This window comes from Pseudomonas sp. BF-R-26 (assembly GCF_019947395.1).
GTDB classification, from domain to species: Bacteria; Pseudomonadota; Gammaproteobacteria; order Pseudomonadales; family Pseudomonadaceae; genus Aquipseudomonas; species Aquipseudomonas farris.
The window spans coordinates 171,565-227,382 of the sequence record NZ_JAGYGK010000013.1; the positions used below are offsets into that span (position 1 = coordinate 171,565).

Genomic DNA, 55,818 nt, shown 5'->3' on the forward strand with positions numbered 1-55,818 from the left:
ATCTGGACGCCGGTGAATTGCCGATCCGCCCGAATGTGGTTGGCGCGACCCTGTCGCTGGCGGCCCACGAACGAGTGAAACTGTCCGGCCCGGAACTCAAGCTCGAACTTCAAGACCTCGCCCTTTAATTCGCCCTATTGAGAGTCCCCCTCGCGATGACGCCTCTAGAAACCAAGCGCCCGCTGCAGCTCAATGATCAGGGCCAGCTGCGCCACTTCCTCTCGCTCGACGGTTTGCGCCGCGAGCTGTTGACGGAAATCCTCGACACCGCCGACTCGTTCCTCGAAGTCGGCGCCCGGGCGGTGAAAAAAGTCCCGTTGCTGCGCGGCAAGACCGTGTGCAACGTGTTCTTCGAGAACTCCACCCGCACCCGCACCACCTTCGAACTGGCGGCCCAGCGGCTGTCGGCCGACGTGATCACCCTGAACGTGTCCACGTCGTCGGCAAGCAAGGGCGAAACCCTGCTCGACACCCTGCGCAACCTGGAAGCCATGGCCGCCGACATGTTCGTCGTGCGTCACGGTGATTCCGGCGCGGCGCACTTCATCGCCGAGCATGTCTGCCCACAAGTGGCGATCATCAACGGCGGCGACGGCCGTCACGCCCACCCGACCCAGGGCATGCTCGACATGCTCACGATTCGTCGGCACAAGGGTGGCTTCGAAAACCTTTCGGTGGCCATCGTCGGCGACATTCTGCACTCACGGGTAGCGCGCTCGAACATGCTGGCCCTGAAAACCCTCGGCTGCCCGGACATCCGCGTGATCGCGCCGAAAACCCTGCTGCCGATCGGCATCGAGCAGTACGGCGTGAAGGTCTACACCGACATGACCGAAGGCCTGAAAGACGTCGACGTGGTGATCATGCTGCGCCTGCAGCGTGAACGCATGACCGGCGGCCTGCTGCCGAGCGAAGGCGAGTTCTACCGCCTGTTCGGCCTGACCACCGCGCGCCTGGCCGGGGCCAAACCGGATTGCATCGTCATGCACCCGGGGCCGATCAACCGCGGGGTGGAGATTGAGTCGGCGGTGGCCGACGGTCCGCACTCGGTGATCCTCAACCAGGTGACCTACGGCATCGCGATTCGTATGGCCGTGCTGTCCATGGCCATGAGCGGGCAAACTGCCCAGCGCCAATTCGAGCAGGAGAACGCCCAGTGAAGCTCAGCATTCTCGGCGCACGCGTTATCGATCCGGCCAGCGGCCTGGATCAAGTGACTGATATCCACGTTGAAGCCTGCAAGATCGTCGCCCTCGGCGCCGCTCCAGCGGGTTTCGTCGCAGTAGACACCATCGACGCCAAAGGCCTGGTGGCGGCCCCGGGCCTGGTTGACCTGAACGTCGCCCTGCGCGAGCCGGGCTACAGCCGCAAAGGCTCGATCGCCAGCGAAACCCGCGCAGCTGCTGCCGGTGGCGTGACCAGCCTGTGCTGCCCACCAAAAACCAAACCGGTGCTGGACACTTCGGCTGTGGCCGAACTGATCCTCGACCGCGCTCGCGAAGCCGGCAACACCAAAGTCTTCCCGATCGGCGCCCTGAGCAAAGGCCTGGACGGCGAGCAGCTTGCAGAGCTCGTTGCGCTGCGCGATGCCGGCTGCGTGGCCTTCGGCAATGGCCTGGAGAGTTTCCGCAACACCCGCACCCTGTGCCGGGCGCTGGAATACGCGGCGACGTTCGACCTGACGGTGATTTTCAACTCGCAGGACCATGACCTGGCCGAAGGTGGCTTGGCCCATGAAGGCCCGACAGCGAGTTTCCTCGGTTTGCCGGGCATTCCGGAAACCGCCGAAACCGTGGCCCTGGCCCGGGACCTGCTGCTGGTCGAGCAAAGCGGCGTGCGTGCGCACTTCAGCCAGCTCACCAGCGCCCGCGGTGTAGCGCTGATCGCCCAGGCCCAGGCCCGTGGCCTGAAGGTCACGGCAGACGTGGCGTTGTACCAGTTGATCCTCACCGACGAAGCGCTGATCGACTTCAGCAGCCTCTATCACGTCCAGCCGCCGCTGCGCACCCGTGCGGACCGCGATGGCCTGCGGGCAGCGCTGAAGTCGGGGGTGGTGTCAGCCATTTCCAGCCATCATCAGCCCCATGAACGCGATGCCAAACTGGCGCCGTTCGGTGCCACCGAGCCGGGTATCAGCAGTGTTGAACTGCTGCTGCCGCTGGCGATGACCTTGGTGGAAGACGGTTTGCTGGACTTGCCAACGCTGCTCGCACGACTCAGCGCTGGCCCTGCCGAAGCGTTGCGTCTGCCGGCGGGCAAGCTGGCTGTGGGTGGGCCAGCAGATATCGTACTCTTCGACCCTGCGGCCTCGACCGTTGCCGGTGAGACCTGGCTGTCCAAGGGCGAAAACTGCCCGTTCATTGGCCATAGCTTGCCGGGTGTGGTGCGTTACACCCTGGTGGATGGGCGGATCAGTCACCAGGCGTAAAACGCGGTGCTCCAATCGCGGGCAAGCCCGCTCCCACAGGGTTATCGGTTGGCCGCAAGATTTGCGGACAACACATCCACTGTGGGAGCGGGCTTGCCCGCGATGACTTACTGGAAGGCACCTCTATTCTGTGCGTTGCGAATCGACACTTGGTCATTCAACGTCCAGAAGTCATACAACACCCCCAGAAAGAACACCCCGCCCGTCACCAGATACAGCAGCCCGCTGATCCACTTCCCCTGATACATCCGGTGCACACCGAATACCCCGAGAAACGTCAGCAGAATCCACGCAACGTTGTATTCGATGGGGCCGGCGGTAAAGCGCAGGTCCGCTTCACGGTCCATGGCCGGAATCAGAAACACGTCGATCAGCCAGCCGATACCCAGCAAACCGAAGGTGAAAAACCAGATCGTCCCGGTCACCGGCTTGCCGTAATAGAAGCGGTGAGCCCCGGTAAAACCGAAAATCCACAACAGGTAACCAATTACTTTGCTGTGTGTGTCTTGCTCTGAAACAGGGTGTTGATAGGTGTTCATGGATGACCTCGACTCACACGATAGAGAAATATTCTTGAATTCTTTGTGACTTTTTTACAGGTGGCCGACATACGGCAAATGCTACCTTCATTCCTGTCAAAGCCTTGTAATACCTGACTTTTGTCAGACAACTCACGTCAATTTTGCCGCTTTTTAGTTCCGCGCCCCCCAGTCTGAATCGACCAACGGCCTCGGATGGGCAAAAAAAGCTGTTATAAAGTTGCGCGTTCACACATATGAGCCTTGCCTAATGCGTCCATTTTTCAAGACATGGCTAACCATTTGCCTATTATTGCCCTTGGCCGCCCACGCCACCAATCGTGAGCAACGTCTTCCCAACGTTAATGGTTACACCCCAAAATCCCATGCTTCTGCTCCTTCGAGCAAAAACAAACAGACCGTAAAACGCTCCAGCCAACTGAGCGGCGTAAACAGCAAGCTGGTCCCGCCGATGGCGACCAAGGAAAGCAGCAACGTACTGAGCCGCGCGGTAAACGTGCTCGGTACACCTTATCGTTGGGGTGGCAGCAGCCCAAGTAAAGGGTTCGATTGCAGCGGTCTGGTGAAATACGCGTTCAACGACGCCACGTTCGACCTGCCACGTACCTCTAACGCCATGGCCAGCGGTCATGGCGAGAAGGTCGATCGCAACGATCTGAAGCCTGGCGACCTGATTTTCTTCAAACTCAAGAGCCGCCGGGTCAATCATGTTGCCATCTACCTGGGCAACGACCGCTTCATCCACGCACCACGCCGTGGCAAGTCGGTGAGCATCGACACCTTGAAGAAACCGTACTGGGAAAGCCACTACGTGGTTGCCAAGCGGGTTCTGCCGAAAGAACAGAACGCATTGCAGGTTGTTCAGCGTTGATTTGCCCCCCCACCTTCTGAAGGCGGGCATTTGTGGCGAGGGAGCTTGCTCCCGTTCGAGTGCGTAGCGCTCGCAGTTTTTTGGGGCCGCTTCGCAGCCCAGCGGGAGCAAGCTCCCTCGCCACAGGTTCGCATTCCAACCTCAGAAGTTATCCGGCGACCGCGCCTTCTCCCGCGCATGCTCGCGGCTGATCACGCCCTTGGTCACCAGCTCCTTCAGGCACATATCCAGTGTCTGCATCCCCAGCGACCCTCCGGTCTGAATCGACGAATACATCTGCGCCACCTTGTCTTCGCGGATCAGGTTACGGATCGCCGAAGTGCCAAGCATGATTTCGTGGGCGGCAATTCGCCCGCCACCGACTTTCTTGATCAATGTCTGCGACACCACCGCCAGCAACGACTCGGATAGCATTGAACGCACCATCGATTTCTCGTCGCCCGGAAACACGTCCACCACTCGGTCGATGGTTTTCGCCGCCGATGTGGTGTGCAGCGTGCCGAACACCAAGTGACCGGTCTCGGCGGCAGTCAACGCCAGCCGAATAGTCTCCAGATCACGCATTTCCCCCACCAGAATCACGTCCGGGTCTTCGCGCAGAGCCGAGCGCAGCGCCGTGGCGAAGCTGCGGGTATCGCGATGGACTTCGCGCTGATTGATCAGGCATTTGCGCGATTCGTGGACGAACTCGATGGGGTCTTCGATGGTGAGGATGTGGTGATGGCGATGGTTGTTCAGGTAATCGATCATCGCCGCCAGCGTAGTGGACTTGCCCGAACCGGTCGGGCCGGTCACCAGCACCAGGCCCCGGGGCGCCTCGGTAATCTTGCGAAACACCTCCCCCATGCCCAAGTCGTCCATGCTCAGGACCTTGGACGGAATGGTCCGAAATACCGCGCCAGCACCACGATTCTGGTTGAAGGCATTGACCCGAAAACGCGCCACGCCGGGCACTTCGAAGGAAAAGTCGGTTTCAAGATGCTTCTCGAAGTCCACCCGCTGGAGGTCGTTCATGATGTCGTAGATCAGCTCATGCACCTCCTTGTGGTCCAGGGCCGGCAGGTTGATGCGTCGCACATCGCCGTCGACACGGATCATCGGTGGCAGACCGGCGGACAGGTGCAGGTCAGACGCGCCTTGTTTGGCGCTGAAAGCCAGCAGCTCAGTGATATCCATAGCGCTCCTCAATTCCAGTAGAATGCCGCGAACCTTCAGACCGCTGGCGCCTCTTGATGTCCACGATAGCAGACAACATTGCTCAGGTTAGTTCACGCATCCGTGCTGCCGCGTTCGCCGTCGGGCGCGACGAGCACAACATCCAGCTACTGGCCGTGAGCAAGACCAAGCCCGCCGAAGCCCTGCGGGAAGCGTATGCCGCCGGCCTGCGCGATTTTGGCGAGAACTACCTGCAGGAAGCCTTGAGCAAACAGCTCGAATTGGCCGACCTGCCCTTGATCTGGCACTTCATCGGCCCCATTCAATCGAACAAGACTCGCGCTATCGCCGAGCATTTCGACTGGGTGCATTCCGTGGATCGCTTGAAAATCGCACAACGCCTGTCCGAACAACGCCCTGCCGATTTGCCTCCATTGAACATCTGCATCCAGGTCAACGTCAGTGGTGAAGCCAGCAAGTCCGGCTGCACCCCGGCCGACCTGCCCGCCCTGGCCGATGCCATCAGCGCTCTACCGCATCTGAAATTGCGCGGGCTGATGGCGATTCCGGAGCCGACTGAAGATCGCGCCGCCCAGGATGCAGCCTTTGCTGCCGTGCAGAGCCTGCAAGCCAGCCTGAATCTGCCACTCGACACACTTTCCATGGGCATGAGCCACGACCTCGAGTCGGCCATTGCCCAGGGCGCCACTTGGGTTCGTATCGGTACGGCCCTGTTTGGCGTCCGCGGCTCTCAACAAGTGCATAGCCAGCCTCACCGTGGCTGACTCACCTCTCTATAAGGACCTGACATGAGCAAGACTCGTATTGCCTTTATCGGAGCCGGCAACATGGCCGCCAGCCTGATCGGCGGCCTGCGCGCCAAAGGTCTGGACGCCGCGCAGATCCGCGCCAGCGATCCGGGTGAAGAAACCCGTGCCCGCGTGAGCGCCGAACACGGCATCGAAGTGTTTGCCGACAACGCCGACGCCATTCAGGGCGTGGACGTGATCGTGCTGGCGGTCAAACCGCAGGCGATGAAAGCTGTTTGCGAAGCCATTCGCCCAAGCCTCAAGCCGAATCAATTGGTGGTTTCGATTGCGGCCGGCATCACCTGCGCCAGCATGAACAACTGGCTTGGCGCCCAGCCTATCGTGCGCTGCATGCCTAACACCCCGGCGCTGCTGCGTCAGGGCGTGAGCGGTTTGTTCGCCACCAGCGAAGTGAGCGCCGAACAACGCCAGCAAGCTGAAGAGCTGCTGTCGGCGGTAGGCATTGCCCTGTGGCTGAACGAAGAACAGCAACTGGACGCGGTCACCGCCGTTTCCGGCTCGGGCCCGGCGTATTTCTTCCTGCTGATCGAAGCCATGACCGCTGCGGGCGTGAAGCTCGGTCTGCCAGCGGACATCGCCGCCCAACTGACCGTGCAAACCGCTTTGGGTGCTGCACACATGGCGGTCGCCAGCGATGTCGACGCGGCTGAACTGCGTCGTCGCGTGACATCGCCTGCGGGCACCACCGAAGCGGCGATCAAGTCATTCCAGGCTGGCGGCTTCGAAGCCCTGGTAGAAAAAGCACTCGGCGCCGCTGCGCACCGCTCGGCCGAGATGGCTGAGCAACTCGGCCGCTAATCAGCTCTTACAAAGGAATCAATGATGCTCGGACTCAATGACGCTGCCATCTTCGTAATTAAAACCTTGGGCAGCCTGTACCTGCTGATCGTACTGCTGCGCTTTATCCTGCAATTGGTTCGGGCGAATTTTTACAACCCGCTCTGCCAGTTCATCGTGAAAGCCACTCAACCGTTGCTCAAGCCTCTGCGCCGGGTAATCCCGAGCATGTTCGGGCTGGACATGTCGTCACTGGTACTGGCGCTGATCGTGCAGATGGTGCTGATAGCGGTCATCCTGCTGCTCAAAGGCTTTATGGTTGACTGGCTGTTCTTGGTGCCTTGGGCACTGATCGCAATCTTCTCGCTATTCTTGAGTATTCTGTTCTACGCAATGATCATCAGTGTGATTCTGTCCTGGGTCGCCCCGGGGAGTCACAATCCGGGCGCAGAGCTGGTCGCGCAGATTACTGAACCAGTACTTGCGCCGTTCCGTCGGATCATTCCGAACCTGGGCGGTCTCGATATTTCGCCGATCTTCGCGTTTATCGCAATCCAGTTGGTGCAAAGCTGGCTGATCCCGCGCCTTGCGTACTATGCCCTCATGCCACAGGGGCTGCTCGGCCTGATCTGATGAGCTACTTTCGCTGGGACGGTGATGACCTGATTCTGGAATGTCACCTGCAACCTGCGGCCCGCAGCGATGATTTCTGCGGGCTGCATGGTGATCGATTGAAGATTCGCCTGACGGCGCCACCGGTTGAAGGCAAGGCCAATGCGTATCTGATGGCGTTTCTGGCCAAGGCGTTCGGGGTTTCCAAGAGTCAGGTGAGCTTGATCAGCGGAGAGCTGAACCGGCAAAAGCGGGTGCGGATCTGTTCGCCGAAGAAGCTGCCCGATTTGCCAGATCTGGTGCGCCCGGCCTGACCTCAATGTGGCGAGGGAGCTTGCTCCCGCTGGGCTGCGCCCTGTAGGAGCTGCCGAAGGCTGCGATCTTTTGATCTTTCGCTTTGAACTCGATTGGTAGGGGAAAGATCGCAGCCTCGTTGCACTCGACAGCTCCTACGGGGCCGCTTCGCGCCCCAACGGGAGCAAGCTCCCTCGCCACAGGTACATCGGGAAAAAATCAGGCCCGGCCTTTGCTTGCCGCTAGCCACAGCGGTCTTTAGACTTACGCCTCATTTCAATGAGAGCAGGGTCGATGCCAGCTGCCTTCCCCCCCGATTCTGTTGGTCTGGTGACGCCGCAAGTGGCGCACTTCAGTGAATCCCTGGCCTTGGCCTGCGGACGTTCGCTGCCCGCTTATGACCTGATCTACGAAACCTACGGCACGCTGAACGCTACGGCGAGCAATGCCGTGCTGATCTGCCACGCCTTGTCCGGTCACCATCACGCTGCCGGCTTCCACAGCCCCGACGACCGCAAACCCGGTTGGTGGGACAGCTGCATCGGCCCCGGCAAGCCGATCGACACCAACAAGTTCTTCGTGGTCAGCCTGAATAATCTCGGCGGGTGCAACGGCTCCACCGGCCCCAGCAGCATCAATCCGGAAACCGGCAAGCCATTCGGTGCCGACTTCCCGGTACTGACCGTGGAAGACTGGGTCCACAGCCAGGCACGTCTCGCCGACTTGCTCGGCATCCGCCAATGGGCGGCCGTAATCGGCGGCAGCCTCGGCGGCATGCAGGCCTTGCAGTGGACCATCACTTACCCGGACCGCGTGCGGCACTGCCTCGCAATCGCCTCGGCACCGAAACTGTCGGCGCAGAACATCGCGTTCAACGAAGTCGCACGCCAGGCGATCCTCACCGACCCGGAGTTCCACGGCGGCTCGTTCCAGGAAGCGGGTGTGATCCCCAAGCGCGGGCTGATGCTGGCGCGGATGGTCGGGCACATCACGTACCTGTCCGACGACTCCATGGGCGAGAAATTCGGTCGCGGCCTGAAGAGCGAAAAGCTCAACTACGACTTCCACAGCGTCGAGTTCCAGGTCGAAAGCTACCTGCGGTATCAGGGCGAGGAGTTTTCCGGACGTTTCGACGCCAATACCTACCTGCTGATGACCAAGGCGCTGGACTACTTCGATCCGGCGGCGAACTTCGACAATGACCTGGCGAAAACCTTCGCCAATGCCCAGGCCAGGTTCTGCGTGATGTCCTTCACCACCGACTGGCGCTTCTCCCCTGCCCGCTCGCGGGAACTGGTGGACGCGCTGATGGCGGCCAGGAAAGACGTCTGCTACCTGGAGATCGACGCTCCGCAAGGCCACGATGCCTTCCTGATTCCGATCCCGCGTTATTTGCAGGCCTTCAGCAATTACATGAACCGTATAGCGCTTTGAGGAAGACATGAGAGCCGATCTGGAAATCATCCAGGAATGGATCCCCGCCGGCAGCCGCGTGCTCGACCTCGGTTGCGGTGACGGCGAGTTGCTGACCTGGTTGCGTGACCACAAACAGGTCACCGGCTATGGCCTGGAGAACGACCCGGACAACATTGCCGAGTGCGTGGCCAAGGGCATCAACGTCATCGAGCAAGACCTGGACAAGGGCCTGGGCAACTTCGCCAGCAACAGCTTCGACATCGTGGTCATGACCCAGGCCCTGCAAGCTGTGCACTACCCGGACAAGATCCTCGACGAAATGCTGCGGGTCGGTCGCCAGTGCATCATCACCTTCCCCAACTTCGGTCACTGGCGCTGCCGCTGGTACCTGGCGAGCAAGGGCCGGATGCCGGTTTCGGAGTTTCTGCCATATACCTGGTACAACACGCCGAACATCCACTTCTGCACTTTCGAAGACTTTGAAGCGCTGTGTCGCGAACGTGAAGCCAAGGTCATTGATCGGCTTGCCGTGGATCAACAGCATCGGCATGGGTGGGCCAGTAAGCTATGGCCTAATCTGTTAGGTGAGATCGGCATCTATCGCGTCAGCAGCCCCGGTCTGCCGGACCACAAGGTCGCGGTCTGAATCACGACACTTCGAGGAGAACGATCATGGGTCGTCTAGCGCTGTTTTTACTTACTGCCTGCCTGAGCATTACCACCATGGCCGCCGATGTCATCAAGGGCGAGCGCAAGGAAACCTTTGGCGATGTGACGGTGCACTACAACACCTTCAACTCCACCTTCCTGACGCCGGAGATCGCCAAAGCGGCCGAGCTGACCCGCAGCAAGAATCAGGGCGTGATCAACGTCTCGATACTGAAGGAAGGTAAACCACAGACGGCTCAGGTCAGCGGCACGGTCAAAGACCTGACCAGCCAAAGCATCCCGCTGAAGTTCAAACAGATCACTGAAACAGGCGCGGTATACTACATCGCCCAGTTTCCGGTGGATCAGCAGGAAATCCGCACCTTCGACATCAAGGTGCAGACCGGCGACAAAACCAACACCATCAGTTTTCAACAAGAGCTTTTCCCTGGCCAATGATGAATTTCACGCAACTCGTACTGGCCAGCCATAACGCCGGCAAACTCAAGGAACTCCAGGCCATGCTCGGCGAATCGGTGCACTTGCGCTCGATCGGCGAGTTCAGCAGCGTCGAGCCTGAAGAAACCGGCCTGTCGTTCGTCGAGAACGCCATTCTCAAGGCCCGCAATGCCTCGCGCATTTCCGGTCTGCCGGCCTTGGCCGACGATTCGGGACTGGCGGTGGACTTCCTCGGCGGTGCGCCGGGTATCTATTCGGCCCGTTACGCCGACGGTAAAGGCGATGCGGCGAACAACGCCAAACTGCTCGACGTCTTGAAAGACGTGCCCGAAGCCGAGCGCGGTGCGCAGTTCGTCTGTGTGCTGGCATTGGTGCGTCATGCCGACGATCCGTTGCCGATCCTCTGCGAAGGCCTGTGGCATGGGTGCATCCTGACCCAGGCCAGCGGCGAGCACGGTTTTGGCTACGATCCGCTGTTCTGGGTCCCGGAGCGCGAATGCTCCAGCGCCGAGCTGAGCCCGAGTGACAAGAACCTCATCAGCCACCGCGCCCGTGCAATGGATCTGCTGCGCCAGCGTCTGGGCCTGAAATGACCCATGACTCGTCCGCGTCGCCGCTGATCTTCGGCGGCGCCGCACAATCGCCTCGAGCGGCCCTGCCCGTGTTGCCGCCACTGGCGTTGTACATCCACATCCCGTGGTGTGTACGCAAATGCCCTTATTGCGACTTCAACTCCCACACTGCCAGCCCCGTGCTGCCGGAAGAAGAATATGTCGACGCCTTGCTGGCCGATCTCGATCAAGACCTGCATGCGGTTTATGGCCGCGAGCTGAGTTCGATCTTCTTCGGTGGTGGTACGCCGAGCCTGTTCAGCGCCGAGGCTTTGGGCCGTTTGCTCAAGGGTGTCGAGCAACGTATTCCGTTTGCCAGCGACATTGAAATCACCCTGGAAGCCAACCCCGGAACGTTCGAGCAGGAGAAGTTCGTCGCTTACCGAGCGCTGGGCATCAATCGCCTGTCGATCGGCATCCAGAGCTTTCAGGAAGAGAAACTCAAGGCCCTGGGGCGGATTCACAACGGCGATGAAGCCGTGCGTGCCGCCGGCATGGCCCGTCAGGCCGGCTTCGATAACTTCAACCTGGACCTGATGCATGGTTTGCCCGATCAGTCCCTGGACGATGCCCTGAACGACCTGCGCCAGGCCATAGCCCTGAAGCCGACCCACCTGTCTTGGTATCAGCTGACGCTGGAACCGAACACGGTGTTCTGGAACCAGCCGCCGACGCTGCCGGAAGATGACACCCTGTGGGATATTCAGGAGGCCGGTCAGGCACTGTTGGCCGAACACGGTTACGCGCAATACGAAGTCTCGGCCTATGCCCTGCCCGGTCGTCCGGCACGGCATAACCTCAATTACTGGAGTTTCGGCGACTTCATCGGCATCGGCGCCGGCGCCCACGGCAAGCTCAGCCATCCGGACGGGCGCATCGTGCGCACCTGGAAGACCCGCCTGCCGAAGGATTACCTCAACCCGGCCAAGAGCTTTCAGGCCGGCGAGAAAGCCCTGACCAACGCAGAGCTGCCGTTCGAGTTCCTGATGAACGCCTTGCGCCTGACCGAGGGCGTCGAATCGCGGTTGTATCCAGAGCGCACCGGGCTGCCTCTGGAAAGCCTCGCCGAAGGCCGTCGCGAGGCCGAACAAAGTGGCTTGTTGCAGGTCGAACCGTCACGTCTGGCGGCCACGCTGCGCGGACAACTCTTTCTCAATGACTTGCTGCAGAATTTTCTGACATAAGGAAACCGAATGGATCTGGTACTCGACCTGCTCGCCACCGTGTCCCGCTGGAGCCGTAGCAACCTGTCGGAAATCTCTCTGGCGCTGGTGGGCTGCCTGCTGGTGCTGTTTGGCGCCGACATCAAAGGCTGGGTCGACCAACGCCTGGGCAGCATCGCCGGCGCCTTGCGCGTCCCGCTGATGGCCCTGCTGTGCATGGTCGGCAGTGGCGTGGCACTGATCTATGCAACGCCATGGATCATCAAAGGCCTGAGCCAGTTCAACAACTACAGCCTGGCGCCGGTGCTGCTGGTGGTGCTGGTGTTGATTGGCGTCGTAGCAGACCGCCGCTGACCCTCGATCGCACCACAACAAACTGTGGGAGCGGGCTTGCCCGCGATGAGGCCATAACATTCAACATCTTTGTTGACTGTCAAACCGCCATCGCGGGCAAGCCCGCTCCCACAGGTTTTACGCCAGTTTTTCGAACTTCAGATCCCACACGCCATGCCCAAGACGTTCACCGCGGCGTTCGAACTTGGTGATCGGGCGTTCGGTCGGGCGCGGGACGCATTTGCCGTCTTCGGCGAGGTTGCGATAGCCCGGCGCGACGTTCATCACTTCCAGCATGTACTCGGCGTACGGTTCCCAGTCGGTGGCCATGTGCAACACACCGCCGACCTTCAACTTGCTACGCACCAGCTCGGCGAATGACGCCTGCACGATACGGCGCTTGTGGTGACGGCTCTTGTGCCACGGGTCCGGGAAAAACAGCATCAGGCGATCGAGGCTGTTGTCGGCGATGCAACGGTTGAGCACTTCGATCGCATCGCAATCGTAGACGCGCAGGTTGGTCAGGCCCTGAGTCAGCACGCCATTGAGCAGCGCACCGACACCCGGACGGTGAACCTCAACGCCAATGAAATCCTGCTCCGGCGAGGCCGCGGCCATTTCCAGCAGCGAGTGGCCCATGCCGAAACCGATTTCCAGCGAGCGCGGTGCCGAGCGACCGAATACCTGGTCAAAGTCCACCGGCGCATCGGCCAGCGGCAGTACGAACAGTGGCGTGCCCTGGTCCAGACCACGTTGCTGGCCTTCGGTCATGCGCCCGGCACGCATCACGAAACTCTTGATGCGGCGGTGTTGGCGCTCTTCGCCTTCTTCCGTCTGGATAGGCGTGTCGTTTGATTCAGTCATCAATGGCTCTTACTTGATCAGACCATCCAGCGGCGAGGAGGCGCTGGCATAGAGTTTTTTCGGCATGCGGCCGGCGAGGTAGGCCAAGCGACCTGCAACGATGGCGTGTTTCATGGCTTCAGCCATCATGATCGGCTGCTGGGCATGGGCGATGGCCGAGTTCATCAGCACCGCTTCGCAACCCAGTTCCATGGCGATGGTAGCGTCGGAGGCGGTACCGACACCGGCATCCACCAACACCGGGATCTTGGCTTCTTCGAGGATGATCTGCAGGTTGTACGGGTTGCAGATCCCCAAGCCTGTACCAATCAGACCGGCCAGCGGCATGACCGCGATGCAGCCGATTTCCGCCAGTTGACGGGCAATGATCGGGTCATCGCTGGTGTACACCATCACGTCGAAGCCTTCCTTGACCAGCACTTCGGCGGCCTTGAGGGTTTCGATCACGTTGGGGAACAGGGTTTTCTGATCCGCCAGCACTTCCAGCTTCACCAGGTTGTGGCCGCCGAGCAGCTCACGGGCCAGGCGGCAGGTGCGCACAGCCTCGGTAGCGTCGAAGCAGCCGGCGGTGTTAGGCAGGAAGGTGTAGCGATCCGGCGACAGGACTTCGAGCAGGTTCGGTTCGCCCGGGTTCTGGCCGAGGTTGGTGCGGCGCACGGCGAAGGTGACGATCTCGGCACCCGAGGCTTCGATGGCCAGGCGGGTTTCTTCCATGTCGCGGTACTTGCCGGTGCCTACCAGCAAACGCGACTGGTAAGTACGACCGGCCAGGACGAAGGGCTTGTCGCTACGAACGATGCTCATGGGAAATCCTCTGTAGGGGTGAGGTTCTTGCAGAATTCTGTGCCCATTAGGGCCGGACGACTAGCCGCCGCCTATGGCGTGTACCACTTCGACGGAATCGCCGTCGTTCAGCGTGGTGTCGGCATGCTGGCTGCGCGGGACGATATCCAGATTGAGCTCGACCGCCACCCGGCGCCCGGTCAGTTCCAGACGGGTCAGCAGGGCCGCAACGGTTTCACCGTCGGGCAGTTCAAGGGATTCGCCGTTCAATTGAATGCGCATACCGAATGCCGCCATCATTTTTAGGGGCTGGCATTCTAGCCCGATCAGTCAGGCCGACCCAAGCCATTCGTCACGAAATGGACCGCGTGGTCAGCTCAACCGCCAGGCGGCAAGCCCCAGGCAAACCCAGCCGACCAGGAACGCCAAGCCACCGAAGGGCGTAACGATCCCGAGCTTGCTGATGCCCGTTATCGTCAGCAGGTATAGGCTGCCGGAAAACAACAGAATGCCAATAGCAAATGATGCGCCGGCCCAAGTAATCAGTCGACCGGGCATTTGCGTGGCGAGCAGCGCCACGCCCAGCAGCGCCAAGGTATGCACCAGCTGATAGGTGACGCCCGTATGGAAAATCGCCAGGTACTCGGCGCTCAGACGGTTTTTCAGGCCATGAGCGGCGAATGCGCCCAAGGCAACACCGGTGAAGCCGAAAAAAGCAGCCAGCATCAGGAAGCCACGCAACATGAAGAACTCCAGTCAGACTCGATCAACAGGGTCTGTATAATGGCCGGCTCAACGGGTTCGGCCAAGCCATCTCTATGCTGCGTTTAATTTTCCGTCGTTTCACGAAGGCCCTGCTCTGGTTCGCGGGCGGCAGCATATTGCTGGTGTTGCTGTTTCGGGTGGTGCCGCCACCGGGAACGGCGCTGATGGTCGAGCGCAAGGTCGAATCCTGGTTCGACGGCGAACCCATCGACGTGCAACGCACCTGGAAACCCTGGGATGAAATCTCTGACGACCTGAAAGTCGCGGTGATTGCCGGTGAAGATCAGAAGTTTCCCGAGCATTGGGGCTTCGATATCGGCGCGATTCAGGCAGCGTTTGCGCATAACGAGCGCGGCGGCTCGATTCGCGGCGCCAGCACCCTGAGCCAGCAAGTGTCGAAGAACCTGTTTCTGTGGTCTGGCCGCAGTTGGCTGCGCAAAGGCCTGGAGGTCTGGTTTACCGGGCTGATCGAGGTGTTCTGGCCCAAGCAGCGGATTCTTGAGGTGTACCTCAACAGCGTTGAGTGGGATGAAGGGGTGTTTGGCGCTGAAGCGGCGGCTCGGCATCACTTCGGTGTGGGCGCTCGCTCGATATCCCGACAGCAGGCGAGTCTGCTGGCTGCGGTACTGCCGAACCCGCGGGTGTGGAGTGCTAGCCATCCAACCTCTTACGTTGCAAGACGGGCCGGGTGGATTCGCCAGCAGATGAGTCAGTTGGGTGGGGACAGCTATCTGCTCGGCCTCAACGATTCGCGCCGAGCACCTTGGTCTCAATAATTGAACACTACTTTCTGAACACTGAAGATCCCTGTGGGAGCGGGCTTGCCCGCGAAGGCGTTGTGTCAGTCAACACAACAGTCACAGACACACCGCTATCGCGGGCAAGCCCGCTCCCACAGGGACCTAGGTGAGGCTGGAAAATGGGCACCAACAAAAACGCCCCGATCAATGATCGGGGCGTTTTTTATTGCCGGTGCGCAGATTATGCGGCGATCGACAACTTGAGCTTGTTCATCGCGCTCTTCTCGAGCTGACGAATACGCTCGGCCGACACGTTGTACTTCTGCGCCAGGTCGTGCAGCGTGGCTTTTTCTTCTGCCAGCCAGCGCTGGTAGAGGATGTCGCGGCTACGGTCGTCCAGCACTTCAAGCGCTTCGTGCAGGTTGTGGTTCGAGTTGTCGCTCCAGTCAGCATCTTCCAGTTGACGGGCCGGATCGTACCGGTGGTCTTCCAGATAGTTGGCCGGCGACTGGAATGCACTGTCGTCGTCCGCTTCCGCAGCCGGGTCGAAAGCCATGTCATGGCCGGTCAGGCGACTTTCCATCTCGCGCACTTCCCGCGGCTCTACGCCGAGGCTTTCCGCCACGCGATGGACTTCCTCGTTGTTCAGCCAGGCCAGACGTTTCTTCTGGCTGCGCAGGTTGAAGAACAGCTTGCGCTGAGCCTTGGTGGTCGCGACTTTCACGATCCGCCAGTTGCGCAGGATGAACTCGTGGATTTCTGCCTTGATCCAGTGCACCGCAAAGGACACCAGGCGTACACCCATTTCCGGGTTGAAACGCTTGACCGCTTTCATCAGGCCGACGTTGCCTTCCTGGATCAGGTCAGCCTGGGCCAGGCCGTAGCCGGAATAGCTACGGGCAATGTGTACGACAAAACGCAGGTGGGCGAGCACCATCTGCCGAGCCGCCCCCAAATCCTGCTCATAATAGAGACTCTCGGCCAGTTCACGCTCCTGCTCCGGTGTCAGCAATGGAATGCTGTTCACCGTGTGCACATAGGCCTCCAGGTTCGCACCCGGGACCAGAGCATATGCAGGCTGCAAAGAATTGGTCATACGAAAAAACCTCCGACTTACATAACTCGTGCAGTTCAGCACTGCGAAAATTGACCGGAAACCAAAAGACAAGTTCCCATAAACGCTGAAAGGTCAATACGAGCAAAATGATATTACTTTGGCGCAAGCTCCCGCAGGTGGCGTGCGACTGCAATCCATGCACCGATATACCCCAACAGCACCGCGCCAAGCAAGAGCGATAGACCGTCGGCAACTGGCACTCCGGCCAGCGCAAAATCACTGCCGTACAAACCGGCCAGTCCAACCACTGCGTCGTTCAGCCAATTCAGGCCGAACGCCAATACACCCCAGGCAAAAATCCCCGCACCAAAGCCATAAAGCGCGCCCATATACAGAAAGGGCCTGCGCACATAGCTGTCAGTGCCGCCGACGAGTTTAATCACTTCTATCTCTGTGCGGCGGTTTTCAATATGAAGACGAATGGTATTGCCTATCACCAAAAGTAATGCAGAAACCAAAAGCACGGTCAGACCGAAGACAAATCGGTCTCCCAGCTTGAGGATGGCTGCCAGACGCTCGACCCAGACTAGATCAAGTTGCGCCTGTTGTACCTTCGGCAATTCGGAAAGTTTTTGTCTCAATGCTTCAAGCGCGGGCTTGTCGACCTCGTTCGGGGTCACCAGGACCACGCCCGGCAGCGGGTTTTCCGGGAGTTCCTTGAGCGCCTCGCCCAGTCCGGACTGCTGCTGGAACTCTTCCAGCGCCTGATCACGACCCACGTACTCGGCCTCGGCCACACCCGGCATACCCTTGATCTGCTCACGCAACGACTCGCCCTGCTCAGGGCTGGCATCGAGTTGCAGGTACAGGGAAATCTGCGCCGCACGCTGCCAGGAACCGCCAAGACGCTCGACGTTACTTAGCAAAAGTGACAGGCCCATCGGCAAGCTGAGGGCAACTGCCATCACCATGCAGGTGAAAAAGCTGCCTATCGGGTGTTTACCCAAGCGGCGCAAGCTGTCCAGCAGACTGGCACGATGGCTTTCGACCCAGGCGCGGAACAGCGTAGAGAAATCCGGGCCATCGTCATCGTCGCGCTTTTTCTTCTGCGGCTGCGGATCGGCGGGTTTCGGGGCTACGCGCTCGGAAACCTTGGGGCTACGTGTTGCACTCATACGCCAGCCTCCCCGTCGCCGATCAATCGGCCACGCTGCAGGGTGAGCATGCGATGACGCATGCGGGCAATCAGTGCCAGGTCGTGACTGGCGATCAGCACGCTGGTGCCCAGACGGTTGATGTCTTCGAACACGCCCATGATTTCTGCCGCCAGACGCGGGTCGAGGTTACCGGTCGGTTCGTCCGCCAGCAGCAAGGCCGGACGGTGAACGATGGCGCGGGCGATGCCGACGCGTTGTTGCTGGCCGGTGGACAAGTCGCCGGGGTAGAGATCGGTTTTGTCCGAGAGCGCCACGCGCTCCAGGGCCGAGTCCACGCGCTTGGCGACTTCGGCCTTGGACAGGCCAAGGATCTGCAGCGGCAATGCGACGTTGTTGAACACCGTGCGATCGAACAGCAGTTGGTGATTCTGGAACACCACGCCGATTTGACGGCGCAGGAATGGAATCTGCGCATTGCTGATGGTGCTCAGGTCTTGCCCTGCCAACAGCAATTTGCCGGTGGTCGGACGCTCCATGGCCAGCAAAAGCCGCAACAAGGTGCTTTTACCGGCGCCGGAATGGCCGGTAACAAACAAGAACTCGCCCCGACGGACCCGAAAGCTCAGCTCATGCAAGCCGACGTGACCATTCGGGTAGCGTTTACCGACCTGTTCGAAACGAATCATGAACGCTCCCGCTCGGCAAACAATGCCTGGACAAAGGGTTCTGCTTCAAAAGTACGCAAATCGTCGATGCCTTCGCCGACGCCGATATAGCGAATCGGCAAGCCAAACTGCTTGGCCAGGGCGAAAATCACCCCGCCCTTGGCGGTGCCGTCGAGTTTGGTCAGCGCCAGGCCGGTCAGTTCGACGGTCTGGTTGAATTGCTTGGCCTGGTTGATGGCGTTCTGGCCAGTACCGGCGTCGAGCACCAACAGCACCTCGTGCGGCGCATCGGCGTCGAGCTTGCCGATCACCCGGCGAACTTTTTTCAGTTCTTCCATCAGGTTGTCTTTGGTGTGCAAACGACCGGCGGTGTCGGCGATCAGCACGTCAATGCCACGAGCCTTGGCGGCCTGCACGGCATCGAAGATGACCGAAGCCGAGTCGGCGCCGGTGTGCTGGGCGATCACCGGAATCTTGTTGCGCTCACCCCAGACCTGCAATTGCTCGACCGCGGCGGCGCGGAAGGTGTCACCGGCGGCGAGCATGACTTTCTTGCCTTCCAGTTGCAGCTTCTTCGCCAGTTTGCCGATGGTGGTGGTCTTGCCGGCGCCGTTGACGCCCACCACCAGAATCACGAATGGCTTGTTCTGTGAGGTGATTTTCAGCGGCTGTTCGACAGGCTTGAGCATCGCTGCCAGCTCGGCTTGCAGGGATTTGTACAGCGCATCGGCATCGGCCAGTTCTTTGCGGGCGACTTTCTGGGTCAGGCGCTGAATGATCACCGACGTCGCTTCGACGCCGACATCGGCGGTCAGCAGACGGGTTTCGATGTCTTCAAGCAACTCGTCGTCGATGATTTTCTTGCCGAGGAACAGGCTGGCCATGCCTTCGCCAATGCTGGCGCTGGTCTTGGACAAGCCTTGCTTGAGGCGGGCGAAGAAACCGGCTTTGGACTCTTCGGTACGCACAGGCTCGACCGGAGTTTCAACGGGAGCAACGGGCGTGGCGACGACAGGGGCGATGACCGGTGCAGGTGCAGGCTCTGGCGCTTGAACAACCGGAGCAACCGGAGCAGGAGCAACAAATACCGGCACTTCAGGCTCTGGAGCAACCGGCGCAGGCTCAGCCACGAACACAGGTTCAACGACCGGCTCAACCACTGGCGCCTGAACCGGCTCGGGAGCAAACGCAGTCGGGGCCGGAATCGGCGGCGTGATGTGAGCTGCTTGCTCATCTTCGACCAATGCCACCGGTTCTTCCGCCACCGGCAACCTCAGCCACGGCTCGGCGGCAGGCGTCAGCGGCAACGGGGCCACGACTACGGTTTCAGGCTCAGGCTCAGGCTCGGCCGCGGATTGCAGCACCGGCTCGGCGATCGGCAGGGCAATTGGCGCGGGCACTTCTTCCATGACCGGCGCCGGTGTTGGCTCAGGAAGTGGTTGTGGCTGTTCGACAACGGGTTCCTGCGGCTTTTTGCGCAGCCATCCGAACAGGCTTTTCTTCTCGCCAGCCGCAGCTGGGGTCTTCTTGTCGTCGTTGGAACCAAACATGGAGGACGGCTATCTCACAGTAGCGACGCGCCAAAGGGCGCCTCGGCAATAAATAATTCGATGCAGAACAGACTGCGATTCATCCAGCTTGTTCACGCGCAACATTTTGTCGAGGTACCAACGGCACCTCAAAGGTTGATTAATACGAAGGACTGGAACAGCATCGTCGGCGAAAACGCAGAGTTTAGCTGACAAACTCAAAGCCCAAGCCGCAAACCCAAACAACCTATTGACCGATCAAAGGCCTGATAGGCGTGGCCGCCAGTAAAACGGATCAGTATCCTAGCACCTCCTCGCCCGCCTAGGCTAAGACCAAGCGGGCAGCCCAACAGGTTTAAAAACGAATGAATGCTCTAGCCCGCCGCGCTGCAGGCCTGCTGTTCAGCACAGTTTGTCTGCCCCTCTCGGCCCTGGCTGCCGATCCACAACCCACCCACGAATTCACCCTCGACAACGGCCTGAAGGTCGTCGTGCGCGAAGACCATCGTGCGCCGGTCGTCGTTTCCCAGATCTGGTACAAGGTCGGCTCAAGCTATGAGACCCCGGGCCAGACCGGGCTGTCCCATGCGCTGGAACACATGATGTTCAAGGGCAGCGAGAAAGTCGGTCCCGGCGAAGCGTCGCTGATCCTGCGCGACCTCGGCGCCGAAGAGAACGCCTTCACCAGCGACGACTTCACCGCGTATTACCAGGTGCTGGCCCGTGACCGTCTGGGCGTGGCCTTCGAGCTGGAAGCCGACCGCATGGCCAACCTGCGCCTGCCGGCCGACGAGTTCACCCGCGAGATCGAGGTAATCAAGGAAGAGCGTCGCCTGCGCACCGACGACAAGCCGATGTCCAAAGCCTACGAGCGCTTCATGGCCATGGCCTACCCTGCTAGCGGTTATCACACGCCGACCATCGGCTGGATGGCGGACCTCGACCGAATGAAGGTCGAAGAACTGCGCCACTGGTATCAATCCTGGTATGTGCCGAACAACGCCACCCTGGTGGTGGTCGGTGATGTGACCCCGGACGAAGTCAAAACCCTGGCCCAGCGTTACTTCGGCCCGATCGCCAAGCGCGACGTGCCACCCGCGAAAATCCCGCTGGAACTGGCCGAGCCCGGCGAACGGAAGATCACCCTGCATGTGCAGACCCAATTGCCGAGCCTGATGCTGGCCTTCAACGTGCCGAGCGTCGCTACCGCTGAAGACAAGCGCTCGGTAAACGCTCTGCGCCTGATCTCCGCACTGCTCGACGGCGGCTACAGCGGCCGGATCCCGACGCAACTGGAACGCGGCGAAGAGCTGGTGTCCGGCGGCTCGTCGAGCTACGACGCCTACACCCGTGGCGATAGCCTGTTCACTTTGTCGGCCACGCCGAACACCCAGAAGAAGAAAACCATGGCCCAGGCGGAAGCCGGCCTGTGGAAACTGCTCGAACAGCTGAAAACCACCGCGCCATCCACCGAAGAGCTGGAGCGGGTGCGAGCGCAGGTCATTGCCGGCCTGGTCTACGAGCGTGACTCGATCACCAGCCAGGCTACCGCCATCGGCCAACTGGAAACCGTCGGGCTGTCCTGGAAACTGATGGACACCGAACTCGCCGACCTGGAAAGCGTGACCCCGCAAGACATCCAGAAGGCCGCCAAGCTGTATTTCACCCGCGCACGTCTCAGCGTCGCCCATGTACTGCCAGAGGAGACGACTCATGAGTGAGCGTAAAAAACCGCGCCTGGCCCTGATCGGCCTAGTCGTCATTGCATTGCTCGGGTCTGCCGCCTTCTATTTCTCCAAGTCTGACGAAACCAACGCCAGCGAAGCCCTCGACAAAGCCAAGGCGAGCCAGAAACTGCAATCGCTGGCAGAACTCGACGGCAAGGCCCCAAGCCATCGCTCACTGAACGTGCAGACCTGGAACACCGCCGAAGGCGCCAAGGTGATGTTCGTCGAAGCCCGTGAGCTGCCGATGTTCGATATGCGCCTGATCTTCGCCGCTGGCAGCAGCCAGGACGGCGATGCATCCGGCCTGGCACTGTTGACCAACGCCATGCTCAACGAAGGTGTGGCTGGCAAAGACGTCGGCGCTATCGCCCAGGGCTTCGAAGGCCTGGGGGCCGATTTCGGTAACGGCGCCTATAAAGACATGGCGATTGCCTCGCTGCGCAGTCTCAGTGCCGCGGACAAACGCGAGCCTGCCTTGAAGCTGTTCGCTGAAGTCGTTGGCAAACCGACCTTCCCCGCCGACTCGTTTGCCCGCATCAAGAACCAGATGCTGGCCGGCTTCGAATACCAGAAACAGAACCCCGGCAAACTCGCCAGCCTGGAGCTGATGAACCGCTTGTATGGCGATCACCCGTACGCGCACTCCAGCGACGGTACGGCGAAAAGCATTCCACCGATCACCCTGGCGCAGTTGCGGGCCTTCCATCAGAAAGCCTACGCCGCCGGTAACGTGGTGATTGCGCTGGTGGGCGATCTGTCGCGCGCCGAGGCCGAGGCGGTTGCCGCACAAGTGTCCGCCGATCTACCCAAAGGGCCGGCCCTGGCGAAAATCGAACAACCGACCGACCCCAAGTCCAGCATCGGTCACATCGAGTTTCCGTCCAAGCAAACCAACCTGATGATCGCGCAACTGGGCATCGACCGTGACGATCCGGATTACGCAGCATTGTCGCTGGGCAATCAGATCCTTGGCGGCGGTGGCTTCGGCACCCGGTTGATGAGCGAAGTGCGTGAGAAGCGCGGCCTGGCTTATGGCGTATATTCGGGTTTCAGCCCGATGCAGGCTCGCGGCCCGTTCATGATCAACCTGCAAACCCGCGCCGAGATGAGCGAAGGCACGCTGAAACTGGTGCAGGACGTGCTCGCCGACTACCTTAAAACCGGCCCCACCGAGAAAGAACTCGACGATGCCAAGCGTGAACTGGCCGGCAGCTTCCCGCTGTCCACCGCCAGCAACGCCGATATCGTCGGGCAACTCGGCGCCATGGGTTTTTACAACTTGCCGCTGAGCTATCTGGAAGACTTCATGCAGCAGTCCCAGAGCCTGACCGTCGAGCAAGTCAAAGCCGCATTGAACAAACACCTGAGCACGGACAAACTGGTCATCGTCAGCGCTGGCCCGACCGTGCCGCAAAAGCCGTTACCGGCCCCAACTGATAAACCTGCCGAGCAACCGCTCGGGGTTCCGGAGCATTAATGGCCCGCCCATCGCGTCCAAAAAAACCTGTTCACAACGTGCACAACGGCGTGAATCAACTGCGCATCATCGGCGGTGAATGGGGCAGCCGAAAGCTGAGCTTCCCCGATGCGCCAGGCTTGCGTCCAACGCCGGACCGAGTCCGTGAAACCCTGTTCAACTGGCTCGCGCCTTATGTCGCAGGGGCCAAGGTATTCGACCCATTTGCCGGTAGCGGCGCGTTGTTTCTCGAGGCTTTGTCCCGTGGCGCAGCAATGGGCCAGGCACTGGATGCCAGCAACATTGCGGTATCCAGCATCAAGGAACATCTGGGCACCCTGCGCTGCACCACCGGCCAGGTACAGACTGCCGACGCCTTGCGCTATCTGGAAACCCAACCGGCCACGGCGTTCGATCTGGTGTTTCTCGACCCGCCGTTTAATCAGAATCTGTTGCCGGCCGTTTGCACTTTGCTCGAAGAGCGTCATTGGCTGAGTGACGATGCGTGGGTCTACACTGAAAGCGAAACGGCACCGTCGATATTGGGTTTGCCAGAAAATTGGCGCCTGCATCGGGAGCAAAAATCCGGACGGGTGTATTACGCGTTGTGGCAACGTATGGCAGGGATCGCCGGTTAGTCCGGCCTGTAAAAACGGTGCGAAGCTCAGTCAGTTAACGCTGCGGGTAAGCACCGCTGCATCGAGAGCAATCGTGTCCCATCTGCCAGAACATTTCACCCCCCGTTTCAACCCCGCCTACGGCCTGGGCAATCCGCACTTACAAACCTTGTGGGGACCGCTATGGCGCAAAACCACACACCTGGACCGCGAGCGCGAACGCTTATGGCTCGAAGACGGTGACTTCCTTGATCTGGACTGGCATGGCCCCCACAGCGCAAATGTGCCGCTGGTGCTGGTGCTGCACGGCCTGACTGGCTCATCGAATTCGCCTTACGTGGCCGGCGTACAGAAGGCGCTGGGCGCCCAGGGTTGGGCCAGTGTCGCGCTGAACTGGCGAGGCTGTTCCGGCGAACCCAATCTGTTGCCGCGCAGTTACCATTCCGGGGCCAGTGAAGACCTGGCCGAAACCATCAAACACCTGCGGACCCAGCGCCCTCTCGCACCGCTGTATGCGGTCGGTTATTCCATGGGTGGCAACGTGTTGCTCAAACACCTGGGCGAAACCGGTAGCAACAGCGGCGTACTCGGCGCGGTGGCGGTGTCGGTTCCATTTCGCCTCGATCAGTGCGCCGATCGTATCAGCCAGGGTTTTTCCAAATTCTATCAAGCGCATTTCATGCGGGAGATGGTCGCTTACATCAAGAACAAGCAGCGCAGGTTCCAGCATGAAGGGCATCAGGATGGCTTGGCGGCATTGGCGGCGCTGGGCTCGCTGGAGAATATGCGCACCTTCTGGGATTTCGATGGCCGGGTCACCGCGCCGCTGAATGGTTTCGCCGATGCCGCGGATTATTATCGCCGCGCTTCGAGTCGTTATTTCCTTGGAGAGATTCGCACACCGACCCTGATTATCCAGGCGGCCGACGACCCATTTGTCTTTCCTCATAGCCTGCCGCAAGCCGATGAATTGTCTGCCTGCACGCAATTCGAGTTGCAGGCCAAGGGTGGGCATGTCGGCTTCGTCGAGGGCTCCTTCCGGCAACCGGGTTACTACCTGGAACGGCGCATTCCCCAATGGCTCGCCACCACAGGGCGCAAGTAGAGCATGGGTCCGGATCAGGGCGAGTCGATCCACTTCTGGCAAACGGCTCCGTTGGCTGGGGTCGAGTTGTTGTCCGCACGCTACATCGAACACCGCTTCGCCCCCCATGTGCATGACGGCTATGTGATCGGCATGATCATGGCCGGCGCCCAGCGTTATCGCTATCGAGGCGCCGAGCATCTGGCGGGCAGCGGCACACTGGTGCTGATCAACCCGGATGAACTGCACACCGGCCACAAAGGTACGGAAGATGGTTGGTTGTACCGGGCGTTTTATCCCGACAGCGGGCAGATTCTTTCACTGCTGGACGAGCTCGAACTGCCGACCGATACCTTGCCGGCGTTTGGCGCCACGTTGTATCGCGATCCGGATCTGGTGAAGGGGTTCTGCCAACTGCATTGTTTGCTGGAGAGTCCGTCCACGGCCCTGCAGCAGCAAACGGCCTGGCGGGAAATGATGCTGTCGCTGTTGCAACGTCACGCAGCTGTTCCGATCGCCAACAAACCTGGCAAGGAACACCGGGCGGTGACCTTGGCCAAGGAACTGTTGCAATCACGCTTGGCGGCGCCGCCCTCGCTGGAAGAACTGGCGGCGACGGTGAACCTGTCGCCCTTCCACTTCGCCCGAGTGTTCCGCAGAGCCACCGGCATGCCGCCACACACCTGGTTGATGCAGCAGCGTATCGCCCGGGCACGGGCGCTGTTACAGCGCGGCTGCCTGCCGCTGGAAGTCGCGACGCAACTGGGTTTTGCCGACCAGAGTCATCTGAGTCGGCAATTCAAACAGGTTTACGGCGTAGGACCGGGGGCGTATCGCAGCGCGCGGCAGCTGTGAAATCTCAAGAACACCTTATTAACCATGCGGGAGCGAGCCTTTGTGGCGAGGGGGCTTGCCCCCGTTGGAGTGCGAAGCGCTCCCGAAGCCAGCGGATGCGGTGCTTCAGTTAGACCTCGTCGTCCGATTTGCGACTGCTTCGCAGCCGAACGGGGGCAAGCCCCCTCGCCACAAAGGCTCGCTCCCACATTGGTTTGGCGTTTATTCGCCCTTGGCGACGCCTCGCGCAGGATCGTTGATCCACTCGCTCCACGACCCGGCATACAACGCCCCCAACGGATAACCCGCCAGGCACAGGGCGAACAGGTTGTGGCAGGCGGTCACACCGGAACCGCAATACGCGACCAACTCTGTCGGTGAACGATCACCGAGCTTCGCGGCAAACCGCTGCTTGAGCTGTTCGGCCGGCAGGAACCGTCCGTCGCTGCCCAGGTTATCGGTGAACGCTGCACATTGTGCGCCGGGGATGTGCCCGGCAATCGGATCGATCGGCTCCACTTCGCCCTTGAAGCGCGGCAAGCCGCGGGCGTCGAGCAAGGTCAGCGCGGGCTGGCCGAGACGTTGCTGGAGTTGTTCAGCGCTGAGCACCAACGAAGCATCCGGCGTCCCGGTGAAGGTCCCACGGGTAACCGACGGCGCATCAAGACTCAGGGGCAATCCAGCAGCGTGCCAGGCTTTCAGCCCACCATCGAGAATGAACACGCCATCGCGCTTGCCCAGCCACGCCAGCAGCCACCAGGCTCGCGCCGCGTAGGCGCCGGGACCGTCATCGTACAAAACCACTTCGCTGTCGGTGTTGATGCCCCAGGTTTGCAAGCGCTCGATCAAGTCGGCGGGTTCAGGCAATGGATGACGCCCGGTAACCCCCTTGACCACTGCACCGCTCAAATCACGCTCCAGATCGGCAAAGCTCGATCCGGCAATATGCCCTTCGGCGTAGCTGCGCTGCCCGTAATCAGGGTCTTCGAGGGCAAAACGACAATCCAGAATCACCAGCCCCGGCGTCTCCTTTTTCAGGTCCAACGCTTGCGGGCTGATCAGTTGCGCAATGGGCATAACGGGCTCCTGTGATTTTTTGTCTGGAATCCTACTGCACTCTTTATTCCACTTCTTTATCCCACTTCTTCCAGCGCCTGGGCCAGCGGCACGTAAAACTCTTCGAACAGTGCATTCACCGCATCGTGAGCTTGATCCGTGACGAATCCGGCCTCCAGCACCAACACCTGATACACGCCCCGTTTGATCGCCTGTTCGCTCAGATGGTTGGAGTTTTCCCGCGTGGTGCACAGAAAACGCACCCACGATGTGAGGATGATCCAGGCATTGAGGGTCAGGGATTCGATCTGAACCTTATCCATGCACAGAATGCCGGCCTCGACGAAGCCCGCGTAGATGTGTGTGCCCTGGATCAGGCAGCGCTGGGAAAAGCGCCGGTAGCGGGCGGCCAGCTCGGGATCGCTGTCGAGCAAATGCTCTAGGTCGCGATGCAGGAAGCGGTAGCGCCACATGGCGGAGAGCAATTCCTTGAGGTAGAAGCGCTTGTCTTCGACCGTCGCGGCGCGCCCTTGGGGCGGGCGCAGGAAGCTGTCCACCAGGTTTTCGTACTCACTGAACAACACGGCGATGATCGCCTGCTTGTTGGGGAAGTGGTAGTACAGGTTGCCCGGGGAAATCTCCATATGGGCAGCAATGTGGTTGGTGCTGATACTGCGCTCGCCCTGTTGATTGAACAGCTCCAGGCTGTTCTGCACGATGCGCTCGCTGGTTTTGATCCGAGGGGCCATGGCTTGAGCTTTAATTCAGAGTGCGATGAGGGGCATCTTACGACCTATCCACGCATGGATAAAACAAAGCTGTACCAGAGCGTCATTTGACTTTCTAGAGCTTAGACTCTAAAAAGTTCCTCATTACAATAAATCCGGAGCCGACCATGCCTGCTGACATCGCCTACTTGAAGAACCTGCAGCAGCCTCTGGACGAACTCCAAGCCCTGTTCGACGCTCAACGCGCGGCGTATGCAGCCAACCCGATGCCACCCGCGGCTCAGCGCCAGCAATGGCTAAAGGCGTTGAAGGACCTGCTGAGCAATGAGCGTCAGGCCCTGATCGACGCCATCAGCCAGGACTTCAGCCACCGCAGCGCCGATGAAACCCTGCTCGCCGAACTGATGCCCAGCCTGCACGGCATTCATTACGCCAGCCGGCACCTCAAAGGCTGGATGAAAACCTCGCGACGCAAAGTCGGCCTCGCCTTTCAGCCAGCATCGGCCAAAGTGGTTTATCAGCCGTTGGGCGTGGTCGGAGTGATCGTGCCGTGGAACTACCCGCTTTACTTGGCCATCGGGCCGTTGGTGGGTGCGTTGTCGGCGGGCAACCGGGTAATGCTCAAACTCAGCGAATCGACCCCCGCCACCGGTTTGCTGCTCAAGGAATTGCTGGGGCGAGTTTTTCCCCAGGACCTGGTCTGCGTGGTGCTGGGCGAGGCCGATATTGGTGTAGCGTTCTCGCGGCTGCGTTTTGATCATTTATTGTTCACCGGCGCCACCAGCATCGGCAAACACGTGATGCGCGCGGCGGCCGAGAATCTGACGCCGGTGACCCTCGAACTGGGCGGCAAGTCTCCGGCCATCGTTTCCCGCGATGTGCCGCTCAAGGACGCCGCCGAACGCATCGCTTTCGGCAAGACCCTCAACGCCGGGCAAACCTGTGTCGCCCCGGACTACGTGCTGGTGCCGGAAGACCGCGTCGGCTCTTTCGTCGAAGCCTATCGTCAGGCGGTTCGCGGGTTTTATCCGACGCTGGCCGACAACAAGGACTACACCGCCATCATCAATGACCGGCAGTTGGCTCGGCTCAACGGCTACCTCAGCGACGCCACCAGCAAGGGCGCGCTGCTGATTCCGCTGTTCGATCAGGGCCAGGGCCGGCGCATGAGTCATAGCCTGCTGCTCAACGTCAGCGACGACATGACAGTGATGCAGGACGAAATCTTCGGCCCGTTGCTGCCGATCGTGCCGTACAAGGATCTCGACGAAGCGTTTGCCTACATCAACCAACGCCCTCGCCCGCTGGCGCTGTATTACTTCGGCTACGACAAGCGCGAGCAAAACCGCGTCCTCCACGAAACCCATTCCGGCGGTGTTTGCCTCAATGACACCTTGCTGCACGTTGCTCAGGACGACATGCCGTTCGGCGGCATCGGTGCCTCAGGCATGGGCCACTACCACGGCCACGAGGGTTTCCTGACCTTCAGCAAGGCCAAAGGCGTGCTGATCAAACAGCGTTTCAATGCGGCGAAGCTGATCTATCCGCCCTACGGTAAATCCATTCAGAAACTGATCCAGAAGCTGTTTATCCGCTAACGATCATCACCGCCGGGTAATAACAATAATGAGCCCAAGCCTGTCCGACACACCCGCGCTGTCACGGCGCGGCCTGCTTAAATTCAGCCTCGGCGCCAGCGCCTTTCTGGCCACGGCCGGATTAGGTGCGAGCCTCAGCGGCTGCTCGTCGAGCAACCCGGCCAGCGGTTTCGCGATTCTGCGCAGTGGCGACCTGCTGTTTCTGCGGGCAGTGATTCCGGTGATGCTCGACGGTGCCGTGGCTTCCGAAAAAATGCCGGCCGCTGTCACCGAAACGTTGCACTGCCTGGATAACGGCCTGAATCACTTGTCGCCGGAAATGCTCAAACTGACCCGGCAATTGTTCGATGTGTTGGGGATGAGCATTACTCGCGGCCCATTGACCGGGATCTGGGGCAGTTGGGAAAACGCCAGCAGCGAACAGATCCGGCACTTTCTCGACCGTTGGGAAAACAGCTCGTTGAGCCTGCTGCGCATGGGCCATAGCTCGTTGCTGCAAATGGTGATGATGGCGTGGTACAGCCGGGCGGAGTCGTGGGCGCATTGCGGGTATCCCGGGCCGCCTACGGTTTGAGACCGAGTCGACCCTATCGCGGGCAAGCCACGCTCCCACAGGGTTTGAGTCGTTCACAAAAGGGTGGTCCATCTCAAACCCAGTGGGAGCGTAGCTTGCCCGCGATGGCGTCAGCCGCATCACCAACAAATCCAAAATAATAAGAGAACCCCAAACATGCCCGTACCCGATCCGTTCCGCGAAGGCCTGGCCCGTGGCTGGAAAACCTACAACGGCGCCCGACTGACCCAGGACCTGACCCTCGAAGCGGATGTGGCAATCATCGGCAGCGGTGCCGGCGGCGGGACCACCGCCGAGATCCTCAGCGCCGCCGGCTACAAGGTATTGCTGATCGAAGAAGGCCCGCTCAAGACCAGCAGCGACTTCAAGATGCTCGAAGACCAGGCCTACACCAGCCTCTATCAGGAAGGCATCGGGCGCATGAGCAAGGACGGCGCGATCACCATCCTCCAGGGCCGGGCAGTGGGCGGCACCACGCTGATCAACTGGACCTCGAGCTTTCGCACCCCGGACCCGACGCTGGAACACTGGGCCAAAGAGCACGACGTCATAGGCCACACACCGGCCGAGATGGCGCCCTGGTTCGAGAAAATGGAACAACGCCTGGGTGTCGCCCCGTGGAGGGTGCCGCCCAACGCCAACAACGACGTCATCCGCAAAGGCTGCGAACAACTTGGCTACGCCTGGCATGTGATTCCACGCAATGTGCGTGGCTGCTGGAACATCGGTTACTGCGGCATGGGTTGTCCGACCAACGCCAAGCAATCGATGCTGGTCACGACCATCCCGGCGACCCTGGAGAAAGGTGGCGAGCTGCTCTATCTGGCCCGCGCTGAAAAACTGTCGATCAAAGACGGCAGGGTTATGGGGTTGCAATGTGTGGCGATGGATGAGCGTTGCGTTGCGCCCACCGGACGCACGATTACGGTCAAGGCGCGCCATTACGTACTGGCCGGCGGTGGGATCAACAGCCCGGCGCTGCTATTGCGCTCCGAAGCGCCGGACCCGCACGAGCGGCTGGGTAAACGGACCTTCCTGCACCTGGTAAATATGTCCGCAGGGCTGTTCGATGAGGTGATCAACCCGTTCTACGGCGCGCCGCAATCGATCTATTCCGACCATTTCCAGTGGCAGGATGGCACCACTGGCAAGATGTCTTACAAACTGGAGGTTCCACCGCTGCACCCCGCGCTGGCCAGCACCCTGCTCGGCGGCTTCGGCACGGAAAGCGCCCGGCATATGGAAAACCTGCCGCACACCCACGCCATGCTGGCATTGCTGCGGGACGGTTTTCACCCGGACAGCCCCGGCGGAAGCGTTGAATTGCGCGGTGACGGTACACCGGTGCTCGACTATCAGGTTTCACCGTATGCCTGGGACGGGTTGCGCCGGGCATTCCACAGCATGGCCGAGATCCAGTTCGCCGGGGGCGCCAACGCCGTGATGCCGATGCACGCCGACGCTCGTTACGTGAAAACCCTCACCGAAGCGCGCGCATTGATCGACGATTTGAGCCTTGAGTTGTACCGCACGCGCTTGGGTAGTGCTCATGTGATGGGCGGTTGTGCCATGGGTGAAGACCCGAAAAACGCCGTGACCGATAGCCTCGGCCGACATCACCAATTGCGCAATCTGTCGATTCATGACGGCTCGCTTTTCCCCACCAGCATTGGCGCAAACCCCCAATTGTCGGTCTACGGACTGACGGCGCAATTGGCCACTTCGCTCGCCGAACGTTTGAAAAACCCATGAAAACGCGGAATATTCCCATCGTCTATAGTGCTTTCTTACCCAACAGGCGACTTGGCCGACCGGGAAGGCTGCGATACCATCCGACTCCCCAACGGACTCCCGCCAGGACGACGCGATGAACCGAGTGTTGTACCCAGGTACCTTCGACCCTATTACCAAGGGCCATGGCGATCTGGTCGAACGCGCCTCGCGCCTGTTCGATCATGTGATCATCGCCGTCGCCGCCAGCCCGAAGAAGAACCCGCTGTTTCCCCTGGAACAACGCGTGGAGCTGGCCCGCGAGGTCACCAAACATTTGCCGAACGTTGAAGTCGTCGGTTTCTCGACGTTGCTCGCGCACTTCGCCAAAGAGAAGAACGCCAACATATTCCTGCGTGGTTTGCGCGCGGTATCGGACTTCGAATACGAATTCCAGCTGGCCAACATGAACCGCCAACTGGCGCCTGATGTGGAAAGCCTGTTTCTTACCCCGTCCGAGCGTTATTCGTTCATTTCCTCGACGCTGGTTCGTGAAATCGCAGCCTTGGGCGGCGATATCACCAAGTTCGTCCACCCGGTGGTGGCCGACGCCCTCACCCTACGCTTTAAAAAGTAGGAGCTGCCGAAGGCTGCGATCTTTTACGGCTACCGCAATCTTTGATCGCTGCACTTGATCGCGCCCGCGTGCACTGCGGGCGCCAATGCGGCACAATTGTGCGCATTGATTTATTGCGCCCGGGCCTGCCGCCCCGGCTGGAGTTAGCATGTCCCTGATCATCACCGACGATTGCATCAACTGCGACGTCTGCGAACCCGAGTGCCCGAACGCCGCCATCTCCCAGGGCGAAGAGATCTATGTGATCGACCCGAACCTGTGCACACAATGTGTCGGCCACTATGACGAACCGCAGTGCCAGCAGGTCTGCCCGGTGGATTGCATCCCGCTGGACGAGGCTCATCCAGAGACTGAAGAACAGTTGATGGAGAAGTACCGCAAGATTACCGGTAAGGCTTGAGCCATCCGGCGACTTCAACGCCGCCATCGCGGGCAAGCCCGCTCCCACAAGGACCGCGTAAACCCTGTGGGAGCGGCGGTGCGGCGATCCGACTTGCCCGCGATGAGGTCATCAGCCACACCGTAGATGTAACTGACTTCACTCCCGCTGCTCAAACCCCTCCCCGATACACCCCAAACACCGCACAAATGCGGCTTTCGCCGGGTCGACCACCAACGCCTGCCCCGCATCGCCAATGCCGCCACCCAATGCGGTAAACGGCAACGACACCACAAACGCCCCGGCACCAATCACCGTCGCCACCACCAATAACGGTCGGGCAATCAGTAAATCGCCAAGCATGGCGTAGGCCGGTGGGTTCTGGATGGTGTAACGCGGATCGCCGCTGCCGTTCTCAGCCGCCAGCGCGGACGCACCGACGCTAAGCAGCAGCGCAACGACAAGGGTTCGAAACAGATTCATGGCACGGTCCTTCGGCTAGGCAGTGAGAACACTGACTATAGACCGTAGCCGATATCAGCTCTGACAGCGCGGACAAAAGACGCTGGCGCGCTGCCCAAGCTTGACTTCCCGCAGCCCTGTGCCACAGACCTTGCAGTGCTCACCGCCACGGCCGTACACAAACAGTTCCTGCTGAAAATAGCCTGGTTGGCCGTCGCCGCCGATAAAGTCCCGCAACGTGGTGCCGCCACGCTCGATGGCGAGGGCCAGGATGCGCTTGATCTCGATCGCCAGCTTCAAATAGCGCCCCCGGGAAATGCTCTTGGCTTCACGGCGCGGGTCGATGCCGGCCGCAAACAACGCTTCGGTCGCGTAGATATTGCCGACGCCGACCACCACCGCGTTATCCATGATGAACGGCTTGACCGCCATGGAACGCCCGCGAGACTGCTGGAACAGCCGCTCGCCGTCAAACAGATCGGTCAACGGCTCCGGCCCGAGGCGAATCAGCAGTTCATGATTGAGCGGGTCCAGGCTCCAGAGCATCGCCCCAAACCGCCGCGGGTCGGTGTAGCGCAGGGCCAGGCCCGATTCCAGTTCAATGTCCACATGCTCATGCTTGGCCGCCGGCATGCCGGCCTCCACCAGCCGCAGATTCCCCGACATCCCCAAATGACTGATCAGCGTGCCGACTTCGGCGTTGATCAGCAGGTACTTGGCGCGCCGCTCCACCAGCACGATGCGCTGGCCGGACAGCCGCACATCCAGGTCTTCGGGGATCGGCCAGCGCAGACGGCGCTCACGCACGATTACCCGGCTGACGCGCTGGCCTTCCAGGTGCGGTGCAATTCCGCGGCGGGTGGTTTCGACTTCCGGCAGTTCAGGCATGGGGCTCTCGAATCAGGCGAGGTTCGACACTCAACGAGAGGCGAGGTCGCGAATCTCTTGTTTCTGGGTTTCGAAATCGTATTCCGATAGACCGATGTAATCGAGCACAAGAGGCCCGACACTGTTCCATTCATGGTCTTCAGACTGGTTGCCTAGCACCCGGAAGGAGGCGCAAATGTGCTCGGCCATCTTCAGGATCGCCAGCAAGTTTTTCAGCGGCGTGTTGCGCGACGATTCATCGCTGAAAATGGCCAGGGCGTTGTGATGGTTGGCAATGGCCTGAGTGACGTGTTCCGGCAGGCGCCAGGACTTGGCGGTGTAATACCCGACCACGGCGTGGTTGGTGTTGTATTTTTTGTTCTCGGTATCCACTACGCGGCATTCGGCGCTGGCATTGCCATAGGCCTGTTCCAGTACTTTCATGTAGTCGGGGAATTTCTTGAGCATCAACGGGATGCCGCAATCGTGGAACAGACCCAGCGCATAGGCTTCATCACCGGCCTGGACACCGACGCGCTTGGCCAAGGTCAAGCACGTCATCGCCACGTCCTGCGCCGTGTCCCAGAAACGGTTGAGGGTGACGATGGCGTCGTCGTTCAGCTCGCCCTTGATCGACTGCGCATTGATCAGGTTGATGATCGAACGGCTGCCCAACAGGTTCACTGCCCGCTGGATCGCGGTGATTTTGTTACTCAAACCGTAGTACGGCGAGTTGACGATTTTCAGCAAGGCGCCGGACAGGCCTGGGTCCTGGGAGATCAGCTTCGCGATCACTTCCAGGTCCGGGTCGGGCATGTATTGCTCCATCTGCAGATCCACCATGATCTGCGGCTGGGCTGGCACGCTGATGCCTTGCAGGGACTGTTGAATCTGTTCGGTCGTCAACTCTTGGGACATAAGTACACACTCCGGGTCAGGCGGGGATTCTAACCCTTAAAAAGATGGATCCGACAGTCAGTCAAGCGCATTCATGTGGGAGCAAGCCCGCTCCCACAGGTTCCGCACCTTACTGACTGCCCTCATCCGCGTTTCATCGACCACCAAACCCGCCACTCCCTCAACACGCTATACTCCCGCTCTTTTTTCCGGAGCGACGTCATGTCCCTGCCTAGCCTGCGCCTCAAAGCCAACGCCGACCGTCGCCTGCGAAACGGCCACCTGTGGGTCTACAGCAACGAAATCGATGTAGCCGCTACGCCTTTGCACGGTTTCAAGGCCGGCGACCAGGCGATCCTCGAAGCCGCCAGCGGCAAGCCGCTGGGCATCGTTGCCATGAGCCCGAACAACCTGATCTGCGCCCGCCTGCTGTCGCGCGACATCAAGTTGCCGCTGGACAAGTCGCTGCTGGTGCATCGCCTGAACGTTGCCCTGTCCCTGCGCGATCGCCTGTTCGACAAGCCGTTCTATCGCCTGGTCTACGGCGACTCCGACCTGCTGCCAGGCCTGGTGGTCGACCGTTTCGGCGACATCCTGGTAGTCCAGATCGCCTCGGCGACCATGGAAGCTCACAAAGATGACGTGATCGCGGCACTGACCCAAGTGCTCAAGCCAAGCGGCATTCTGTTCAAGAACGACTCCGCGGCCCGTGATGCCGAAGGCCTCAACCGCTACGTCGAAACCGTGTTCGGCCTGGTGCCGGAATGGGTTGCTCTGGAAGAGAACGGCGTGAAATTCGAAGCGCCAGTCATCCAGGGGCAGAAAACCGGCTGGTTCTACGACCACCGGATGAACCGCGCGCGTCTGGCACCTTACGCCAAAGGCAAACGCGTACTGGACTTGTACAGCTACATCGGCGGCTGGGGCGTTCAAGCGGCTGCCTTCGGCGCCAGTGAAGTGTTCTGCGTCGATGCTTCGGCCTTCGCCCTCGACGGCGTCGAGCGCAATGCCGCACTGAACGGCGTCGCCGAAAAAATGACCTGCATCGAAGGCGACGTGTTCGAAGCCCTGAAGGAACTGAAAGCCAGCGAAGAGCGTTTCGACGTTATCGTGGCCGACCCTCCTGCCTTCATCAAACGCAAGAAAGACATGAAAAACGGTGAAGGTGCTTACCGTCGCCTGAACGAGCAAGCCATGCGCCTGCTTAGCAAGGACGGCATCCTGGTCAGCGCTTCGTGCTCGATGCACCTGCCGGAAGACGATCTGCAGAACATTCTGCTGACCAGCGCCCGTCACCTGGACCGCAACATCCAGATGCTGGAGCGCGGCGGTCAGGGCCCGGATCACCCGGTACACCCGGCCATTGCCGAGACTCGCTACATCAAGAGCATCACCTGCCGTCTGCTGCCAAACAGCTGAGTACGCTGGTTTGACGGGGAGCCAACAGGCTCTCCGTCAGCCTTTTTAACGCCACACCATCCACTCTTCAGCCTCTGCTTCTTACTCTTGCAGTCCTACTGACTTGCAGGACGATTCCCTGCATCTTTTATTTAAGAGAATATAACTTACAAACTTGCTCCCACCCCCAGATCGCTCCGACAAAATTACTAGAATATTCCTACTTAATATCCCCTTGATAAGGGCTCATTACCGCCTATGATTGAATTGTCACCGCGAAGTGACACTCACTATCAATGACAAGGAGTCAAAAAACATGAAAGCAATTACTCTGGAAACAAACAAAATCGCCAACCTGGCTTTTCTGGTTGCGCCAAAAACCCGCTAAGTAAATGAAACGCTGGGGAGTGCCGGCTACCCAGCGTTTTCTATAGCCATGTCCAGAGCGAACCGCCCATCATGCAGATAAATCCATACCTGTTCATACTTCCCCGTACGCCCGGCCAAATAGTCTGGGATTACAAGAACCACAAACAATTTGAACTTAATCTGGAGTATTCAACCCGACTTGCACAACTTATCAGCAACCCCGAACTGTATAACGACAGCAGCATAGTAGACACTCAACTTCTGAACTCCGGAATACTCACCACATCAATACAAGACACTATTGAATGGGGCTGGGATGAATTGTCGAAAATATTCCATATCGGCACCAAGAACATTCCCTGCGAACATGTTCCTCAGAATATTCATGAATGGTCGAGACACTATCTGGACCATTGCGCCGAAGTCCTGGACGCACCCGCGCCGGACGCCAGGCTCACAGAACGCCAGGCACGCGAGCTGATTGCCCTGCCAAAACCGTCCCGCCTGCCGGAAGGCTCTCTTGCCAACACCCTGATCGGCCGAAAAACCTGCCGCACCTTCACGGATGAAGCGGTTTCACTGGAAGATGTCGGCACACTGTTTTACCTGTCCCTGGGCTACTTGCATGAGCGAGAAAATGACGTCGACGAAACCATTGTCGAAGGTCTCGGTGCCCGACGCAGCAGCCCGTCCGGCGGCGGGCTGAATGCCTGCGAAGGCTTTCTTCATGTACAAAACGTCAGCGGCCTGAAACCCGGGCTCTACGCCTACCATCCCACCGACCATGCACTGAGCTTCGTCAACCCGGCACCTGACTCGCCCCTGGGGCAGTTGCTGTGTGGCCAACATTTCATCAATAACCTGCCGGTGGGTCTGTTCATTACCGCTCGCTTCGACAAGTTGTGGTGGAAATATGAACACTCACGAGCCTACCGAATGGCCTTCGTGGAGGCGGGGCATATTTCCCAGACCTTTCAGCTGGTGGCCACTGCACTGGGGCTGAACACATGGCTGACCGGAGCACTGACGGACGATCAGGTCGAAACATTGCTGGGGCTCGAGAACAACGCAGAACAACCCTTGTTTTTTGTTGGCTGTGGCCACAGCGACGGACAAGTGATGTGCAAGGAATTGAAGGATCTGCTGAGCAGTCGGGAGCCGCAACAATGACCGCCCCCATCATTGCCCCGTCAGACCACCCCGTTTCCTGGGCTCTGCGTTTCACTCTCGGCGACTGGAATACCCGCGCATCGGTGCGAACCAGCGAGCATGACTATCTATTACCGCCAGACCTGGAACAGCAACTGGAAACACGTCACTGGTTTCCCCCTGGCTTGCTGGCTTACCTGAATCACCCGGCTATCAAAGCGCTAGGTCCAACCGTCATCCATCGGCTGTCGGCCAATCATCTGGTGTACTTCCTCGACTACACCACCGTGCTCGAACACCGCATCGTCAACCGTTCCGTGGAGACCATCATCCACGGTGAATTGAAGGTCAACATTCCCCCACGGATGAAGACCGCCGCGCTTCAGCTTTATACCGACGAGGGTTATCACGCCCTGTTTTCCAATAGCCTTGCCGAGCAGATTGCCGGGTTCTACGGGTTCAACCTGCGCCCGGTCATGCCGCAGCGCATCACGCGATTGAACACCCTGCTCGAGCGCACACCTGACCAACACCGGGCGCTGGCCTGGTTTCTTATCGGGTTTGTGTCGGAGACGATCATCGCCAGGGAACTGCTCGACGTCTGCCGTGACGACCTGGTGTCCAGCGTCCAGGCAATGCTCAGGGATCATCTGTCGGACGAGGCGCGCCACAGTCGCTATTTTTCTGAAGTGTTCCATTACCTGTGGCTGACGCTGAACAGCCGTCAACGCGCGTTCGCCGCCAGGCTGCTGCTGGACAGTATCCGGATTTTCTTTGAGGTCGATGAGCGGTGGATGCGGGAAAGCCTGCACAGCGCGGGTATCGGCGAGATCACCATCTCGGAAATTCTCGGTGAACTGACCAGTCCCCAAGCCGCCCTTCTGCGTGCGCGATCCGGCGCCGGGGCGACGCTTCAGGCTTTGAAAAAAGCCGGTTTCTTCGACCTGCCTTACAACCAGCAACTGTTCATGAAAGCAGGACTTATCGATGGATGAAAGACGATCTGCGCCAATCGTCAAACAACGTCGGGGGGCAGTCAGTCTGTTGCTGGCAATGGTGCTGCTTGGCGTGTTCCCGCTGGATGTCCTGCTTCCCTCGTTCCCCGCGCTGGCTGACCACTTTCGCAACACGCGCGCCGATATCGCGCTGTCGGTCAGTCTGTTTGCCGTCGGTATAGCGGCCTCTCAACTGCTGATCGGGCCGCTGTCGGATGTGATCGGGCGCAAAGGGCTGTTGCTCGCCGGAGTAACCGTTTCGATGCTGGGCGCAGTGGGCTGCATATTGACCACGGACTATGTCTACTTCCTGCTGTTCCGTGTCATTCAAGCCTTGGGCTGCGGGTGTTTCGTACTGTCACAAGCGCTGGTCCAGGATCTGTTCGAGGGTGAGGAACGTACCCGGTTACGGATCCTGATGGTCACCGCCAGCGGCATTTTCATCTCGGTCTCGCCGCTGGCCGGTACGTTCCTGCAAGCCACGCTGGGCTGGCAGGGCAGCTTCTGGGTGTTTATCGCACTGGCTGGTGTGGTACTGCTCAAAGCCTGTCTGTTTCTCGAAAACACCCGCCCGGCGGCAACTGGAGCCCGGCCGAATATCCTCCAGTCTTATGGTCGGGTCCTGCGTGATCCCGACTTCCTGCCCTACTGGTTGATTTCAGCCTTTGCTTTCGCCTGCCATTTTTCGTTCATCGTCATTTCGCCGCTGATTTTCATGGATCAACTCCAGCTATCGGCCTATGACTTCTCGCTGATTCTGTTGATATACGGCGGCGCCTACATTGTCGGCGGCATGGTGGCGACTCTCTTGGGTAAACGCATCAGTCCCGGTCATCAAATCATCAGCGGGCTGAGCCTGATCCTGCTGTCTGGCCTCATCATGCTTTACCTCGCGAGCCACTTTGCACTGTCCCCGATCACCGTCCTGGTACCGATGCTTATCTGCACCGCCGGCACCACCATCACTCGACCGGCCGCCAGTTCCAAAGCCATGAGCCTGTTCCCTGAAAATGCAGGAACCTCGGCGTCGGCCGGCAGCACGGTGACATTCATCTGCGGCGGATTGATCAGTGCGCTCATCAGCTTGAGCCCGGCCAACCTGCAATCCACTCTTGGATACAGCTTCATCATTTTGAGCAGCGTGGCGCTGGCGCTGAACAGTCGTATCAATCGCCGAGCCAAAAGCCCAAGAGCCGCCCCAAGCGTCGAATAACCTCGCCGATCGTCACCCCACACGCTCCATCAGCGCTGGTTCAACACTTTCCGGCATTCCCTCCTGACGCCAGCGGTGTAGAATCGCGAGATTCATCGCCATTCATCCCCCGGCGGGTTTATGAGCTCAAGCTGAAGCGCGCGGCGATCCCGCAAAGTTATCGGCAACTTCCGGACACACGGCCATTTCTGAGTGTTCCAGACGTCAATAGAAGCTCACTTCCCTTTTGATACCTGATTAGCCGCCCGGAGTGCTTCATGCCTGATTACCGCTCGAAAACATCCACCCACGGCCGCAACATGGCCGGTGCCCGCGCACTGTGGCGCGCCACGGGGATGAAAGATGACGACTTCAAGAAGCCGATCATCGCCATTGCCAACTCCTTTACCCAGTTCGTACCGGGCCATGTGCACCTCAAGGATCTGGGGCAACTGGTCGCTCGCGAAATCGAACGGGCCGGCGGCGTCGCCAAAGAATTCAACACCATCGCCGTGGATGACGGCATCGCCATGGGTCACGACGGCATGCTCTATTCGCTGCCGAGCCGCGAGATCATCGCCGACTCCGTCGAATACATGGTCAACGCCCACTGCGCCGATGCCATCGTCTGCATCTCCAACTGCGACAAGATCACCCCTGGCATGCTGATGGCCGCCCTGCGCCTGAACATCCCGGTGATCTTCGTGTCCGGCGGCCCGATGGAAGCCGGCAAGACCAAACTGGCCAGCCACGGTCTCGATCTGGTCGATGCCATGGTGATCGCCGCCGACTCCAGCGCATCCGACGAAAAAGTCGCCGAATACGAGCGTAGCGCCTGCCCGACGTGCGGCTCCTGCTCCGGCATGTTCACCGCCAACTCGATGAACTGCCTGGTTGAAGCCCTGGGCCTGGCATTGCCTGGCAACGGTTCGACCCTGGCCACCCACAGTGATCGCGAACAGCTGTTCCTGCAGGCCGGCCGCACCATCGTCGAGCTGTGCAAGCGTTACTACGGCGAGAACGATGAGTCGGTGTTGCCGCGCAACATCGCCAACTTCAAGGCGTTCGAAAACGCCATGACCCTGGACATCGCCATGGGCGGTTCCACCAACACCATCCTGCACTTGCTGGCCGCGGCCCAGGAAGCCGAGATCGATTTCGACCTGCGCGATATCGACCGTCTCTCCCGTCACGTACCGCAACTGTGCAAGGTCGCGCCGAACATCCAGAAGTACCACATGGAAGATGTGCACCGTGCCGGCGGGATCTTCAGCATCCTCGGTTCCCTGGCTCGTGGCGGTCTGTTGCACACCGACCTGCCGACCGTGCACAGCAAGTCCTTGGCTGAAGGCATCGCCAAGTGGGATATCACCCAGACCACCGACGAAGCCGTGCATCACTTCTTCAAGGCCGGCCCGGCGGGCATCCCGACGCAAACCGCATTCAGCCAGTCGACCCGTTGGGAAACCCTGGACGACGACCGTGAAAACGGCTGCATCCGCAGTGTCGAACACGCTTACTCGAAAGAAGGCGGCCTGGCCGTTCTGTACGGCAACATCGCTCTGGACGGCTGCGTGGTGAAAACCGCCGGCGTCGACGAGTCGATCCACGTCTTCGAAGGCAATGCGAAGATCTTCGAAAGCCAGGACAGCGCCGTACGCGGCATCCTCGCCGACGAAGTGAAGGCCGGCGACATCGTGATCATTCGTTACGAAGGCCCGAAAGGCGGCCCGGGCATGCAGGAAATGCTGTACCCGACGTCTTACCTGAAATCCAAAGGCCTGGGCAAAGCCTGCGCCTTGCTCACCGACGGCCGTTTCTCTGGCGGCACTTCGGGCCTGTCCATCGGCCACGCTTCGCCAGAAGCCGCTGCTGGCGGCGCGATCGGTCTGGTGCAGGATGGCGACAAGGTACTGATCGATATTCCGAACCGCTCGATCAACCTGTTGATCAGCGATGAAGAAATGGCCGCGCGTCGTGCCGAGCAGGACAAGAAAGGCTGGAAACCGGTGGAAGTGCGTCCACGTAAAGTGACCACTGCGCTGAAAGCCTATGCCCTGTTGGCCACCAGCGCCGACAAGGGTGCTGTACGTAACAAGGCGATGCTCGACGGGTTGTAAGCGTCAGTCGCAGAAACAAAAATGCCCCGCCAAGTGCGGGGCATTTTTTTGTTGAACACGGTTAAATGTGGGAGCGAGCCTGCTCGCGAAAGCGGTGTGTCATTCAACATTAATGGTGAATGCTATGGCCCCATCGCGGGCAAGCCCGCTCCCACAGGGATCTTCGGTGTTCATACAATCTACGTATTACCTCAGACCCTGTGGGAGCGAGGCTTGCCCGCGATGGGCGCGACTCGGTCTTACTGAATCTCTTCCGGTTTAACGATCACCCAGTTCTTGTCCGCCGTCACCGCCAACCCTTCTTTCGCCTGGGCTGCTGCGTTTTTGGCCATCATGCCGTTAATCTGGGTCATGTATTTGTCTTTGCGGTTCACCCACAAATGGATGCCGCCCTTGGACACGTCGACGCTGTGGAACAGCATGTAGCCATCGCTGGTCGGGGTATCGCCGCCCACCAGGACCGGTTTTTTCCATTCATCGATGTACGTCAGGATCGCCGACTGTTTCCCTGCCATCCAGGTGGCCGGGGTCCACAGGTACGGGGTCAGTTCGAGGCCCAGGTTGGCCTTCTCGTCATACTTGCCGGCAATGACCTGCTTGCGTGCCGTGGTCAACTCGCCGGTCTTGCGGTCCTTGAGCAGCAGGCTCACGCCGATCACGTTCTGCGGTTTGACGTTGTAGCCGTACTTCGGATCGGAGGCGACCATGCGCACCAATTCTTCAGAGGCGGCGGTCATCACATAGACCTCGATGCCGTTCTCCATCAGCTTGCTGTAGAGCTCTTTCTGACCGGTGAAGATTTTCGGCGGGTTGACGTCGATGGTCTTGACCACATCGCCTTCGTAATACGTGCTCGGCACCGGTTTGCCAGACGCCATCAGCTCATCGACGTTGCCCTTGAGCTCTTGAAGCGTGAAGCCGGAAAACACTTGGGCGACCCATGGATAGCAAACCATGTCGTCGATTTCGCAGAGGCGATAATAATAGCTGAACAGGCTTTCCTTATGGTCGGCCGTGTCCTTGAACGGGATCAGTTTCAGGGAGGGGTCAAGGCTCTCGCGGGTGATCAGGCCCTTGTTTTCCATGAACGGCAACAAGGACTCTTCGAGGTCATAGCGGTAACTGGTGTTGTCCATGTCGAACACCGCGAAGTTACCTTTGTTGGCATTGGCCGCGATCATCGCGTCCAGCGCCTTGGCCTGATCGGCTGGCCAGTGTTTCAGGTCAGTAGCGAACGCCTGGCCGGCAAGGCCCAAGCAGAGTACGGCAGCCAGAAATTTCGGTGCGAGCTTCATCTGCGTTTCTCCCTGATTCAAAGATATCGACGCTAACAAATCTGTATGACAGTCCCCGCCTGCCCGCGACCGCTTGCATCCTGATTCCGTCAGCGGCATTCCCCACAGCGTCAGCGGCTTATTCCAAAAACGACAGTCAACCGCTGTTTTTGATATTAAATCATTACAAATCAAGCTGTTAGGCTTGCCGGTTCGCAGCTGCCCCGGAATGCAGCTGGCACAAGTTATTGGAGCTTCTATGAATCTGCCGCTGATCCTCAATCTGCTGGTATTCCTCGCCTTGCTCTTTGGCCTGGCGCAAACCCGTCACACCACCTGGAGCCTGGCTAAAAAGGTTCTGCTGGCGCTGGTCCTGGGCGTGGTATTTGGTGTCGCTCTGCACACGATTTATGGTGCGGACAACCCGGTACTGAAAGCCTCGATCAGTTGGTTCGATCTGGTGGGCAACGGCTATGTGCAGTTGCTGCAAATGATCGTGATCCCGCTGGTGTTCGCCTCGATCCTCAGCGCCGTGGCGCGCCTGCACAACGCTTCGTCGCTGGGCAAGATCAGCTTCCTGACCATCGGCACGCTGCTGTTCACCACCGCTATCGCGGCGCTGATCGGCATCGGCCTGACCAACCTGTTCGGCCTCACCGCCGAAGGCCTGGTCGCCGGCACCCAGGAAATGGCTCGCCTGCAAACCATTCAGAGCGATTACGCGGGCAAGGTCGCGGACCTGAATGTGCCGCAGTTCCTGCTCTCGTTCATCCCGCAGAACCCGTTCGCCGACCTCGCTCGCGCCAAGCCGACTTCGATTATCAGCGTGGTGATTTTTGCTGCGTTCCTTGGGGTCGCGGCGCTGCAACTGCTCAAGGACGATGTCGAGAAAGGTCAGAAAGTGATCAACGCCATCGACACCTTGCAAGCCTGGGTGATGCGTTTGGTTCGCCTGGTGATGAAGCTGACGCCATACGGCGTATTGGCGCTGATGACCAAAGTGGTCGCCGACTCCAACCTGCAAGACATCATCAAGCTCGGCAGTTTCGTGGTGGTGTCCTACGTCGGCCTGGGCTTGATGTTTGTGGTGCATGGCCTGCTGGTGTCGGCGGCCGGGATCAACCCGCTGCGCTTCTTCCGCAAGATCTGGCCGGTGCTGACGTTTGCCTTCACCAGCCGCTCCAGCGCCGCCACCATTCCGCTGAGTATCGAAGCCCAGACCAGCCGTTTGGGTATTCCGCAGTCCATCGCCAGTTTCGCCGCCTCGTTTGGCGCGACCATTGGCCAGAACGGCTGTGCCGGTCTGTACCCGGCAATGTTGGCGGTGATGGTGGCGCCGACCGTGGGCATCAACCCGCTGGACCCGTTGTGGATCGCGACGTTGGTGGCGATTGTGACGCTGAGTTCAGCCGGTGTGGCCGGGGTCGGTGGCGGCGCGACCTTCGCCGCGTTGATCGTGCTCCCGGCCATGGGTTTGCCGGTGTCACTGGTGGCGTTGCTGATTTCGGTTGAGCCGCTGATTGATATGGGTCGTACGGCGTTGAACGTGAGTGGTTCGATCACGGCGGGTGCGATTACCAGCCAGATGATGCAGCAGACGGATAAAGAGTTGCTGGATGCGGATGAGCATGAGGCGTTGGCTCAGGCTTAAGACTTTCATCGTCTGAGCGGGCCTCTTCGCGGGCAAGCCCGCTCCCACAGGTTTTTTGGTGTTTACACAATTTGTGTTCCACCTTGATCACTGTGGGAGCGGGCTTGCCCGCGATGCTTTTAAGCTTTTTCCCACACCTCAAAGCTATACGCCGGTTTGTCGCCCTCCGCCGGATTCGGAACATTCGACACCAGCTTCCACTGGTTCAAATCAAATTCCGGAAACCACGCGTCCCCTTCCGGGCTCAGCGCCACGCGGGTCAGGTACAACCGATCGGCCTGCTCCAGACCTTGCGCATACAACTGCGCCCCGCCAATCAACATCACCTCATCGACGCCCTGCTCGTTCGCCCATTGCTGCGCGCGAACCACTGCTGCATCCAGCGACGGATAAACCTCCGCGCCTTCCAGCTGCAGATCCGCCTGACGGCTGACCACAATGTTCAACCGGCCAGGCAGCGGACGACCGAGGGAATCCCAGGTCTTGCGACCCATGATGATCGGCTTGCCGAGGGTGGTGGCCTTGAAGTATTTGAAGTCCCCCGGCAAGTGCCAGGGCATGCTGTTGTCGACGCCGATCACACGGTTTTCACCGAGGGCTGCGATCAGGCTGAGGGGGAGTGATTTAGTCATGTCGGCGAGGATACCAGAGCCTCCCTTACCCCGATAAGCGTCACAGCGGTTATGCTCACCGCTCAATTAAGCGACGGGAAGCCGCGTGACTGAACTGACTCCACTGCAAAACCTCTGGCTGAGCGAAACCGTGCGCCTGCGTGAAGAACACGCGGGCCCCTTGGACGATCTGGAAGCCAACCGAATCGCCCGTAGCGCCGGCGGCGACCTGCCGACGCGTATTCAACGCCGCGCCCTGTGGCTGGCCGAGCGCGACGGACAGACCCACGCCCTCAAACATTGGCTGCAAGGCGCGCGACTGGCGCTGATCGTGCTGGCCATTCTGGCCGTGATCAGCGGCACCGGCCTGGCGTTTGCCGCGCTGGGCGACGGCCAAACCCCGGTCAATGTATTCTGGACGTTGGGCAGCCTGCTCGGGCTGAACCTGATTCTATTGCTGAGCTGGGCCCTGGGCCTGGTGTTCGCCGGTGAACAAGGTGCCGCCCTCGGACGCTTGTGGCTGTGGCTCAGTGAAAAACTCGCCCGAGATGCCAACGCCGCACAACTGGCGCCGGCCTTGCTGCTATTGCTGCAACGGCAGAAACTCAATCGTTGGGCGCTGGGCGTGCTGGTCAACGGATTGTGGTTGCTGGCGATGCTCAGCGCCTTGGTGATGGTACTGACACTGATGGCGACCCGGCGCTATGGCTTCGTCTGGGAGACCACCATTCTCGGCGGCGATACCTTCGTCGCCATGACCCAAGCCCTCGGCGCCCTGCCGGCCTCGCTCGGTTTCAGTGTGCCCAGCGTGGAGATGATCCGCGCCAGCGGCGATGCCGCGCTGAACATCGAAAGCGCCCGCCAGGCCTGGGCGGCGTGGCTGGTTGGGGTGCTGTTGGTGTACGGCGTTTTGCCGCGATTGTTGCTCGCATTGTTCTGCCTGTGGCGCTGGAAAACCGGCCAAGCAGCGCTGCATCTGGATTTGAACCTGCCCGGCTACGCCCAACTGCGCGAACGACTGATGCCCACCAGCGAACGCCTGGGCATCAGCGATGCCGCGCCAGAACAACTTCATCGGGTTGAAAACACTGCCAGCGACCTGCAAAGCGATGGCGCGCTGTTGGTAGCTATCGAGCTAGACGACCAACGCCCCTGGCCGCCGCAATTGCCGAAAAACGTCAACAACGCCGGCATCCTCGACAGCCGTGAATCCCGGCACAAACTGCTCGAACAGCTGAGTCGTTTTCCACCGGCCCGTCTGGCCATCGCCTGCGACCCACGGCGCTCGCCGGACCGTGGCAGCCTGGCGCTGATTGCCGAACTGGCTCGCAACGCCAGTGCCACCCGCGTGTGGTTGTTGCAAGCACCGCCCGGGGAAGCGCTGGATGCCGAACGCCTGGGCGACTGGCATGTCGCGCTACAACAACTGGACCTGCCATTCGCCGATTGCGCGCCGTTGAACTGGCTGGAGACGGGTCATGACTAATCCATTGAAGCTCGCCGTGGTCGGCCACACCAATGTTGGCAAAACCTCGTTGCTGCGAACGCTGACGCGAGACGTCGGCTTCGGCGAAGTGTCCCACCGTCCCAGCACCACTCGCCACGTCGAAGGCGCGCGATTGTCGGTAGACGGCGAGCCATTGCTTGATCTCTTCGACACTCCGGGCCTGGAAGACGCCATCGCCCTGCTCGACTACCTCGAACGCCTGGAACGGCCCGGTGAACGCCTCGACGGCCCAGCGCGACTGGCGCGTTTTCTGGAAGGTAGCGAAGCCCGGCAGCGCTTCGAACAGGAAGCCAAAGTGCTGCGGCAACTGCTCGCCTCGGACGCCGGCCTTTATGTGATCGACGCCCGGGAACCGGTGCTGGCCAAGTACCGCGACGAACTGGAAGTGTTGGCCAGTTGCGGTAAACCGCTACTGCCAGTGCTGAATTTTGTCAGCAGCGCCCAACATCGCGAACCTGATTGGCGTGAAGCCCTGGCACGATTGGGCTTGCATGCATTGGTGCGTTTCGACAGCGTCGCACCACCGGAAGATGGCGAGCGTCGACTCTATGAAAGCCTCGCACTGCTGCTGGAAAACTCCCGCGAACAACTGGAGCGTTTGATTGCCGACCAGCAAGCCCAACGCCTGGCCCGTCAGCAAAGTGCAGCGCGGCTGATTGCCGATTTATTGATCGATTGCGCCGCCTGCCGCCGCAGTGTGGTCAGCGAGGCGGCGCAGGAACAGCAAGCGATCAGCGAACTGCGCAAAGCCGTGCGTCAGCGCGAACAACGCTGCGTCGAGGCCTTGCTCAAGCTCTATGCCTTCCGCCCGCAAGATGCGGCGGCCAGTGACTTGCCGTTGCTCGATGGCCGCTGGGGCGATGACCTGTTCAACCCGGAAACCCTGAAACAGCTCGGTGTGCGGGTCGGCGGCGGTATCGCGGCCGGTGCGGCGGCCGGGGCCGGGGTTGATTTGCTGGTGGGCGGCCTGACCCTCGGCGCGGCGGCACTGGCCGGAGCGATTGCCGGCGGCGCCCTGCAAACCGCCCGCAGTTACGGCAGCCGCCTGCTGGGCAAGATCAAAGGGCAGCGAGAGCTGACTGTCGACGACGGCGTGCTACGGCTGTTGGCGTTGCGCCAGCGGCAATTGCTGCAGGCTCTGAATTCCCGCGGCCACGCGGCGATGGACAGCATTCAGGTCGCCACGCCGCAGGACAAAACCTGGCGCGAAGGCAAACTGCCCGAAGCGCTGAACAAGGCGCGGGCGCATCCGCAGTGGTCGTCGCTGAATCCGAATTCGAAGTTGAGTCAGGGGGAGCGGCAGGAGCAGGTTGATGTGTTGGCGCAACAACTTTAAAGACCCGCGATCTGCGGTGTCAGATCTGGCCTCATCGCGGGCAAGCCCGCTCCCACAGGGATCTTCGGTGTTCATACAATTTCTGTATCACCCGAGACCTTGTGGGAGCGGGCTTGCCCGCGATGGGCGCGACTCGATTGTGATGCTTTACTCAGCCAACAGCCGCAACGCCTTTTCCTTCAAGATGCCCAGATCCATCACCGGCACCCACGTCTCCTTGGCCGACTCATCCCACTGACGCATCCGCAAACTGACCGCACACAACGGATCCTGCTCGAACGCCTCAGCCTCGGCAGCCGTCATCACCCCGCCCTGATACTCAAGCGTCCGCCGACTGGCTTCGCTCAAGCGCTCGTAGTACCCGGGCTCTTTGAGCGTCAGATAACGCTTGGCCTGAACGTGGTACTCCACCAGCCGCGCCAGGCGTTCGCTGAAGCCGGCGCGACGCAAGTAATCCGCCCCCAGTCGCTCGTGGCTGACTATCCCAAAATCACCCATGTTCTCAGCACCCTCGGCGCAGATATGCCCGATGTCATGAAAGAACGCCGCCAGCACCACTTCATCATCGAACCCCTCGGACATCGCCAGTTCCGCCGCCTGAGACATGTGCTCGACCTGCGACACCGGTTCACCGATGTAATCGTTGTCGCCAAAACGCTCGTACAGACCGAACACCTCGGCGATCACTTGCTCATGGCGGTCCATCAACTGTCTCCCAATAAGGTCGCAACATTACGCTCGGCCATCGCCGGCCCGACGCTCATGCCGACACCGGTGTGCATCAGCGCCACGCTCACGCCTGGCATCGGACGCAAAAAGGAGAACGGCCCCGGTCCGCGTGAACCATAGACGCCCTGCCAGCGTTCGACCACTTGCACCTTGCAGCCCAACGTCTGCTCGGCCAGTTCAATCATCCAGTCATCCACCTGCTCGGCATTGAACGGTGATGGATCGCTGCCGTAATGGTGGGAGTCACCGATGATCAACTCACCGTAAGGCGTCGGGCTGATCAGCAGGTGAATGCCGTTTTCATGCAGATGGGGGGTGTCGCGCAAAATCTGCGCCTGTACCGCTGCGGCTTCCGGCAGATCGGCGAAGGCGCCGTAGTGCACGCAACTCAGGCCGGTAAGCAGCGCGTGTTGCAGGTTGAGGTTGATCTGCGGTCGGGCGCGAAGCATTTGCAGGCGGCAGATTTGCGGATTCAGCTCGGCAATCGGCTCGGCCAGCAGCGTTTGATAATCGTGGCCGGAGCAGACGATGATCTGCCCGGCGCTGAAGGCGCCGGCGGTGCTGTGCAAGCGCCCCGGCTCGGTGTCGCGCACCAGCGTGGAGAAGTGAAACTCGACGCCTAACTCACGGCGCAGGTAGTCGATCAACGCCGGAATTGCTTCGCGGGAATACAGCTGCTGGTCGTCCATGCCGTGCAACGCGGCACGGTGATGGCTGAACTGGCCGCCGTATAAATCGCGCAATGCCGCACCGCGCAGTAGGTCGACGCGGTAACCGTGCTCCATGGCGCGGCCGGCGCAGAAGGCTTCCAGCAGGTGCTCTTCCGCTTCGCTGCGGGCGAACAAGTATGAGCCGTTGCGCTTGAGTTGCAGGCCCGCCAGTTGTGCCCATTGGCCCCAGATGTCGCGGCTGGCCTTGGCCAGTTCAAGCATTGGGCCCGGGGGTTGGCCGGTGACCAGTGCCTGACCGAAGTTGCGCACCGAAGCGCCCAAAGGCGTGGCGCTACGTTCGAAGACTTTGACCTTGAGGCCGCGTCTGGCGGCGGCATAGGCGTGGGACAGGCCGAGAATGCCGGCGCCTACGATCAGCATGTCGTTGTGGTGAGTCATGGAGATTTGTTCCTGAATTCGAGACCGCCATCGCGGGCAAGCCCGCTCCCACAAGGTCCGTGGCGCTCACAAAATCTGTGTCCGCCATAAATCCCTGTGGGAGCGGGCTTGCCCGCGATGGGGCCCTGTCAGCTAATAAAGAATTTACTTGGCAGCCACTTTCTCGGACTTGCCGTCATAACGCTTGCGCCATTCGGTGAGGATCTCGTCGCGATTCTTCGACGCCCAGGCAAAGTCGTTCTTGATCAGACGCTGCTCATAATCCGCCGGCAGCTCTGTCTGCGGCTTGGCGATACCCGGTTGCGCGAGCACTGCGAAGTTCTCTTTATAGAGCTCCATCGCCGCCGGGCTTGCAGAGAAGTCAGCCAGCTTCTTCGCCGCGTCTTCGTGTGGTGTGCCTTTGATCACGGCGGTGGCTTCGATCTCCCAGCCCAGGCCTTCTTTCGGCAGGATGATGTCCAGCGGCGCGCCCTGGCGCTTCAGCTGAACGGCCGGGTATTCGAAGGAAATACCGATCGGGAATTCGCCGGCGGCGGCGAGTTTGCACGGCTTGGAACCGGAGTGAACGTACTGGCCGATGTTCTGGTGCAAGTCGTCCATGTACTGCCAGCCCTGCTTCTCGCCGAAGGTTTGCAGCCAGGCGCTGACGTCGAGGAAACCGGTGCCGGACGAGGCAGGATTGGGCATGACGATCTTGCCTTTGTACTCAGGCTTGGTCAGGTCCTGCCAGCTCACGGGTTTGCTCAAACCCTGCTTTTCGGCCTCGACGGTGTTGAAGCAAATGGTCGCCGCCCAGACGTCCATGCCGACCCAGGCTGGCGGGTTGGCCGCGTCGCGATAGTTGCCGCCGATCTTGCCCAGATCCTTCGGTGCGTAGCTTTGCAGCATCCCTTGCTGATCGAGAATCGCCAGGCTCGAGGCTGCCAGGCCCCACACCGCGTCAGCTTGCGGACGGGCTTTTTCGGCCAGGAGTTTGGCGGTGATGATGCCGGTGGAATCGCGCACCCACTTGATCTCGACGTCCGGGTTGGCCTTTTCAAAGGCCTCTTTGTAGGTCTTCAGTTGTTCGGCTTCGAGGGCGGTGTACACCGTCAACTCGGTTTTCGCCGCAAAGGCGTTCAGGCTGAAAGCGGTGAGGACAGCAGCGGCCAGGGCCAAAGGCTTGAACATGATCTTTTCCTGTTTGAGTTGAGGTGTGGGGGGCAAATCAATGACTGGGCGCGGTCTGCCGCCAAGCCTGGGAGCGACGCAACAAACCGCGCGAAGCCCAGGCCAGCAGCAGGGACACGCCCGCCGAGGTGAACAGAATCAGGGTCGACATCGCCGCCGCGCCGCCGACGTTGCCGGCGTCGTCCATGTTCAGCACCGCCACCGCCGCGAGAATGGTGTCGGGGCTGTAGAGGAAGATCGCCGCCGAGACGGTGGTCATGGCCGAGACGAACAGGTAGCGCACGATGTCCAGCAATGCCGGCAGGCAGATCGGCACGGTGACCCGCAGGTAATGCCGATACAGCGGCGCCTTGAGCGACAGCGCGGCGGCTTCGAACTCGGCATCGAGTTGGCGCAGCGCGGTGGTGGCGGTCATTTGAGCGGTGGTCAAATAGTGAGCAATGGTGCAGACCACCAGCAGGGTCATGGTCCCGTAGAGCACATGCAGCGGGTTGCCGCTGAGGTTGAAGAAGAAGACGTAACCCAGGCCCAACACCAGACCCGGCACCGCCATCGGTACGAAACTGAGCATGCGCAGTGTCAGATTCAGTCCGCGCTGGCCCTTGGTTTTTTCCATCAGGTAAGCACCGGTGAAGATCAGCACACTGCCGATCAACGCCGTACACAACGCCATCTTCACGCTGTTGCCGTAGGCCAGCCAGCCGCCGCCCGCCGTGTCGTTGAACTGGTAATGGTTGAGCGACAGCGACAGGTTGTACGGCCAGAACTTCACCAGCGACGAGTACACCGCCATGCCGAACACCAGCAGCAATACCGCGCAGATCAACAGCACGATGGCCAGATAACAACCGTCTCGCAGCTTCGATGGAGCCGGTTGAAAGACTTGCGCCCGACCGCTCATGGAATCGCCATGGCGCCGACGCAGCCAGGCGTCGACGCCAAAGCTGAACAGCGCCGGCAGCAGCAAGACCATGCCGATCAGCGCGCCGCGACCGAATTGTTGCTGGCCGACCACGGCTTTGTAGGCCTCCAGCGCCAGCACCTGATAGTCGCCCCCGACCACCACGGGCACGCCGAAGTCGGTGATGGTCAAGGTGAAGACGAGGCAGAACGCCGCGAACACCGCCTGACGGGTCGCCGGCCAGGTGATGCTGCGAAAGGCTTTCGCCGGGCTAGCGCCCATGCTGGAAGCAGCATCGAACAGTCGCGCATCCGCCAGGGACAGCGCCGACAGCAAAATCATCAAGGCGTGTGGGAAGGTGTAGATGACCTCGCCCAGAACAATGCCCCAGAAGCCGTAGATGTTGTCCGAGAGCAAACCACGCAGCATGCCCTGATTGCCGAACAGATAAACCAGCGCAATTCCCGGCAGCATCGACGGCGCCATCAGCGGCAGCAGCGACATGCCGCGCCAGATGCCTTTACCGGGAATCAACGTACGTTGCAGAGCGTAGGCAAACAGATAGGCCAGCGGTACGACAATGGCCGCGACGCTGAGAGAAACTTTCAGGCTGTTGCCCAGCAACCAATGGAAATTTGCGCTGCTCAGCAGTTCGCGAGCGGCAATCAGTCCACCGCCCTGCCCGGCTTCAGAACTGAAACCGCGCCAGAAGATCGCCAGTAACGGCATCAACACCGCAACGCCGAGCAACACCAGCAACAGAACCTTGCCGCCGACCACGAATAGCCGATCGCCGATCTCGGCACGGGAGGTCTGCCGAACCTGCTTGTGCGGTATCGGCAGCGCGACGTTCGCGCTCATCAGGCAAACACCTGCAAGCTGCGCGGCGGCAAGGCGACCATGATCTGCTGCGCGCCGAGACGCGGCATGGCTTCCGGCGCCAGTTCCGCCAGTAGCGCATGGCCCGGCAGCTGATCGAGTTCGAAGCTCATGCGGCAGCGGTTGCCGAGAAAAGTGATCTCGCGAACCTTGGCCGGGAACAGGTTTTCTTCATGCACCGGCGGGTTGACGTTGATGGCCTCGGGGCGGCAGAACAAACGGCCCGAGGCGGTTTTAGCGCTGCCTTCGGCCAGGCGCATGTTCATCCCGCCGACCTGGGCATGACTGTCGCTGCTACGGCGGAACGGCAGCCAGTTGCCCTGACCGACGAACTCGGCCACAAACGGTGTGGCCGGGCGGTCGTAGATTTCCTGTGGCGTGGCGTACTGCTCGACCTTGCCGTTGTTCATCACGGCGATGCGGTCGGCCATCAGCATCGCTTCGTCCTGATTGTGGGTGACCATCAGGGTGGTGACACCGAGGTTGCGCTGCAATTGACGCAGTTCGGTGCACAGATGCTCGCGGACCCGGGCGTCGAGCGCCGACATCGGTTCGTCCAGCAGCAACAATGAAGGGGCCGGCGCCAAGGCTCGAGCCAGTGCGACCCGTTGCTGCTGACCGCCGGACAACTGACCGGGGTATTTTTTTTCACTGCCGATCAGGCCGACCAGTTCCAGCATCTGACCGACGCGCTGGCGCACTTCATCGCGACTGCTACCGGCGAGGCCGTAGGCGATGTTCGCTTCGACGCTGAGATTGGGGAACAGTGCGTAGGACTGGAAGAGAATGCCGTAGTCCCGGGCTTGAGGTGCCAGGTGGGAAACGTCGCGATCGCCGAGGTACAACTCGCCGCTGTCTTGTTTCTCAAGGCCGGCGATGCAGCGCAGCAAGGTGGTTTTGCCACAGCCCGACGGCCCCAAGAGGCAAACCAGCTCACCAGCCGCCACGTCGAGGGAGACGTTATCCAGCGCGGTGAACGCGCCGAAGCGTTTCTGCACGCCGCGCACTTTCATCGGCGCACCGGGGTTGGTCAGGGCAGTTGCAGTCGAGTGGTTCATGGACAGACCTCATCAAGCAGATGAGGGCCATCCTAGGTTTGCAATGCGTCCGTCATGTGGCAATGAGGCAAAAACGGCCGATAGTGGTATTCGGGGATTTGGGTTGAAGTCATGCTGTGACTGTACTGGCCTCATCGCGGGCAAGCCCGCTCCCACGGGACTGCATAAATCCTGTGGGAGCGTGGCTTGCCCGCGATGACGCCAGTACAGGCAATGGAGATTTCAGGCCGGGGCCATTTCCTGCGCCAACCCCAGAAACGCCGCCGGCAGCCGCGCACCTTTTCGCTCCTTGAGGCAGTACAGATACTCGGGAATCTGCGGCGCATTCTCGATGGTCAACACCCGCAATTGCGGATCGTGCGGCACTTCCTGGCGGGCGATGATGCTGATGCCGATGTTGCGCAATACCGCCTCACGAATCGACTCCCGGCTGCCAATCTCCAGCAACGGTCCAAAACTCACCCCCGCGCTGGCCAGCAATTCTTCGGTCAAGCGCCGAGTGGTCGAGCCCGATTCACGCATCAACAAGGTATGCCCTGCCAGCGCACTGAGTGGCACATGGTCATGCACCGCCAGCGGATGATTGCGGTGCACCGCCAGCACCAGCGGATCGCTGCCGAGCACCCGGCGAATCAGTCGCGCATCGTCCAGCAACTGCGAGGACGCGGCAACATCGACCCGGTAATCCTCCAGCGCCTCCAACACCTGCTGGGAGTTGCCGATTTCCACCGACACCTCCACCTGCGGCAGGCGCTCGCGAAAGGTCTTCACCAGATCGAGGATGTAATACGGCGCCGTGGCAGCGATGCGCAATGTGCCCTGGACCTGACCGCTGTTACGCAGGAAGAACTCAATGTCGGCTTCCTGCTGCAACAGGGCCTTGACCATCGGCAACAACCGCGCGCCCTCGTCGCTGACGCTGAGGCGGCGGCCGCCACGATAGAACAGCTCAACCGAGTACTGGCTTTCCAGATGCCGAATCTGGGTCGTCACCGTCGGTTGGCTCAGGCCGAGCTTTTTCGCCGCCAGGGTAATGCTGCCCAACCGGGCAACTATGTAAAACGCCTTCAGCTCGGCACTCAGCACACCCTTCCCTCATCGTCTATTTGCGCAACAGGCGCAAGCCGTTGAACACCACCAACAGGCTCACGCCCATGTCGGCGAACACCGCCATCCACATGGTGGCGATCCCGGCGAAGGTTACCCCAAGAAAGATCGCTTTGATGACCAATGCCAGGGCGATGTTCTGTTTGAGGATATTCGAGGTCTGCCGCGACAGGCGGATGAAAGCAGGGATTTTGCGCAGATCGTCGTCCATCAGGGCGACATCAGCGGTTTCAATGGCGGTGTCGGTGCCAGCGGCCGCCATGGCGAAACCGATCTCGGCCCGCGCCAGTGCCGGGGCGTCGTTGATGCCGTCGCCGACCATCCCGACCCGATGGCCTTGGGCATACAGCGTTTCGATGGCTTGCAGCTTATCGGTCGGCAACAGATCGCCCTGCGCCTGATCGATGCCCACGTGGGCGGCGATGGCCTGGGCGGTGTGAACGTTGTCGCCGGTCAGCATCAGGGTTTTGATGCCCAACTCATGCAACTGCTGGATCGCTTCGCGACTGGATGCTTTCACTGTGTCTGCCACGGCAAACAATGCCAGTGGACCGGATTTATCGAGCAATAGCACCACCGACTTGCCCTGTTTCTCCAGAGCAAACAGCTTCTCTTCCAGCGCTGGCGAACACAGGCCCAAATCTTCCACCAGGCGGTGGTTGCCCAAGTGGTAGAGCTCACCGTTGATCTCGCCGCGCACACCACGACCCGCCAGGGCTTCGAAGTTTTCCACAATCAGCGGCTTGAGTTGTTTATCCACAGCCGCATTGGCGATGGCCAGCGACACCGGGTGATCAGAGCGACCGGCCAGTGCCGCCGCAATGGCCGGGGCTATTTCATCAGCGATTGGGTCGAGGGACAAATAATCGGTCTGCACCGGTTTGCCGTGAGTGAGGGTGCCGGTCTTGTCGAGGGCCAGATAATCGAGTTTGTGGCCGTGC

At 60.2% G+C, this 55,818-nt stretch carries 57 protein-coding genes (2 of these 57 cut by a window edge); 33 read left to right on the forward strand and 24 right to left on the reverse strand.

Going from position 1 to position 55,818, the window contains the following annotated elements; genetic code table 11:
- The 3 genes in view from pyrR to KGB18_RS20575 are tightly spaced (at most 27 nt apart) and all read left to right on the forward strand, a layout consistent with a single transcriptional unit that may run on beyond the window.
- Positions 1-128: the 3' portion of a bifunctional pyr operon transcriptional regulator/uracil phosphoribosyltransferase PyrR gene (pyrR, locus tag KGB18_RS20565; RefSeq protein WP_038980979.1), read on the forward strand. 376 nt of this gene lie to the left of the window's left edge; only the last 128 of its 504 coding nucleotides appear in the window; the start codon falls outside the window, past its left edge; its stop codon occupies positions 126-128.
- A gap of 27 nt (positions 129-155) precedes the next feature.
- Positions 156-1,160, forward strand: a complete 1,005-nt coding sequence (locus KGB18_RS20570) for an aspartate carbamoyltransferase catalytic subunit (RefSeq protein WP_007897943.1) — start codon at positions 156-158, stop codon at positions 1,158-1,160.
- Positions 1,157-2,428: a dihydroorotase gene (locus KGB18_RS20575; protein WP_123719686.1), complete on the forward strand. Its 1,272-nt coding sequence runs from the start codon at positions 1,157-1,159 to the stop codon at positions 2,426-2,428. The genes KGB18_RS20570 and KGB18_RS20575 overlap by 4 nt, the downstream gene beginning before the upstream one ends.
- A gap of 107 nt (positions 2,429-2,535) precedes the next feature.
- On the opposite strand, the gene KGB18_RS20580 is transcribed toward KGB18_RS20575, so the two are convergent.
- Complete coding sequence (locus KGB18_RS20580; RefSeq protein ID WP_201061739.1) at positions 2,536-2,967, reverse strand: NINE protein; 432 nt, start codon at positions 2,965-2,967, stop codon at positions 2,536-2,538.
- Positions 2,968-3,217: 250 nt separating this feature from the next.
- Between KGB18_RS20580 and KGB18_RS20585 the strand changes: the two genes are divergently transcribed.
- Positions 3,218-3,838 (forward strand): C40 family peptidase, encoded by a 621-nt coding sequence (locus KGB18_RS20585; RefSeq protein ID WP_123719688.1) that lies wholly within the window; start codon positions 3,218-3,220, stop codon positions 3,836-3,838.
- Positions 3,839-3,979: 141 nt separating this feature from the next.
- On the opposite strand, the gene KGB18_RS20590 is transcribed toward KGB18_RS20585, so the two are convergent.
- On the reverse strand, positions 3,980-5,014 hold the full coding sequence (locus tag KGB18_RS20590) for a type IV pilus twitching motility protein PilT (RefSeq protein ID WP_123719689.1): 1,035 nt from the start codon (positions 5,012-5,014) through the stop codon (positions 3,980-3,982).
- Positions 5,015-5,070: 56 nt separating this feature from the next.
- Here KGB18_RS20590 and KGB18_RS20595 point away from each other — a divergent pair, with 56 nt between their 5' ends.
- The 10 genes from KGB18_RS20595 to KGB18_RS20640 all read left to right on the forward strand — a co-directional run bounded on the left by KGB18_RS20595 (position 5,071) and on the right by KGB18_RS20640 (position 12,157).
- Positions 5,071-5,778, forward strand: coding sequence for a YggS family pyridoxal phosphate-dependent enzyme (locus tag KGB18_RS20595; RefSeq protein WP_223570389.1), 708 nt, complete (start codon positions 5,071-5,073; stop codon positions 5,776-5,778).
- A 24-nt stretch (positions 5,779-5,802) separates the two neighbouring features.
- The gene (gene proC / locus KGB18_RS20600; RefSeq protein WP_123719691.1) at positions 5,803-6,621 is read left to right on the forward strand and encodes a pyrroline-5-carboxylate reductase; all 819 of its coding nucleotides are present in this window, start codon (positions 5,803-5,805) and stop codon (positions 6,619-6,621) included.
- 24 nt (positions 6,622-6,645) lie between these two features.
- Positions 6,646-7,233, forward strand: coding sequence for a YggT family protein (locus KGB18_RS20605; RefSeq protein WP_052964991.1), 588 nt, complete (start codon positions 6,646-6,648; stop codon positions 7,231-7,233).
- Positions 7,233-7,526, forward strand: a complete 294-nt coding sequence (locus tag KGB18_RS20610) for a DUF167 domain-containing protein (RefSeq protein WP_018928703.1) — start codon at positions 7,233-7,235, stop codon at positions 7,524-7,526. The genes KGB18_RS20605 and KGB18_RS20610 overlap by 1 nt, the downstream gene beginning before the upstream one ends.
- A 274-nt stretch (positions 7,527-7,800) precedes the next feature.
- On the forward strand, positions 7,801-8,940 hold the full coding sequence (gene metX, locus KGB18_RS20615; RefSeq protein WP_123719693.1) for a homoserine O-succinyltransferase MetX: 1,140 nt from the start codon (positions 7,801-7,803) through the stop codon (positions 8,938-8,940).
- A 7-nt stretch (positions 8,941-8,947) separates the two neighbouring features.
- Positions 8,948-9,568, forward strand: a complete 621-nt coding sequence (gene metW, locus KGB18_RS20620; protein ID WP_007939351.1) for a methionine biosynthesis protein MetW — start codon at positions 8,948-8,950, stop codon at positions 9,566-9,568.
- 26 nt (positions 9,569-9,594) lie between these two features.
- Positions 9,595-10,029 carry a DUF4426 domain-containing protein gene (locus KGB18_RS20625; RefSeq protein WP_123719694.1) on the forward strand — a complete coding sequence of 145 codons (435 nt, stop codon included), beginning with the start codon at positions 9,595-9,597 and terminating at the stop codon, positions 10,027-10,029.
- Positions 10,026-10,622 carry an RdgB/HAM1 family non-canonical purine NTP pyrophosphatase gene (gene rdgB, locus KGB18_RS20630; protein WP_223570390.1) on the forward strand — a complete coding sequence of 199 codons (597 nt, stop codon included), beginning with the start codon at positions 10,026-10,028 and terminating at the stop codon, positions 10,620-10,622. The genes KGB18_RS20625 and rdgB overlap by 4 nt, the downstream gene beginning before the upstream one ends.
- Complete coding sequence (gene hemW, locus KGB18_RS20635; RefSeq protein ID WP_223570391.1) at positions 10,619-11,824, forward strand: radical SAM family heme chaperone HemW; 1,206 nt, start codon at positions 10,619-10,621, stop codon at positions 11,822-11,824. The genes rdgB and hemW overlap by 4 nt, the downstream gene beginning before the upstream one ends.
- A 9-nt stretch (positions 11,825-11,833) precedes the next feature.
- Entirely contained in the window at positions 11,834-12,157 is a 324-nt protein-coding gene (locus KGB18_RS20640; protein WP_007897907.1) for a DUF3392 domain-containing protein, read from the forward strand.
- Positions 12,158-12,274: 117 nt separating this feature from the next.
- Here KGB18_RS20640 and trmB read toward each other — a convergent pair whose 3' ends face one another.
- The 4 genes from trmB to KGB18_RS20660 form a co-directional block, all read right to left on the reverse strand.
- Positions 12,275-13,000: a tRNA (guanosine(46)-N7)-methyltransferase TrmB gene (gene trmB / locus KGB18_RS20645; protein ID WP_223570392.1), complete on the reverse strand. Its 726-nt coding sequence runs from the start codon at positions 12,998-13,000 to the stop codon at positions 12,275-12,277.
- Positions 13,001-13,009: 9 nt separating this feature from the next.
- Positions 13,010-13,804 carry a thiazole synthase gene (locus tag KGB18_RS20650; protein ID WP_007897902.1) on the reverse strand — a complete coding sequence of 265 codons (795 nt, stop codon included), beginning with the start codon at positions 13,802-13,804 and terminating at the stop codon, positions 13,010-13,012.
- A gap of 60 nt (positions 13,805-13,864) precedes the next feature.
- Complete coding sequence (gene thiS, locus KGB18_RS20655) at positions 13,865-14,065, reverse strand: sulfur carrier protein ThiS (RefSeq protein ID WP_008026157.1); 201 nt, start codon at positions 14,063-14,065, stop codon at positions 13,865-13,867.
- A 90-nt stretch (positions 14,066-14,155) separates the two neighbouring features.
- Complete coding sequence (locus KGB18_RS20660) at positions 14,156-14,527, reverse strand: DUF423 domain-containing protein (protein WP_223570393.1); 372 nt, start codon at positions 14,525-14,527, stop codon at positions 14,156-14,158.
- Positions 14,528-14,601: 74 nt separating this feature from the next.
- Here KGB18_RS20660 and mtgA point away from each other — a divergent pair, with 74 nt between their 5' ends.
- Positions 14,602-15,324 (forward strand): monofunctional biosynthetic peptidoglycan transglycosylase, encoded by a 723-nt coding sequence (gene mtgA, locus KGB18_RS20665; protein ID WP_123719699.1) that lies wholly within the window; start codon positions 14,602-14,604, stop codon positions 15,322-15,324.
- 205 nt (positions 15,325-15,529) lie between these two features.
- Here the strand turns inward: mtgA and rpoH are convergent, their stop codons facing one another.
- The 4 genes from rpoH to ftsY form a co-directional block, all read right to left on the reverse strand.
- Positions 15,530-16,384: an RNA polymerase sigma factor RpoH gene (rpoH, locus tag KGB18_RS20670; RefSeq protein ID WP_007897890.1), complete on the reverse strand. Its 855-nt coding sequence runs from the start codon at positions 16,382-16,384 to the stop codon at positions 15,530-15,532.
- Positions 16,385-16,497: 113 nt separating this feature from the next.
- The gene (ftsX, locus tag KGB18_RS20675; RefSeq protein WP_052964982.1) at positions 16,498-17,520 is read right to left on the reverse strand and encodes a permease-like cell division protein FtsX; all 1,023 of its coding nucleotides are present in this window, start codon (positions 17,518-17,520) and stop codon (positions 16,498-16,500) included.
- Positions 17,517-18,188, reverse strand: a complete 672-nt coding sequence (ftsE, locus tag KGB18_RS20680) for a cell division ATP-binding protein FtsE (protein ID WP_007897888.1) — start codon at positions 18,186-18,188, stop codon at positions 17,517-17,519. The genes ftsX and ftsE overlap by 4 nt, the downstream gene beginning before the upstream one ends.
- Positions 18,185-19,717: a signal recognition particle-docking protein FtsY gene (gene ftsY / locus KGB18_RS20685; protein WP_223570394.1), complete on the reverse strand. Its 1,533-nt coding sequence runs from the start codon at positions 19,715-19,717 to the stop codon at positions 18,185-18,187. The genes ftsE and ftsY overlap by 4 nt, the downstream gene beginning before the upstream one ends.
- Positions 19,718-20,061: 344 nt before the next feature.
- Here ftsY and KGB18_RS20690 point away from each other — a divergent pair, with 344 nt between their 5' ends.
- From KGB18_RS20690 to KGB18_RS20710, 5 genes are all read left to right on the forward strand, one after another.
- A complete protein-coding gene (locus KGB18_RS20690) occupies positions 20,062-21,417 on the forward strand; it encodes a M16 family metallopeptidase (protein ID WP_123719701.1) in 1,356 nt (451 codons plus the stop codon).
- Entirely contained in the window at positions 21,410-22,900 is a 1,491-nt protein-coding gene (locus KGB18_RS20695; protein WP_123719702.1) for a M16 family metallopeptidase, read from the forward strand. Before KGB18_RS20690 ends, KGB18_RS20695 begins: the two co-directional genes overlap by 8 nt.
- On the forward strand, positions 22,900-23,517 hold the full coding sequence (gene rsmD, locus KGB18_RS20700; RefSeq protein WP_201061727.1) for a 16S rRNA (guanine(966)-N(2))-methyltransferase RsmD: 618 nt from the start codon (positions 22,900-22,902) through the stop codon (positions 23,515-23,517). The genes KGB18_RS20695 and rsmD overlap by 1 nt, the downstream gene beginning before the upstream one ends.
- A 73-nt stretch (positions 23,518-23,590) precedes the next feature.
- Positions 23,591-24,601, forward strand: a complete 1,011-nt coding sequence (locus KGB18_RS20705; RefSeq protein ID WP_052964977.1) for a hydrolase — start codon at positions 23,591-23,593, stop codon at positions 24,599-24,601.
- 3 nt (positions 24,602-24,604) lie between these two features.
- Positions 24,605-25,435 (forward strand): AraC family transcriptional regulator, encoded by an 831-nt coding sequence (locus KGB18_RS20710; RefSeq protein ID WP_201061725.1) that lies wholly within the window; start codon positions 24,605-24,607, stop codon positions 25,433-25,435.
- A gap of 201 nt (positions 25,436-25,636) precedes the next feature.
- Here KGB18_RS20710 and KGB18_RS20715 read toward each other — a convergent pair whose 3' ends face one another.
- Positions 25,637-26,491, reverse strand: coding sequence for a sulfurtransferase (locus tag KGB18_RS20715; RefSeq protein WP_223570395.1), 855 nt, complete (start codon positions 26,489-26,491; stop codon positions 25,637-25,639).
- A gap of 56 nt (positions 26,492-26,547) precedes the next feature.
- Complete coding sequence (locus KGB18_RS20720) at positions 26,548-27,219, reverse strand: TetR/AcrR family transcriptional regulator (RefSeq protein ID WP_008007386.1); 672 nt, start codon at positions 27,217-27,219, stop codon at positions 26,548-26,550.
- Positions 27,220-27,365: 146 nt separating this feature from the next.
- Between KGB18_RS20720 and KGB18_RS20725 the strand changes: the two genes are divergently transcribed.
- The 5 genes from KGB18_RS20725 (at position 27,366) to KGB18_RS20745 (ending at position 32,117) form a co-directional block, all read left to right on the forward strand.
- Positions 27,366-28,796, forward strand: a complete 1,431-nt coding sequence (locus KGB18_RS20725; protein WP_201061719.1) for a coniferyl aldehyde dehydrogenase — start codon at positions 27,366-27,368, stop codon at positions 28,794-28,796.
- Positions 28,797-28,824: 28 nt separating this feature from the next.
- A complete protein-coding gene (locus KGB18_RS20730; protein WP_123719707.1) occupies positions 28,825-29,370 on the forward strand; it encodes a twin-arginine translocation pathway signal protein in 546 nt (181 codons plus the stop codon).
- Positions 29,371-29,526: 156 nt separating this feature from the next.
- The gene (locus KGB18_RS20735; RefSeq protein ID WP_123719708.1) at positions 29,527-31,122 is read left to right on the forward strand and encodes a GMC family oxidoreductase; all 1,596 of its coding nucleotides are present in this window, start codon (positions 29,527-29,529) and stop codon (positions 31,120-31,122) included.
- A 115-nt stretch (positions 31,123-31,237) separates the two neighbouring features.
- A complete protein-coding gene (coaD, locus tag KGB18_RS20740) occupies positions 31,238-31,717 on the forward strand; it encodes a pantetheine-phosphate adenylyltransferase (protein WP_030130143.1) in 480 nt (159 codons plus the stop codon).
- A gap of 148 nt (positions 31,718-31,865) precedes the next feature.
- The gene (locus KGB18_RS20745) at positions 31,866-32,117 is read left to right on the forward strand and encodes a YfhL family 4Fe-4S dicluster ferredoxin (RefSeq protein ID WP_003195146.1); all 252 of its coding nucleotides are present in this window, start codon (positions 31,866-31,868) and stop codon (positions 32,115-32,117) included.
- 138 nt (positions 32,118-32,255) lie between these two features.
- On the opposite strand, the gene KGB18_RS20750 is transcribed toward KGB18_RS20745, so the two are convergent.
- Genes KGB18_RS20750 through KGB18_RS20760 form a run of 3 tightly spaced genes read right to left on the reverse strand, consistent with a single transcriptional unit; the run spans position 32,256 to position 34,289 of the window.
- On the reverse strand, positions 32,256-32,579 hold the full coding sequence (locus KGB18_RS20750; RefSeq protein ID WP_123361031.1) for a multidrug transporter: 324 nt from the start codon (positions 32,577-32,579) through the stop codon (positions 32,256-32,258).
- A 54-nt stretch (positions 32,580-32,633) separates the two neighbouring features.
- Entirely contained in the window at positions 32,634-33,446 is an 813-nt protein-coding gene (mutM, locus tag KGB18_RS20755) for a bifunctional DNA-formamidopyrimidine glycosylase/DNA-(apurinic or apyrimidinic site) lyase (protein WP_123719709.1), read from the reverse strand.
- Between the two features lie 30 nt (positions 33,447-33,476).
- Positions 33,477-34,289, reverse strand: a complete 813-nt coding sequence (locus KGB18_RS20760) for an HDOD domain-containing protein (protein WP_187326387.1) — start codon at positions 34,287-34,289, stop codon at positions 33,477-33,479.
- Positions 34,290-34,544: 255 nt separating this feature from the next.
- Here KGB18_RS20760 and KGB18_RS20765 point away from each other — a divergent pair, with 255 nt between their 5' ends.
- The 5 genes from KGB18_RS20765 to ilvD all read left to right on the forward strand — a co-directional run bounded on the left by KGB18_RS20765 (position 34,545) and on the right by ilvD (position 41,545).
- The gene (locus KGB18_RS20765; RefSeq protein WP_007897847.1) at positions 34,545-35,741 is read left to right on the forward strand and encodes a class I SAM-dependent rRNA methyltransferase; all 1,197 of its coding nucleotides are present in this window, start codon (positions 34,545-34,547) and stop codon (positions 35,739-35,741) included.
- Positions 35,742-36,179: 438 nt separating this feature from the next.
- Positions 36,180-37,259, forward strand: a complete 1,080-nt coding sequence (locus tag KGB18_RS20770) for a SagB family peptide dehydrogenase (RefSeq protein ID WP_223570396.1) — start codon at positions 36,180-36,182, stop codon at positions 37,257-37,259.
- Positions 37,256-38,233, forward strand: coding sequence for a diiron oxygenase (locus tag KGB18_RS20775; protein WP_223570397.1), 978 nt, complete (start codon positions 37,256-37,258; stop codon positions 38,231-38,233). The genes KGB18_RS20770 and KGB18_RS20775 overlap by 4 nt, the downstream gene beginning before the upstream one ends.
- The gene (locus KGB18_RS20780) at positions 38,226-39,446 is read left to right on the forward strand and encodes an MFS transporter (protein ID WP_223570398.1); all 1,221 of its coding nucleotides are present in this window, start codon (positions 38,226-38,228) and stop codon (positions 39,444-39,446) included. Before KGB18_RS20775 ends, KGB18_RS20780 begins: the two co-directional genes overlap by 8 nt.
- Positions 39,447-39,703: 257 nt before the next feature.
- The gene (gene ilvD / locus KGB18_RS20785; RefSeq protein ID WP_123719714.1) at positions 39,704-41,545 is read left to right on the forward strand and encodes a dihydroxy-acid dehydratase; all 1,842 of its coding nucleotides are present in this window, start codon (positions 39,704-39,706) and stop codon (positions 41,543-41,545) included.
- A 239-nt stretch (positions 41,546-41,784) separates the two neighbouring features.
- Here ilvD and KGB18_RS20790 read toward each other — a convergent pair whose 3' ends face one another.
- On the reverse strand, positions 41,785-42,840 hold the full coding sequence (locus tag KGB18_RS20790) for a haloacid dehalogenase-like hydrolase (protein ID WP_223570399.1): 1,056 nt from the start codon (positions 42,838-42,840) through the stop codon (positions 41,785-41,787).
- Between the two features lie 238 nt (positions 42,841-43,078).
- Here KGB18_RS20790 and KGB18_RS20795 point away from each other — a divergent pair, with 238 nt between their 5' ends.
- On the forward strand, positions 43,079-44,470 hold the full coding sequence (locus KGB18_RS20795) for an L-cystine transporter (RefSeq protein WP_223570400.1): 1,392 nt from the start codon (positions 43,079-43,081) through the stop codon (positions 44,468-44,470).
- 119 nt (positions 44,471-44,589) lie between these two features.
- On the opposite strand, the gene KGB18_RS20800 is transcribed toward KGB18_RS20795, so the two are convergent.
- Positions 44,590-45,102, reverse strand: a complete 513-nt coding sequence (locus tag KGB18_RS20800; RefSeq protein ID WP_223570401.1) for a dihydrofolate reductase — start codon at positions 45,100-45,102, stop codon at positions 44,590-44,592.
- An 85-nt stretch (positions 45,103-45,187) separates the two neighbouring features.
- Here KGB18_RS20800 and KGB18_RS20805 point away from each other — a divergent pair, with 85 nt between their 5' ends.
- Positions 45,188-46,567, forward strand: a complete 1,380-nt coding sequence (locus KGB18_RS20805) for a DUF2868 domain-containing protein (protein ID WP_223570402.1) — start codon at positions 45,188-45,190, stop codon at positions 46,565-46,567.
- Entirely contained in the window at positions 46,560-47,924 is a 1,365-nt protein-coding gene (locus tag KGB18_RS20810; protein ID WP_123719720.1) for a GTPase/DUF3482 domain-containing protein, read from the forward strand. Before KGB18_RS20805 ends, KGB18_RS20810 begins: the two co-directional genes overlap by 8 nt.
- Positions 47,925-48,071: 147 nt before the next feature.
- Here the strand turns inward: KGB18_RS20810 and KGB18_RS20815 are convergent, their stop codons facing one another.
- The 7 genes from KGB18_RS20815 to KGB18_RS20845 form a co-directional block, all read right to left on the reverse strand.
- A complete protein-coding gene (locus KGB18_RS20815; protein WP_223570403.1) occupies positions 48,072-48,629 on the reverse strand; it encodes a phosphonate degradation HD-domain oxygenase in 558 nt (185 codons plus the stop codon).
- Positions 48,629-49,762, reverse strand: a complete 1,134-nt coding sequence (locus tag KGB18_RS20820) for a TIGR03364 family FAD-dependent oxidoreductase (RefSeq protein WP_223570404.1) — start codon at positions 49,760-49,762, stop codon at positions 48,629-48,631. Before KGB18_RS20820 ends, KGB18_RS20815 begins: the two co-directional genes overlap by 1 nt.
- Positions 49,763-49,906: 144 nt before the next feature.
- Positions 49,907-50,932, reverse strand: a complete 1,026-nt coding sequence (locus tag KGB18_RS20825; RefSeq protein ID WP_123719723.1) for a putative 2-aminoethylphosphonate ABC transporter substrate-binding protein — start codon at positions 50,930-50,932, stop codon at positions 49,907-49,909.
- A gap of 37 nt (positions 50,933-50,969) precedes the next feature.
- A complete protein-coding gene (locus KGB18_RS20830) occupies positions 50,970-52,694 on the reverse strand; it encodes a putative 2-aminoethylphosphonate ABC transporter permease subunit (RefSeq protein WP_223570405.1) in 1,725 nt (574 codons plus the stop codon).
- On the reverse strand, positions 52,694-53,770 hold the full coding sequence (locus KGB18_RS20835; protein WP_201061694.1) for a putative 2-aminoethylphosphonate ABC transporter ATP-binding protein: 1,077 nt from the start codon (positions 53,768-53,770) through the stop codon (positions 52,694-52,696). The genes KGB18_RS20830 and KGB18_RS20835 overlap by 1 nt, the downstream gene beginning before the upstream one ends.
- 222 nt (positions 53,771-53,992) lie before the next feature.
- Complete coding sequence (locus KGB18_RS20840) at positions 53,993-54,856, reverse strand: LysR family transcriptional regulator (protein WP_223570406.1); 864 nt, start codon at positions 54,854-54,856, stop codon at positions 53,993-53,995.
- 16 nt (positions 54,857-54,872) lie between these two features.
- Positions 54,873-55,818 carry the final stretch of a heavy metal translocating P-type ATPase gene (locus tag KGB18_RS20845; protein ID WP_223570407.1) on the reverse strand. The gene runs 1,316 nt beyond the window's last position, so the window shows 946 of its 2,262 coding nt (coding positions 1,317-2,262); the start codon falls outside the window, past its right edge — the gene reads right to left on this strand; the stop codon is at positions 54,873-54,875.

Coding starts and splice junctions, on each gene's coding strand:
- KGB18_RS20570 (WP_007897943.1), top strand. CDS start 156: ATGACGCCTCTAGAAACCAAGCGCCCGCTGCAGCTCAATGATCAGGGC.
- KGB18_RS20580 (WP_201061739.1), bottom strand. CDS start 2,967: ATGAACACCTATCAACACCCTGTTTCAGAGCAAGACACACACAGCAAA.
- KGB18_RS20585 (WP_123719688.1), top strand. CDS start 3,218: ATGCGTCCATTTTTCAAGACATGGCTAACCATTTGCCTATTATTGCCC.
- KGB18_RS20590 (WP_123719689.1), bottom strand. CDS start 5,014: ATGGATATCACTGAGCTGCTGGCTTTCAGCGCCAAACAAGGCGCGTCT.
- KGB18_RS20595 (WP_223570389.1), top strand. CDS start 5,071: ATGTCCACGATAGCAGACAACATTGCTCAGGTTAGTTCACGCATCCGT.
- proC (WP_123719691.1), top strand. CDS start 5,803: ATGAGCAAGACTCGTATTGCCTTTATCGGAGCCGGCAACATGGCCGCC.
- KGB18_RS20605 (WP_052964991.1), top strand. CDS start 6,646: ATGCTCGGACTCAATGACGCTGCCATCTTCGTAATTAAAACCTTGGGC.
- KGB18_RS20610 (WP_018928703.1), top strand. CDS start 7,233: ATGAGCTACTTTCGCTGGGACGGTGATGACCTGATTCTGGAATGTCAC.
- metX (WP_123719693.1), top strand. CDS start 7,801: ATGCCAGCTGCCTTCCCCCCCGATTCTGTTGGTCTGGTGACGCCGCAA.
- metW (WP_007939351.1), top strand. CDS start 8,948: ATGAGAGCCGATCTGGAAATCATCCAGGAATGGATCCCCGCCGGCAGC.
- KGB18_RS20625 (WP_123719694.1), top strand. CDS start 9,595: ATGGGTCGTCTAGCGCTGTTTTTACTTACTGCCTGCCTGAGCATTACC.
- rdgB (WP_223570390.1), top strand. CDS start 10,026: ATGATGAATTTCACGCAACTCGTACTGGCCAGCCATAACGCCGGCAAA.
- hemW (WP_223570391.1), top strand. CDS start 10,619: ATGACCCATGACTCGTCCGCGTCGCCGCTGATCTTCGGCGGCGCCGCA.
- KGB18_RS20640 (WP_007897907.1), top strand. CDS start 11,834: ATGGATCTGGTACTCGACCTGCTCGCCACCGTGTCCCGCTGGAGCCGT.
- trmB (WP_223570392.1), bottom strand. CDS start 13,000: ATGACTGAATCAAACGACACGCCTATCCAGACGGAAGAAGGCGAAGAG.
- KGB18_RS20650 (WP_007897902.1), bottom strand. CDS start 13,804: ATGAGCATCGTTCGTAGCGACAAGCCCTTCGTCCTGGCCGGTCGTACT.
- thiS (WP_008026157.1), bottom strand. CDS start 14,065: ATGCGCATTCAATTGAACGGCGAATCCCTTGAACTGCCCGACGGTGAA.
- KGB18_RS20660 (WP_223570393.1), bottom strand. CDS start 14,527: ATGTTGCGTGGCTTCCTGATGCTGGCTGCTTTTTTCGGCTTCACCGGT.
- mtgA (WP_123719699.1), top strand. CDS start 14,602: ATGCTGCGTTTAATTTTCCGTCGTTTCACGAAGGCCCTGCTCTGGTTC.
- rpoH (WP_007897890.1), bottom strand. CDS start 16,384: ATGACCAATTCTTTGCAGCCTGCATATGCTCTGGTCCCGGGTGCGAAC.
- ftsX (WP_052964982.1), bottom strand. CDS start 17,520: ATGAGTGCAACACGTAGCCCCAAGGTTTCCGAGCGCGTAGCCCCGAAA.
- ftsE (WP_007897888.1), bottom strand. CDS start 18,188: ATGATTCGTTTCGAACAGGTCGGTAAACGCTACCCGAATGGTCACGTC.
- ftsY (WP_223570394.1), bottom strand. CDS start 19,717: ATGTTTGGTTCCAACGACGACAAGAAGACCCCAGCTGCGGCTGGCGAG.
- KGB18_RS20690 (WP_123719701.1), top strand. CDS start 20,062: ATGAATGCTCTAGCCCGCCGCGCTGCAGGCCTGCTGTTCAGCACAGTT.
- KGB18_RS20695 (WP_123719702.1), top strand. CDS start 21,410: ATGAGTGAGCGTAAAAAACCGCGCCTGGCCCTGATCGGCCTAGTCGTC.
- rsmD (WP_201061727.1), top strand. CDS start 22,900: ATGGCCCGCCCATCGCGTCCAAAAAAACCTGTTCACAACGTGCACAAC.
- KGB18_RS20710 (WP_201061725.1), top strand. CDS start 24,605: ATGGGTCCGGATCAGGGCGAGTCGATCCACTTCTGGCAAACGGCTCCG.
- KGB18_RS20715 (WP_223570395.1), bottom strand. CDS start 26,491: ATGCCCATTGCGCAACTGATCAGCCCGCAAGCGTTGGACCTGAAAAAG.
- KGB18_RS20720 (WP_008007386.1), bottom strand. CDS start 27,219: ATGGCCCCTCGGATCAAAACCAGCGAGCGCATCGTGCAGAACAGCCTG.
- KGB18_RS20725 (WP_201061719.1), top strand. CDS start 27,366: ATGCCTGCTGACATCGCCTACTTGAAGAACCTGCAGCAGCCTCTGGAC.
- KGB18_RS20730 (WP_123719707.1), top strand. CDS start 28,825: ATGAGCCCAAGCCTGTCCGACACACCCGCGCTGTCACGGCGCGGCCTG.
- KGB18_RS20735 (WP_123719708.1), top strand. CDS start 29,527: ATGCCCGTACCCGATCCGTTCCGCGAAGGCCTGGCCCGTGGCTGGAAA.
- coaD (WP_030130143.1), top strand. CDS start 31,238: ATGAACCGAGTGTTGTACCCAGGTACCTTCGACCCTATTACCAAGGGC.
- KGB18_RS20745 (WP_003195146.1), top strand. CDS start 31,866: ATGTCCCTGATCATCACCGACGATTGCATCAACTGCGACGTCTGCGAA.
- KGB18_RS20750 (WP_123361031.1), bottom strand. CDS start 32,579: ATGAATCTGTTTCGAACCCTTGTCGTTGCGCTGCTGCTTAGCGTCGGT.
- mutM (WP_123719709.1), bottom strand. CDS start 33,446: ATGCCTGAACTGCCGGAAGTCGAAACCACCCGCCGCGGAATTGCACCG.
- KGB18_RS20765 (WP_007897847.1), top strand. CDS start 34,545: ATGTCCCTGCCTAGCCTGCGCCTCAAAGCCAACGCCGACCGTCGCCTG.
- KGB18_RS20770 (WP_223570396.1), top strand. CDS start 36,180: ATGCAGATAAATCCATACCTGTTCATACTTCCCCGTACGCCCGGCCAA.
- KGB18_RS20775 (WP_223570397.1), top strand. CDS start 37,256: ATGACCGCCCCCATCATTGCCCCGTCAGACCACCCCGTTTCCTGGGCT.
- KGB18_RS20780 (WP_223570398.1), top strand. CDS start 38,226: ATGGATGAAAGACGATCTGCGCCAATCGTCAAACAACGTCGGGGGGCA.
- ilvD (WP_123719714.1), top strand. CDS start 39,704: ATGCCTGATTACCGCTCGAAAACATCCACCCACGGCCGCAACATGGCC.
- KGB18_RS20790 (WP_223570399.1), bottom strand. CDS start 42,840: ATGAAGCTCGCACCGAAATTTCTGGCTGCCGTACTCTGCTTGGGCCTT.
- KGB18_RS20795 (WP_223570400.1), top strand. CDS start 43,079: ATGAATCTGCCGCTGATCCTCAATCTGCTGGTATTCCTCGCCTTGCTC.
- KGB18_RS20800 (WP_223570401.1), bottom strand. CDS start 45,102: ATGACTAAATCACTCCCCCTCAGCCTGATCGCAGCCCTCGGTGAAAAC.
- KGB18_RS20810 (WP_123719720.1), top strand. CDS start 46,560: ATGACTAATCCATTGAAGCTCGCCGTGGTCGGCCACACCAATGTTGGC.
- KGB18_RS20815 (WP_223570403.1), bottom strand. CDS start 48,629: ATGGACCGCCATGAGCAAGTGATCGCCGAGGTGTTCGGTCTGTACGAG.
- KGB18_RS20820 (WP_223570404.1), bottom strand. CDS start 49,762: ATGACTCACCACAACGACATGCTGATCGTAGGCGCCGGCATTCTCGGC.
- KGB18_RS20825 (WP_123719723.1), bottom strand. CDS start 50,932: ATGTTCAAGCCTTTGGCCCTGGCCGCTGCTGTCCTCACCGCTTTCAGC.
- KGB18_RS20830 (WP_223570405.1), bottom strand. CDS start 52,694: ATGAGCGCGAACGTCGCGCTGCCGATACCGCACAAGCAGGTTCGGCAG.
- KGB18_RS20835 (WP_201061694.1), bottom strand. CDS start 53,770: ATGAACCACTCGACTGCAACTGCCCTGACCAACCCCGGTGCGCCGATG.